Below are 53384 nucleotides of genomic sequence, written 5' to 3'. Positions count from 1 at the left end.
TTTTTCCCTTGATTCGGCCATAATATGCAGATTGTTACCAGTCCCTGGATTAGGGTAAGGAATGATATTCAAGGCATTTTCACTGTTATTTCTTCCCGGATCAGTAGCAGCAGCAAATGGTCTGGACTCCGACCAGGTAATATCTCCGGATTTATGGATGGCACGAACTGCCCAGTAGTATGTTTCCTCTTTTTCGATGAATTGCAAATCGGCAACAAAGTAATTTGTATTCAAGCCCGTATTCAACCGGTATACCGTTCCTGATGGACTTACATAGGGTGATTTTGATATAAACAGGGCATATTCTGCAGGATCTATGTCAGTTGCTTCCCAAATGAATAAAATGCCATTGCTGTCTGGTTTTGCTCCGGCTAAAGGAGATATAAGGTTAACAGAAGCAGTGAGGTTGCTCACAGAATATGCAACATACCAAGGCCGGTCGGTTCCGGTGCTGTCATAAAACCACCAGTCGTAATCTTCGGGTTTAAACCAATAGGCATGCACAACATAGGAATTGAAATTTAATCCCAGGCTCTTTTCTGTCATATTTTTTAGCGACACTTCCACCTCCTTACTTAGCTTCCATTCATTTTCGGTGGAAGTTTCATAATTCACTTCGTATCCAACCGATGTCTCCAGTTCAAAAACATGAGGTTTTTTCGCAGTAAAGCTAGCATCCACCTTATATGATTTTTTCGTATCGAAGGATGATGAGGTATCAGCGGCTGTTAAAAATGTTCCTGTTTGTCCGGGATTTGGTGAACTCCAACTTGGACTACATATAGGCTGGAGACCTGAATGCGTCACATCCTCGTAGATATTAGCACGGTTAGCAAGTTTCCAGTCGTTAAGGCTTGCAGCATTCGGTTCGTCAATATAAAAAGGAAATTGATCAATTTCTCTTGACCGGTAGATCACAGATGTTGATTTAGTGGAAAACCTGTATTGTTTACTCTGCGGAATCGGGTATAAAAATCCGGGATCCCACCAGGGGTATCGTTTATAGGTTTCCCTGGTGATAGTAGGCACTACATAAATATAATATCCATGTTCCTGTGATTCTTCATTTAATTCGAAAGGTATTGTGAGGGTATTGGTCCAGGAATGGCTGGAACTGACCGTGTTCTTGAATGCCTGACCAAAATCCATACCCAGATCCATGGCCCAGTATTTTTTATGTATATTAAGGTCGATACCTTCGGTGAACTGATCTTCGGTAGTGGTAGTAACACTGGAACTATATTCTCCCTCAATTGACATAGTAAGTTCTGTCGGTCTGATGGTGGATGTATGATGCTGATCCCAGGTTTCCCAGTTGACCGAGCTAGGAGGACCTCCGTCGGTTATACCTGCCAGCGACCAAAGGCTCCTAACTTCTGGACCGTATGTTGAATCCGATATGGCATCCAGGAAAAGATCATCGCTGATTACCGTTGAATCGGGTATTGGTTTCCAGCTGTCGGATGTAAATCCCAAACCACAAACTCTTCCGTTGTCATCCGGGTAATAGATCCAGTTTCTTTGGATATATCCGTTTGCTTCATTGCCAACTACATTGTTGAACTTTTTCGGCACCAGTTCTATTGCACCCACTAAATTATATGAATCCCATGTAGCGGGCTTTATCGATGAAGGAATTATTATTGACCCTTCACCAATATCATAAATCTGGTCCTTGTAAAATTCATATTCTTTATAATTGATCACGCTGGTATTGCTGTTTCCATAACCAAACAATAGCATACGGTCACTGGCAGTAGGTATATCCACATTGTCAATGGTGCGCCCCCCTTTGGCTGTACCTTTAAGAAGAGTGGATGCTCTTGAGTTTATTAGGGTTGCCACCATGGGGATTCCTGCTTCATATACAAATGTAGTTTCGCCCCCAGGAGGAGTTGTTGGGATTAACCAGCCAATCCAACAATCATTGCCTGAATCCCGATATGTATTGACGACCATTTTAACGTTTCCAGTCGAATCCGTATGGAGCAGCATACCCCCTAGCCTGTCACCTGGCATATCCGCTACCAGTGTGTTCTTTTCGAAAATGAACTTGTCATTAGCCTTATCATAGTTGTATTTCTGAAAGCACCATTTACCGTAATTAGGATCGCCCGACTTGTTGTAGATGCCCAGGAAGTAAAGTGTGGAATCATGTTGAAATGCTCCCTTTTTGATTACTACCGGCTTACCACTGATTTTATCATAATAGGTGCGATAAGGGAGATTAGCATCTGTGGGGAAGCGTGCGAAACAATCGTAACTGTCGTCAGTATGATGAAAAGTGGTACTCCAATCCTTATAATTTTGATAAAACCAGAATTGGCCATTGAATGTAAATGCGATATAATTCCCCTGTGTTCCCGAATAATAATCTGTCTCATCCTCATACCCGAATAAGAAATAATTTTTATTATCGGGTAACATTTTAAAATCGGAGAGATATCCATGGTGATCAATTTTATAGACATAGGGTACCTTGCCTGTATACAGATCCTTCAGGGTGATCAGGAATATTTCGCCCTGGTACCCATAGAGTACAGTTTCGTCATGTGACCACCAGTAGGTGTGACTGTCTTTGAAAACCGTATCGGGATTCAGGTTGCATTCGTACTGTGCCCTGGAAATCAATGATATGAGGAGTAATGTGCTTATAATTAATGCCCTTAATTTATTTATTTTCATGGTATAAGGTATCATGGTTTGTCAGTTTAAAAGTTATATCTTATTCCGGTATTAATAATCAGGTCTTTTCCTGCAGCAACCTGCACAGAAAGAGTTAGCGGGTTGATGAATGTCCAGTCGGCTTTAAGGCAACCGTCAATGAAGGATCTGGAAATCAGTGTTGATTTTATTTCATCATAGAATTCATTTCCTGTTTCAGGATCGGAACGTTGAATTTTGTATGATTTCTTCATTTGTGCATAATAGAATCCTGGACCTGCTGAAACTGTGAAGCGCTTTACAGAGTATGATGCTAAAAGACCGATCCTGCCATAGCTATTGGAAAAGTCTTCTGTGAGATTATTATTAAAAAAGTGTGTCATAGGATTTATTTTGTCAGAGATATTATCTGTTTCTCCCCATGAATAATAGAATTCAGGCACAACCGTAATACCCCAGTGCGGATTTAAATCGTAACGAATATTAATAGAGACACCCCCTGCCGGGTTTTCAAGTCCCGATTTTGTGGTCATTTCATTCAGCTCAGGCTGGTTCAGATCTGTCTGAGTATTGTTGGCGCTCACTCCCAGAAGAAGAGAAGCATCAATGAACCAGTGACCTTCCGGTTTATCTAGTAAAATTGCTCCAACCTGGATTGTCAGCATATTCTGCTGGTTGATATCAGATCTTACATTATTGATCCGGTCAATTTCTTCATCATCGGCTGTAAAAGTACCGAGATCTTTTCCGTACCATACGGAATGGGCTGAAAAACTGGTAATATCCAGTGAAGTGGAAAAGAATGAATAGGATATTCCGGCATGGAACCTGCGTTGCTTTTCAGGAAGAGAAGATCCTGTATCCTGAGCCTGCAAAAATGCCGCATTAAGCAGAATCAAATTAATGAATAGTAGCCTTTTCATTTTCGAATAATTTTGGGTTTTTGATTTTTAGGTCGATTTATTACTTGAGTTCAGATAACTTAAATATGTTATATTAACTGCGAATTTTGCATAATGCTAATAATGAGTAACAAACTTTAATGGATTCTTTGTATCATTTTTTAAAAATGTAACAATATTTTAGGGTTTTAGCCGCCTATCTCTAAAAGATGAAGTGTTCAGAAAATCATTTTCAATGGATTTAAGAACTAAAAGATTATTTTCAACGGTATGATGAAACCCACATGTAGTTGATTTTGTTACTATTGTGTTTGCGTTGGGAAAACATGCGGGTTTCATTGTATTATCCATTGATTATAGAAAAATCTATTTTTAAGAAGTACACCATAAATATTGAATAATAAACTAAGCCGATAAAAAATGTTCATGACTTTATTGTTACAATTTTCAAAAAAATAACAATAAATATGAGAATTCTGGCCACTTTGTCTTTAAGCAGGAGGAGTTCAGTTTAGCACTGATCGAAGGATTGAATATCAATCAGGGCCAATCACAGATATAAGATTTTTATTATTTTCACTTTTCAAATGGAAAGTATTGAAAGAATCTGCCGTTGTTCATTCCACCGTAGTTCCGAGGGGAGATAAAAAGATCATCCGGGGTTGGATCATATATGACTGGGCCAATTCGGTATACCAGCTTACTATAGGTTCAACGATATTTGTGACCTATTACAACGAGATCACAAGTAACAACGGGAGTTTTACTGTTGATTTCTTCGGACTGGAAGTGATCAATACCGTTCTGTACTCATGGGCAATTGCTTCTGCTTACCTGGTGCTTGCTATTTTATCTCCCTTATTGTCGTCAATTGCAGATTATACCGGCCGAAGAAAAATGTTCATGAAGATCTTCACCTGGATGGGAGCCCTTAGTTGCGGGATGTTATTTTTCTTCACAAAAGATACTCTTGAACTGGGTGTTATTTTCCTGAGTTTGGGTACCCTTGGATATGCTGGAAGTATCGTATTCTATAATTCTTTTCTTCCTGTGATCGCTGATCCTTCTGAACATGACCGTATCAGCGCAAAGGGGTATTCAATGGGTTACCTTGGTGGAGTGATCCTGTTGGTTCTGAACCTGATCATGATCATGCATCCCGGATGGTTCGGATTAAGAGAAAGTTCAGATTTTGCCGCCAGGATTTCCTTTATTTCAGTCTTTGTTTGGTGGCTGGGCTTTTCCCAGATCACTTTCAGAAGGCTTCCCAAATATACATTCCGTAAAAAGGAAAGAAAGGGGAGTACTTTTCTGAACGGGTATCGTGAGTTACGCATAGTTTTTCATGAGATCCGGCAATCCAGGGCTATACGGATCTATCTTCCGGGTTATTTCTTTTTCATGATGGGACTGTTGACAGTGATGTTCATGGCTGCCAGCTTCGGTGTAAAAGAGATCGGCTTGAAAAATGAGATACTGATCCCGACAGTTTTGGTTATCAATCTGGTCGGAATCTTCGGTGCATGGTTTTTTGCTCGATTATCGGGGCGAATCGGGAACCTTCCTGCTTTGATTATTACATTGGTGATATGGATATTGATTTGTGCAGGTTCCTATTTTATTACCAATGCGACAGGATTTATGATTGCAGCTTTTTTCATTGGAATTGTAATGGGTGGTACGCAATCCCTGGCTCGTTCCACCTATTCGAAAATGCTACCTCGTTCGACAACCGATCATACTTCTTTTTTTAGTTTCTTTGATGTAATGGAAAAACTTGCTATGGCAGCCGGTATGTTCACTTTTGGTTTTATTGAAGCCATGACGCATAGTATGCGCTTTAGTGTGCTGGCGATAGGAGCATTCTTTTTTACGGGACTATTCTTGGTAATTCTTATTCCAAAATGGGAATGGACGCAAAAGAAACTCGGAAATGGCGATAAAACATTCATCCTTGTTGCCATTTTTTTTGTTTTTATGTTAGTGATTCCTGTAAAAAAGCATTTAAGTCAGAACTTAATTGTGATCGATAGTCTGGAACTTGTTTTGGAGGTTACAGGTGATACTGTTAAAAAGACTGAAATTTTAATAGAGCTTACAGATAAATATATTAATAATGATCCGGAGAAAGCCTTGGATTATGCAATAAGGGCTTATGATTATTCCGATGTGTTAAATTATGATGCAGGTTTGGTATCTTCAATGCTTCGCATGGCAGAGGTTTACCGCATTAAGTCAAATTTTCAAAAGTCGGTCGAATTTGCTATAAAAGCAAAAAACCTTTCAGAAAGAAACGATTTTCAATCTTCTCTTGCAGAATCTTTGTTGATACTTGGTAAAGTATATCTTGATCTGAATGATTATGAAAAGAGTTCCGGTTATTTATTTGAATCGCTCAGACTTTATACTCAACAAGATGACCAAAAAGGCATCGCAGATGCGCTTCGAAATATTGGGAATCAATTTTTTGACCAGGGGAATTATGAGAAATCATTGGAGTATCAACAGAAGTCTTTATCAATTTCTACCCGTATTAATTATAAAGAGGGAATTTCCAGTAGCCTTAACAATATTGCCATCAATTATGGAAGGTTGAATCAGATCGAAAATATTGAGAAATATCTCCTTGAAGCAGTCAATCTTAATAAAAGCATAGGACAAAGATTATGGGAAGGGGTTAATTACATGAATTTGTCTGAGCTATACATGGACATAAATGATTATGGGCTTAGCAAAGAATATCTAAAAAAAGGAAGCGAAATATTCACAGAATTAAACAATTTGCCATTTATATGTCAAACCCATTTAAGCTATTCATCTTATTATAACCTGACCGGGAAGAAGGATTCAAGTATTTGGTTTGCTAAAAGTGCTTTCAATATTGCAACCCGGAATAAGCTTACTTTACTGAAAAGGGAAGCTGCTAAAGTTCTACAGGAGCTATATTATTCCGGGAAAGATATGGAAAATGCCTATAAATACATGAATGTGCAATATGAAGCTAATGACAGCCTGCAAATAGAAAAAAGTATAGCTACAATTGCACAACTTGAATTGTTATTTCAGATGGAGAAGGAAAAGCAGGAAGTAAAACTAAAAAGGCAGCAAAAGGACTTCAATTATAAAATTACTATTGTCAGCCTTTTTTTCACTCTCATTATTCTGGTAATTGTGCTTACTACAAGGCACAGGATCAAGTCGAAGAAAGCTTTATATGAAAAGGAGAAACTGGGGAATGAGATAATATCTAAAAATAAGGAACTCACTACTAATGTACTTTCTTTAATGAGAAAGAATGAAATGCTTTCGGATATTTCTCAAAAATTGCAGGTAATTGAAAAGGAGTCACAAAGTGATGAGACCAGTTTGGTAATCCGCCGAATCGCACGAGAGTTTCAAAATGCAACAGAGCATAAAATTCTCGAGGAGTTCGACTTAAGGTTTAATCAGGTACACATTGATTTTTACTCCAGACTAACAGCGGTATTTCCAACTCTTACACCGGGAGAACTACGCATTTGTGCTTTTTTAAGGTTGAATATGACAACCAAGGAGATTTCTAGGCTTACAGGTCAACAGATTACTACACTTGAAAATGCAAGATATCGTATCCGGAAGAAAATGGGCCTGGCAAATTCTGATGTTAATCTGATTTCTTACCTGTCATCATTTTAATCCACGCAATCATTTAAATTTCTTCTTATGTTTTGCGATTCAGAGATAGGAAGCATTTCATGATTATTCTGGATTTCACTCTTAAGATGAAATATAATAGTTTCTAAATCGGGATTAATCCAATTAGTATAATAGTCCTCCTTGATCCTATTTCCCAATTTGGGGTAAACGTTTTTCTTAAAGACATCATTTTCAGCTTTCTGCTGAAATCCGATCGCGATTGCTCAGGTGAAGTAGAGGTGTTTTTTTAATTGTATCAGGTTATTGTTAGGTTGAAAAATAGCATTCTTTTTAAGGGTTCTATAAGTTTGCCATGATAGAGTTCATACAATTAACAGCAAGTGAAATCAATTTCAGGAAATGAAGATCTGAGTCCCAGGAACGGGATCGAACCTAATACTGACAAACCGGAAGATCTGTCGGACATAATTAAAAGAAAGCAATTGCAAAACCATGTACTTGAAAAACTTGTGAAACAGTTAGAGGAGCGAATGAAGAAGACTGAAAGCACGGAATAGCGAGAATCCTTTATATTAACCAAAATCAATAAACCATTATGAAAAGAATTGTATTTTTCGTTTTATTTACTGCTTTCCTGGCATCTGGGGGTATGAAATCATATTCTCAGGATGAATCTCATACTTTTATGGGTAAAAGGGAAGCCGGGCATATTAAATCATCTGCTCTTGCTAATGAAACCAGAGCGACATCCACATTCCTTTTACAAGAGGATTTTTCAGGGGGGACTTTTCCTCCAGCCGGTTGGACAATCGTCGGAGATGGTCAGGATAATTGGTCTGCCGAGAATTCCAGCAATGCCGGAGGAAGTAGCCCTGAAGCTGTGTTTTCCTGGAGCCCTATGTTTGAAGGAAACTCAAAGTTTGTAACACCAATCATTTCTACAGTTGGTATGACAAAACTTTTACTTGAATTCAAACACTTGCTTGATCACTATGGAGGTGATTACTCAATCCTGATTGAAACAACAAGCGATGGTACTACCTGGACTGAAGCATGGTCTATGGTAAATCCTTCATCTAATGCCGGACCGGAAACGGTTGCCATGTTCATTGATAATGATGATGTTGGATCCTCGAGTTTCCAGTTTTGCTTCACCTTCACAGGTAATTCATATAATCTTGATTATTGGTATATTGATGATGTATTATTATCTGAATCCAATGCCTATGATGCTGCTTCAACGGTTATTATGATACCGGGATTTATACCAGCAGGCGATACTGTAATCCCAGGTGCGGTTATATCCAATTATGGAACCGAAACGATATCTTTTGATGTGGCTTTTGAGGTTTTGCAGAATTCAATTCCTCAGTATACCTCAATAGCTGGGGTTTCCGGTCTGGAACCACTCGAATCTATCAGTTTGAGTTTTGATCCGTGGATAACAGTTGAAGGGAGCTATTCAGCCAGGGTAATAACACTGTTAGCCGGAGATGAAAATCCTTCTAATGATACCCTATATAAATCTGTGGAGGTAGTGGAAGGTGCAGTTATAAAGAAACCTTTATTTGAAGTCTTTACAGCATCCACTTGTGGGCCGTGCGCTTCGGTAAACCCAATCATTGATGAGATATTGGAGAATAACCCGGGTGAATACAGTTTGATAAAATATCAAATGGATTGGCCGAGTGGTGGAGACCCTTATTATACTGAGCAGGGAGGAGTCAGGAAAGAGTACTACGGAGTGGCATGGGTCCCTGATTTTTATGGGAATGGTGACCAGGATGATGGGGCAAGCTTTACACAGATAGTCTTTGATACCTATGCGGAACAGCTTACCCTTTTAACCATTGAAGCTACTGCATCGATAGATCAGAATTACATCGTTAGCTATGAGGCAACAATAAATCCGGTAGGCCATTATAGTGCGGGATTAAAGGCCCATGTTTGTATCGTAGAAAATACTACTATAGGAAACTACGGAAATAACGGGGAAACGGAGTTTCATAATGTCATGTTATCAATGATCCCTGATGCAAATGGAACAACACTTGGGGAGATAATTGAAGGTGTTCCCGTTGAAATTTCAGGAACTTGCGATATGAACCAGACTTTTATGGAAGAACCAGTAGACCTTTCTTTAATTGTTTTTATTCAGGATGATCTCAACAAAGAGGTAATTCAATCACAAATGGTGGATGTGCAGGCTTCAGGGTTTATTCCATATTCAATAACATTCAATGTATTCGACCATAACGGGATTCCTGTAAATAACGCAGAAGTGAAAATGGATGCACAATCCTTGAATTTTACAAATTCCTCAGGCCAGGCATATTTCCCTGTTGCTTATCCAAATAGCTATGATTACAGGATAAGTAAAGCCGGACTTGAAGTCGTAATAGGAACCTTAACGGTTACAAATGAAAATCTGGTTATAGACATAACTTTAAATGATCCAAGTAGTTTCCTGTTATATGAAGACTTTACGTCGGGGTCTCTTCCTTCCGGTTGGACCAGCTATTATTCCGGTTCCAATGAAGTTTACTGGGCACTGGAATCTATGGTTCTTTATAGAGGTCAGCCAACGGGTGATATCTGGCTGATCTCTCCCCAGATTGATCTTGCCATGGCAGAAAAGATTTATATTGAAGCTGGAATGAGCCATGGAGATCCACTTCCTGCCATGGTGATAGGAACTTTGCCTGACCCATCGGATACAGCTTCATTTAGCGAACTTGCAAGCATTGTAACTTCGGAGAATGGGTTTGACTGGTATGAAATTGATCTCTCAGAATATACAGGATCTGATACTTATATTGGCTGGACATATGATGGGCCAAATGGTTGGTACGTAATTGAAACTGTAAAAGTTACTGCTGAAGGAACCGGTATTGAAACAATGTATCCAGCGGGGAATGTTTTGGTTTATCCTAACCCGGCTAAAGAGTATATTTATATTCAATCAGAAGAAAGCATCAATAACATCAGATTGCTGAATAATTTTGGGCAATTGACGAAGTTTTTATCCATCTCAGGTAATGCGGTGCGAATTCCAATCATGACATTGGCATCTGGTATATATATCCTGGTAATACAAACAGAGAGTCAAACCATAACGAAAAAGGTTTGCATCGATTAGTAGTAGTCTTGTAGGAAAGTGAAAGCCGGCTCACCCGAGCCGGCTTTATTAAATTTAGGTGTTTATGAATTTTTAAATCAGGAAATTTTAATCTGCTTTGGAGCTTTCAGCTTCGCTTCCTCCTTTTTAGGAATGGTTATGTAAAGCACTCCGTCCTTATGGCTGGCTTTGATGTCTTCTGCCTTAACCATCTCAGGCAGGGTGAAAGACCTGCTGAAGCTGCTGTAGCTAAATTCCCTTCTCATGTATGTGCTGTCTTTTTCTTCCAGATTTTCTTCTTTCTGTGAACGTATGGTCAGCACATTCTGATCAAGGTCAATCTGGAAATCCTTTTTTTCAAGGCCGGGAGCGACTACTTCAATCTTGAAGTCGTCTTTCCCTTCCTTGATGTTAACGACGGGAACGCTGATACCGGTCTTTTCTCCCAAAATATCAGACATGAAGTCCCTGCCGAAAAACTCATCAACAGTCTTTGGTAACGAATTGTACCATTTTACTACCGGTAACATAATTCAATCCTCCTTTATTTTTAGTTATTATTCATCCCATTCTTTTCAAATTTTGTTCCAAGGCCAGTTTACTAAAAATTTGGCAGGAAAGTGTGAAAAAATGACATAACATATTGGTATTAAGGTAAATAAATAAATTTCATATTTGTTGATTAGTAAGTTCTTAAATCCGAAAAGATTTTTAAGATATTTAATGACAAAATGTCGTTTTATTTGTTTAGAAAACACTGGCAATGTTTTTGATAATGCTCCTTAAATTTGAATAGTCATGAGTATCGGGAATGGTTAATATTTGTTTGCAGCCTGCAACCTGTAACCTGCACCCTGCAACCTGTTTATAACCGTCCACGATACACAATTAATAATCATTAGCTATGGCAGGAATTTGGATCATTTTTGGTGTTTTCATGTTATTGAGCTGGCTGGTTGGCCAGCAATTGCGGGCGAAATTCAAGGCGTACTCAAAGATTCCGATAAATTATGGTATGACCGGAGAAGAGGTTGCCCGGAAAATGCTTCACGACAATGGTATATATGACGTTAGGGTAGAATCCGTTCCGGGCTCCTTATCCGATCATTATAATCCTTTAAAGAAGACGGTAAATCTCAGTCCGGAGGTATACAGCGGCAGGAGTGTTGCATCCGCTGCGGTAGCCGCGCACGAATGCGGCCATGCGGTGCAGCATGCCAGGGCATATAGCTTTCTGAAGATGCGGTCGGCTCTGGTTCCTATAGTTAGCTTCACTTCCAAATGGGTTCAGTGGGTCTTGCTGGCCGGGATCATTCTGGTGCAAACCATGCCGCAAATACTGCTGGCAGGGATAATCCTGTTCGGATTTACAACGCTATTCAGTCTTATTACTTTACCTGTTGAGATAGATGCAAGCCGCCGTGCATTGGCCTGGTTAAACACAAGTGGTATCACCAATGCTCAAACTCATCCAAAGGCACAGGACGCACTTCGCTGGGCCGCTTACACTTATGTGGTGGCTGCACTGGCTTCGCTGGCAACATTATTTTACTACATTATAATATTTATGGGAAGAAGAGAGTAGAATCGATGATCGATGATCGATGATCGGAGATTGGAGAACGTAGTTAGGATTCAAAAAAAGTAGTAAATTAGCGGATTCTTTTTTAGCCATTAACCCGGGTCGCAAATTGATTTAGTTGACCATCATGATAAGTATTGGAGGAGAGTTACTTACGGATGAGGTTATCCGGAAGATCGTACTCGAAAATGAGAAAATTGAAATTGATCCGGAAGCTTTAAGGAGAGTGGAGGAGAACCATTCTTTCCTGCTTTCCTTTGCAAGCGACAAGATCATATACGGGATCAACACAGGGTTTGGTCCCATGGCCAGGTACAGGATTGAGGAAGAAGATCAGATTGCCTTACAATACAATTTGATTAGAAGCCATGCATCCGGTGCAGGCGCTCCCATTCAGGATATTTATATCAGGGCAGGTCTGCTTGCCCGCCTGAATTCATTATTGCAGGCACATTCGGGCATTCATCCCGAGGTTCCCGTCTTAATTTGTGAATTTCTAAATCATGAAATATATCCGGTAATACCGGAACATGGGGGTGTAGGTGCCAGTGGGGACCTTGTCCAGTTATCCCATATGGCTTTGGCATTGATTGGGGAAGGGGATGTTTCCTGGCGAGGGAAAAGAATGCCGGTGCATGAAGTATTTGCGGAACTGGGACTTACACCGGTTTCGATGCATATTCGGGAAGGCCTTGCCTTGATCAACGGTACATCTGTAATGACTGGCATTGGAGCGGTAAACGTGGCTCGTGCCCGGAAACTCCTGCGCTGGTCGGTATGGGCATCATCCCTTATCAATGAGTTGGTGGAATCTTACGACGATCATTTCTCAGAAGAGCTAAACAGTTATAAGAAGCATCCCGGGCAGCAATATATAGCCGGTATGATCAGAAAGTTTACTGCCGGCAGTGCCCTGATAAGAAGCCGGGCCGATCATCTTTTTAACGGATGCAAGAAGAAAAACCTCCTCGACGATAAAGTCCAGGAGTACTATTCCATCCGCTGTGTGCCTCAAATCCTGGGTCCTGTGCACGATACCATACAAAATGCCGGAAAAGTAGTTACCGATGAGTTTAATTCTGTGAATGACAATCCCGTGATCGATGACGGCATCGGCAATGTTTTTCACGGAGGAAATTTTCACGGGGATTATATCTCTCTGGAAATGGACAAACTCAGGATGGCGGTCACACGTTTATCCATGCTTTCCGAAAGGCAGCTAAATTATTTTATGAACGATAAGCTGAATGAAAAATGGCCGCCTTTTGTTAATCTCGGACGACTGGGGCTGAACCTTGGTATGCAGGGCGTTCAGTTTACTGCTACATCCACGGTTGCTGAAAATCAGACTCTCTCAAACTCTATGTATGTGCATAGTATCCCCAATAACAATGACAACCAGGATATTGTCAGTATGGGCACAAACGCTGCTTTGCTCACCAGCCGCGTAATTGAGAATGCTTTTCAGGTCTTGTCGATTCAGTTGATGGCTCTTATCCAGGCTGTGGATTATCTGGGTAATGACCAGGGATTGTCCCCGGTTTCCAGGAAATACTACTCTGAATTGAGGGCCCTTGTCCCAAAATTTGAAAAAGACACCACAAAATATAGGGAAATTGAGATCATCAGGGATTATCTGATTAATCATTGTATTTCGGTTTCTTAGGAGCCGGAGAAAGAAATAGTAATTATGAAATACGCATTAGTCACAGGAGGTTCACGGGGTATAGGCCGGGCGATAAGCCAGAGCCTTGCTGCTATGGGCTACCATGTGATCATAAATTTCCGGTCGAATAGGGATGAAGCCGATGTTACTATGCAACTGATTCAGGAAAGCGGTGGAGAAGCCACATTAATGCCTTTTGATGTCTCGGATAGGGAACAGGTTTCTGTTGCACTTAAATCCTGGAAGGAACAGCATCCTGAAGAATATATTGAAGTATTGGTCAATAATGCCGGAATCAGACAAGATGCCCTGATGGTTTGGATGAAACCGGAAGAATGGGATCATGTGATGGCAACAAATCTGGGCAGTTTTTACAATGTGACTCAGTTATTGATTCAGGACATGCTTGTAAACAAGTATGGCAGGATCATAAATGTGGTTTCACTTTCGGGACTGAAAGGCTTGCCCGGGCAATCAAACTATTCTGCTGCCAAAGCAGGTTTGATAGGAGCAACGAAGGCACTCGCTCAGGAGGTTGGGCGCAAGGGTGTTACAGTCAACGCTGTTGCCCCGGGATATATTCGTACCGACATGACCAGGGACCTGGATGAGAAACAACTGAAGTCACTAATCCCGGTAAACCGCTTCGGGACACCTGAAGAGGTTGCAGCATTGGTGGCCTTTATAGCCTCAGAAAAATCTTCGTATATTACAGGTCAGGTTATTTCTGTTAATGGAGGTTTATATACTTAATTGAAAAACGAACATATATATGAATCGAGTAGTTGTAACGGGTTTCGGCGTTTATTCAACCATTGGGAAGAATATTGAGGAGGTGAAGGAATCTCTGAAGACGGGAAAGTCGGGTATTGGCATTGATCCTCTCAGAAAGCAGTTCGGGTACAGATCAGCTCTTACCGGCATCATAGAACGCCCACAGCTAAAGGGATTACTTGACAGGAGGACCCGTGTATGCATGGCTGAACAGGGCGAATATGCCTATATGGCGACCCGTGAAGCGCTTGAAATGGCCCGCATGGACCTGGAATTCCTGGAAAAGAATGAGATTGGCCTCATTTATGGCAATGACAGTTCTTCCACTCCGGTTATCGAATCAATTGATATTGTCCGCGAAAAGAAGAATACACAAATGATGGGTTCCGGAGCTATATTCCAGTCGATGAACTCCACCATAACCATGAATTTTTCTGTGATTTTCAAGATCAAGGGTGTCAATTATACCATCAGCGCTGCCTGTGCCAGTGGATCTCATGCCGTTGGAATGGCTTATATCCTGATAAAGAACGGTTATCAGGATTGCATTATCGCCGGTGGCGGGCAGGAGGTAAATATCTATTCCATGGGAAGCTTTGATGCGCTCAGCGCATTTTCAGTTAACGATTCAGAACCAACCAAAGCATCCAGACCTTTCGACCGCGATCGCGACGGACTTGTCCCCAGTGGAGGTGGTGCCACCCTCGTTCTGGAAAGTTATGAACATGCCGTGAAAAGAGGAGCTCCCATTATTGCCGAAGTTATTGGCTACGGATTTTCATCCGATGGTGTGCATATTTCCGTACCTACGGTTAGCGGTCCTATTAGAGCTATGCAAATGGCTATCAAGGATTCAGGAGTGAAACGGGAAGAAATAGATTATATCAACGCCCATGCTACTTCAACTCCGGTTGGTGATATGAACGAAGCTAAAGCCATCCGGGAAGTCTTCGGTGATATTAAACCACCAATAAGCTCAACGAAATCCATGACAGGTCATGAAATGTGGATGGGCGGTGCCAGTGAGATCATTTATTCGCTGATAATGATGCAAAATTCTTTTATAGCACCGAATATCAATTTCCGGAATCCGGATGAGTTTTCCCAGCATTTGAATATCATTAGTCAAAAAACCGATAAGGAAATCAACATATTTCTTTCGAATTCATTTGGTTTCGGAGGCACAAATTCAGCAGTTATTCTGAAAAAAATCCAATAATTGAGCGTTGTTTTATAAATATTAATAATTTTGTGCTATCTGAAGAAAACTTAAGCTATTATAAGATTATTACTCCTAAACGATGAAGAAAGAAGAAGTAATTGATAAGGTAAATGCCTTTTTAGTAGAAGAATTTGAAATCGAGCCTGAGTTGATCCGGCCGGAAGCTACCTGGAAAGATATTGGCATTGACTCACTGGATTTTGTAGACATTGTAGTCATCGTCGACAATACTTTCGGCATAAAGCTCAAAGGTGAAGATATGGCAGACGTTAAAACCCTGGAGGATTTCTATAATTTCCTGGAAAGCAGGGTGAACGTAGTTGCGGCTTGATGCATATTCCTCAATTTTTTGCACATGTCCTCCTGGAAAGGTAAAACCCGCGGAGGGGTTGCAGGTTACGCAATCTTCATTTTTACCATAAAAAGATTTGGTACTGTTCCTGCATATGTACTTTTATACTTTGTAGCCCTCTATTACTGGTTCTTTTCCAGGAAAAAGTATCTCCGCTATTATTTTCGTGAAAGGCTTGGCTATTCGGCTTTCCGCTCAATGATGGCCATTTATCGGTTGTATTATAATTTCGGACAGGTGCTGATCGACAAAGTTGTTGTTCTGGGTGGGCTGAAAAAACGCTTTACCTTTGATTTTGACGGTGAGCATTACATTGAAGGCATGAAAGATGGTGGGATGCTTATCGGTGCGCATATGGGAAATTGGGAAATTGCTTCACAATTATTACAAAGGTTGCCATTGAAGATATATATTGTGATGTATGATGAAGAGCACAGGAAAATAAAGGATCTACTTGATAATGTACTCAAGGAAAAAACATTTGAAATTATTCCACTGAAGAATGACCTCTCTCATATCATTGCAATTCATAACGCTCTGCAAACCAGGGGGCTCGTTGTAATGCACGGGGATCGTTTCATGAAAGGCAGCAGAAGTATTGATGTTTCCTTCCTCGGTGCTGTAGCATCTTTTCCTGCAGGACCCTTTCAAATAGCGCTAAAGTCAGGTTTTCCTGTCAGCTTTGTATATGCCATGAAGGAAAGCTGGAAACATTATCATTTTTTTGCCAGCAAGCCCAAAGTATATTCCCGGCAGAAAACGGAAGGAAAGCATGATTCGGCAAAAATCATTCTTGAAGATTACGTTAAATGCCTGGAAGAAAAGGTGAAAGCTTATCCGGAGCACTGGTTTAATTTTCATGATTTCTGGGGGATCGACGCATGAGCAAAAAGATACTGCTTATTTCTGCCAACCGTTTTAAAGTGCCCTACCCGGTTTATCCTTTGGGAATTGCCTATATTCACACATATCTGAAGAAGAACCTACAGGATTTTGACATCAGGGTTTTCGATATGAACTTAGCCTCTCCTATGGAATTGCAGGAATACATAGACGACTTCCAGCCCGGATATATTGGTATTTCGCTCAGAAATGCCGATGATGTGGATTCTACTTCCAGAGAAAGTTTTGCAGGCGGTTACCGTGAACTGGTTGAAGTTTCGAGAAAAAGCGGAAATGCAATGATCATCATTGGAGGATCTGCCTTTTCTATTTTTCCGGAGCTTTTTTTCCGGGAGTTAGGTCCTGACTATGGGATTATCGGGGAAGGGGAAGAAAGCATGTATAAGCTTATTTCCGGTTTGGAGGAAGGCATGGATATTAAGGCCATAGAAGGTTTGGTGTTTAATGATGGAAAAGGAGTTAGGATTAATCCCCGAAAGAAGTATGTACGAAGCCTTGAATTGAATTTTGATCCGGATCTGCTGGGTTATTACTGGCATCACAGCGGGATGCTCAATATCCAGACGAAGCGAGGATGTCCTTTCCGCTGTGTTTATTGCACGTATCCGCTTATTGAGGGCAGGCATGTAAGAACTCTTGATCCGGGGCAGATTGTCGAAACACTGGAACGCCTTCGAAAGGAAAGCAACATTGATTATGTGTTTTTTACGGATTCGGTTTTTAATATAAACAACCGATTTAACAGGGAACTTGCAGAACTTCTGATCCGTAAAGATCTCAGGATCCGATGGGGGGCTTATTTTACCATAACCCACCTTGAGCGCGATTTTCTGGCTCTGATGAAAAGAGCCGGACTGACTCACATCGAGTTTGGAACGGAAGCATTGAGTGATATTACTCTTAAATCTTATGGAAAAGAGTTCAGTGCCGAAGAGGTAATCCGTGCTTCGGCCTGGTGCAATGAACTGGATATTTATTTTGCTCATTTTCTTATCCTGGGAGGAATTGGTGAAACGGAAAAATCGCTTTCAGAGACATTTGAAAACTCCAAAAGGATTAATAATAGTGTTTTCTTTCCATTTGTTGGTATGCGTATCTATCCGGGAACACCACTTCATGAGTCAGCTATAAAAGAGGGTTTGATGAGCAGGGAGGAAGAGTTGCTTGAGCCCCGGTATTATATAGCTCCGGGTGTTCATCTTGAGGATCTGAAAGGGAGAGCCGCACAAACAGGCAGACGCTGGGTATTCCCGGATGAAGACCACGAAAAGGTGATGGAAAAGATGCGTAAGAAGAATAAAAAAGGACCACTTTGGGAATATTTGATACGGTAAATAGAAGGAGCTATGAAACACATCCTTGTTATTTTTTTCACGCAATCGGGGCAGCTAAAGGAAATCGCTGACAGGGTGTTATCCGCTTTTCCTGAAGATGAGGTAAAAGCAGACTTTTTTCCCATTCGCGAAGCCAACCCCTATCCCTTTCCCTGGTCGCAGGAGTCCTTTTTTGATGCTTTTCCCGAATCTGTGCAGGGAATTCCTTGTGAAATCAGACCACTCAGGATTGATCCCACAAAAAAATACGATCTGGTTATCCTGGCTTATCAGGTCTGGTTTCTATCGCCCTCCATTCCATTCTGGTCTTTCCTTATGAGTGATAAGGCCCGCGAAATTATTCACGATAAGCCTGTAATTACTCTCCTTGGCGTTCGGAATATGTGGATCATGGCTCATGAAAAGGTGAAATCCCGGATACAGGAATTGGGGGGAAAGCATGTTGGAAACATCGTATTACAGGACAGGCATCAGAATCTTGTCAGCGTTATTACGATAGTCCACTGGATTTATACAGCAAGGAAAGAACGTTTTGGCATCTTTCCTCCGGCAGGCGTATCTGAAAAGGACATACGGGAATCCGACCGCTTCGGAGAGATCATTCTTCCCTATTTGAGACAGGGTGAATACAAAGGGATGCAACGGGAACTGGTTAGCAAAGGTGCAGTAAGAATCATTCCCGATCTGATGAGCATAGAGAAAAAAGCCATCCATATTTTCGGGGCCTGGGCACGTTTTGTATTGAAAAAGGGAAAAGCAGGTGATCCGGCACGCAAATTCAGGTTAAGCTTATTCAGGATTTATCTCTTTACGGTGATTTATCTTGTATCACCTATAGCTTCGCTAATTTTTTACCTGACCTGGATCTTTGCTTTCAGGAAGATAAAACGTAACATCCGTTACTATAAGCTCATGACGAAAAAGGAGGAATAAATAAAGGACAATTTATATCTTTGCCCCACTCAAGCGGGAATGAATATGATGAATGAGGTTTACATAACGAGACTATCGAAATTTTTACCCAACGAGGGTGTTTCCAATGATCACATGGAAGATTTCCTTGGGATGATCGACAATGAAGCATCCAAAGGAAAAGGTTTGGTATTAAGAAACAATGGAATAAAAGTCCGATATTATGCTTTGGACCGCCAGGGGCGTCCAACTCATTCCAATACCGAAATTACCGTGGAAGCTATCCGGGGTTTGTTTGGCAATGGCTTTAACCTCGAAGATGTTGATCTTTTGTCGTGCGGAACAACATCACCCGATCAATTGCTGCCATCCCATACCAGCATGGTACATGGACTTTTAAATTGCCCGCCTGTTGAGATTCTTTCCTCTTCGGGGGCCTGTAACGCCGGTATTCAGGCCATGAAATTTGCCTACCTTTCGGTAAAATGCGGAAGCTCAGATAATGCCGTTTGCACAGGATCCGAGAGATTATCTCCCTTTATGCTTTCTAAAAATTTCGAAAACGAAACGGCAAAACTAAAGGAACTAAAAAAGAATCCAATAATCGCTTTTGAAAAGGATTTTTTAAGATGGATGTTATCGGATGGAGCTGGTGCTGCTTTGCTGCAGAATAAACCCGCAGAAAACAGGATTTCTCTCAGGATAGAGTGGATGGAGAATAAGTCTTTTGCTAATGAACTGGAAACCTGCATGTACTCAGGAGGTGAAAAGACTGATAATGGTGATATGACGAGCTGGCTGGATTACGAACCGAATGATTGGCTCGAAAGGGCTCTTTTCTCCTTCAAGCAAGATGTTAAACTCCTATCATCCAACATAGTACCCAAAGGAACCATGTTCTTTAAAGAAGTATTGGATAAACACGGTTATGATCTGGCTAATGTGAATTTTTTCCTTCCGCATTTTTCTTCAGAGTACTTCAGACCAAGGATACATGAAGAGATGCGGAAATTTGGTTTGGAAATACCATCAGAAAAATGGTTTACCAACCTTACCAGAGTGGGAAATGTGGGATCAGCCTCGGTATTCCTGATGCTTGAAGAACTGTTTAATAGCGGAAAGCTTGAAAAGGGAATGGATGTCCTTCTTATGGTACCGGAAAGCGCACGTTTTTCTTATACATACGCATTACTTAAAGTTGTTTAAACATGGACCTGTATATTTTTGTTATACCCTTAGGGATACTCACCCTGGTTTTACTTACCCTGACCATTCTGATGGGTTTAAGGGTCATTCGTGTAAAGTTCAGGATCCACAGGCTCTTTGGTATCCTTACATTTATTTCAGCCCTGCTTCATGCAGGATTGGTAGTGTATTTAACATATTTTGAATAAAAATTATTGAGATGAAAAGATTAGTTTTTTTAATGGCTTTCTTCCTGATAGGGATAATGGTATTTGCCACCGCTCCAAAAAAGGTTGAATTAAAGCTTAACAAGAATACCGGTGTATTGGAAGTGACAGTGATCCATAAGGTTAAAGATGTTGAAAAACATTATATTGATGAGATCATAGTAGAAGTTAACGGAGAGCAGGTTGCTGTGAAAACTCCGGAAAAACAAGCCGATGTTCAACAGGAAACCATTGAATTTGTCCTGGAAAATCTGAAACCGGGAGATGAGATCAAAGTATCCGCCAAATGCAATCAGTTTGGAAAGAAATCGGCAAAGCTGACAGTTGAATAATCTACCTCAGTTGATTCATGGATATTCAGGAAGTTTCAGACAAGAACATCAGCATTCTCATTCCCCAGAAGCCTCCTTTTGTGATGGTTGGAAAGGTATTAGCGTCTGATGAGGTTTCAACTGAAACCAATTTTGTTATCGAAGAGGATAATATCTTTGTTAGAGATGGTTTTTTAAGGGAACCGGGATTGATTGAAAATATAGCCCAGACTCTTGCAGTGAGGGGTGGAATTATGCACATGATTGAGAAGAAAGAGGTTCCACTTGGAATGATAGGCTCAATAAAGAATCTTCACATATATAAGTTGCCTGCCGTTGGTTCTGTGATAAAAACCCGAATCAACATTGAAAATGAAATACTTATGGCAACATTAATACGTGGTCAGATAACCCAGGAAGGTGAATTGCTGGCAGAATGTGAAATGAAGATCTTTGTAAAAAACGACTAAGCTTTAAAAGCGAGCTGAATGAAGAAGAATGAGGTACCTCAGGATGATGCTAATATGCTGGAAGGAAAATTCCGGGAACCTTGTTATGTTTTGGATGAGAATGGGAAATACATCACAGTGGGAAGCGTAGGATGGGAACCCAAGAACATTGTGATGCAACAAGCCTGGGACAACATTCATAAAAGGATAGCCCGTGTGAAAGAACTTGTCGATCAGGGAAGATTGAGCCCGCTCGCCTACCATATGGAAAAAAACCAGATGGATGTTCGTCTTCTGGCTTCCTATGTAGGGTTGAGCCGTTGGAAAGTAAAACGTCATCTGAAACCATCCGGGTTTCTTAAACTGGATACAGAAATCCTGAAAAAGTATGCAGATGCATTAAATGTTACTATTGAAGAACTTAGGCAGACAGATTAAGATATACCGTAAGGGGAGAAAATCATGAAACTGGATTTTGAACACAGGCAATCGGCACATTGTGAGAATGGGGTAACGTCCAATCTGTTAAGGCATTATGGGTATGACCTCAGTGAGCCACTGATTTATGGTATTGGATCCGGTCTTTTTTTCGCCCACATGCCCTTTGTTAAAGTTAATGATATTCCAGTTACTTCCTTCCGGCCTTTTCCGGGGATTATTTTCAGGAGGGTTACCCATCAGCTTGGGATAAGCATCGAAAAAAAGAAATTCAGAGATCCCGAAAGGGCAATGAAAGAACTCGATGAAGTTATTTCACAGGGCATCCCGGCGGGCTTACTTGTGGGGGTTTACCATCTGACCTATTTCCCCAAGCCCTACCGTTTTCATTTCAATGCCCATAATATTGTTATTTATGGGAGGGAAAACGGTTCTTATATAGTTAGTGATCCCATTATGGAAACTCCTGAGTTTCTGACATACAATGACTTGAAAAGGGTAAGATTTGCACGGGGATTGTTTGCTCCGCATGGGCATATGTATTATGCAACAAGGCTTCCCGAAAAGATCGATCTTCAGGAGGCAGTTGTCAAAGGTATCAGGAAAACCTGTAAAGATATGTTGACTATTCCCGTTCCTATGTTTGGTGTTAAAGGGATACGATTCATGGCCGGCAAAATTGCGAGGTATCCTCAGAAACTCGGCATTGAAAAGGCTTCTCTATATCTGGGACAGATTATTCGCGCTCAGGAGGAAATAGGTACCGGGGGTGCCGGTTTCCGGTTTATTTATGCAGCCTTCCTGCAACAGGCATCGGAAATTACAGGTAAGGATACCCTGATGAAATTATCCGAAGACATGACCCGTGTTGGTGACCAGTGGAGATTATTTGCTGTAGAAGCTTCCAGAATAGTGAAAAACCGGTCGGGAGAAAATGGATCATATCCGGGCATTGCTGAGATCCTCAGGGGTATTGCCAGTGATGAGGAACAAATTTATAAAAAGCTGAAAGGGGCAATTTCCTGAAATCCGACATGAGAAAGGTTTTTATAGAATCCTCCAATATCATCACTTCTGTTGGTTTTTCTACTGCAGAAAATGTAAATTCTATCCTTGAGAAGAGAAGTGGTATCCGTATCAACCAGCCCGGGGATATCTCACGGGTCCCTGTTCCCTTATCACTTGTCGACAGGACATTACTGGATAAGCATTTTGAACGATCAGCATCTCCAGATGACCACACCCTTTTTGAGAAACTTGCATTGACTTCGCTTTCGTTGGCAATTGAAAAAAGTAATATCCCTGTTGATTCGGAGGATACCTTATTTATTTTATCCACAACCAAAGGCAATATAGATTTGCTTGAACGAAGAAACCAGGACAAATTTCCGAAGGAACGTTTGTCGCTCTGGGACTCTGCTTTCCTGATCAGGGATTTTTTCGGCATGGCCAATGAACCCGTACTTATCTGTAATGCTTGCATATCAGGAGTTCTGGCTATAAACACTGCCAGGATTTTATTGCAGACCGGGAGGTATAAACATGCTGTGATTACGGGTGCGGATATTCTTTCCCGCTTTGTGGTTGCCGGTTTCCAGTCCTTCCAGTCATTAAGTCCCGGTCCATGCCGCCCGTTTGATAGTTCAAGAGATGGCCTGACTTTGGGAGAGGGTAGCGGAACAATAATTCTCACAACCGATCCCACACTGATCGAAGAGAATTCCAGGATTTCGGTCGTTGCAGGTGCTTCCAGTAATGACGCCAATCATATTTCCGGGCCCTCCAGAACAGGAGAAGGATTATTCCACGCAGTACGGAAAACCCTGGAAGAGGTTGGAATGTTGCCGGAAAATATAGATTTTCTCTCTGCTCATGGAACCGCTACCGACTACAACGACGAGATGGAAGCCAAAGCTTTTGACCGCTGTGGTCTGTCTTCAGTCCCTGTTAACAGTTTCAAAGGTTGTTTCGGACATACATTGGGGGCGGCCGGAGTAATCGAGTCGGTGCTTACAGTTGAATCCATGCGGAGAAACATCCTGATGCCTTCAATAGGATATGAAAACCATGGGGTTAGTATACCACTGAGAATTCCGAAAACACAGGAAACAGCACAAATAAACCATGCCCTGAAAACCGCATCTGGCTTTGGGGGATGTAATGCCGCAGTATTATTCAGGAAAGATAATTGAACAATGGAGCACTATCCGGAAAATATTGTCATAAGCTCAAGTTGCAGGATTGGGGATAATCAGGTAAGTGTTAACAACATCCTGAAATTTTCCCAACCTCAGGCAGAAAACCCAGGCCTCTTCCTGAAATCGGTTTATAAACAGTTTAATATCGGATATCCCAAGTTTTACAAAATGGATATCCTCACACGATTGGGCTTCCTGACAGCTGAAATTCTTCTGATGGATAAGAAGCTTATGGATAGGTATTTACCGGAAGAAATAGGTGTGGTGATAGCTAACCGATCCAGTTCTATAGATATTGACAGAAGTTTTCAGGCAACCATTGAAGATGATGAAAACTATTTCCCAAGCCCTGCACTTTTTGTTTATACTCTGCCGAATATCATGACAGGCGAGATTTGTATACGGAATGGATTCAAAGGGGAAAATGTAATTTTCATACAGCCAACATTTTCTATGGAATTCATTCAGGATTATGTAAGTTTGCTGTTTCAAATGAAAAAGCTGAAAGTATGTATTACCGGGTGGGTTGAAGCTGACGGTAATACTTACGATTCATTGCTTTTGTTGGTGGAAGAGACGGTTTCAGGAAGCAGGGATTTTTCCATGCCTTTTGTTACCAGCTCAATAAAAGAACTATTTTAAACTGAATGAGATGGAAGAATTGATAAACAAACTGAAAAATGAGATCATTGAGGCTCTTAACCTGGAAGATATTGAACCGGAAGATATTGATGCCGATGCACCATTATTTGGAGAGGGCCTTGGACTGGATTCTATTGATGCCCTTGAACTCATTGTGTTACTGGAGAGGAATTACGGCATAAAGATTGAGGATCCCAAGGAAGGGAAAAAGATATTTTTCTCAGTCAGAAGCATGGCAGAGTATATAACCGAACACAGGAAAAAATAACCAATGCCGGATAGGGTTTTCATTACAGGATTAGGGCTTATTACTGCCATTGGGAAAAACTTTGCCGGGAACCTTTCCTCATTGTTACAGCAAGAAAGCGGCATAGGAAAGGTAAAGTATATTGATACCCTTCACCGTGATGACATTCCGGTAGCGGAAGTACGTGCCAGCGATGAGGAATTATCCGCAATATTAGGTCTTGACCCTAGGCAAGGGTATACCCGGACAGCTTTGCTTTCTATGATTGCTGCACAGGAGGCTTTACAGATGGCTGGTGTTGATCCGGGCGACGGGCTCCGGAACGGGGTCATATCCGCCACAACAGTCGGCGGGATGGTAAAAAGCGAGAATTATTACCTGGATTTTCTCAATAATGACAACAGCAATGTATACATTGGAACCCACGATTGCGGGGATGCAACCGAAAAAGTAGCCTTTTTTCTTGGTTTTTCAGGATTTATGACCACCATAAGCACTGCGTGTTCTTCTTCGATAAACAGCATTATGCTGGGTGCAAGGATGATCCGGAATGGATTGCTCGATCGTGCTTTGGTTGGAGGTGCTGATGCCATGTCAAAGTTTACCATCAACGGGTTTAATACTCTGATGATACTTGATCGAGAAGGGTGCAAGCCTTTTGACCAAAACAGGAACGGACTGACATTGGGCGAAGGTGCTGCTTTCCTGATGCTTGAGTCGGAAAAGGCCGCCCGTCTTAATGGGAAAAAGATCCTTGCTGAGGTAAGCGGTTGGGGAAATGCCAACGATGCTTTTCATCAGACTGCCTCTTCACCGGAAGGAGAAGGCGCAGTAATGGCCATGAGGAAGGCACTTACGGTTAGCAATCTTAAACCTGAGGATATTGACTATATCAATGCCCATGGTACTGGAACTATAAATAATGATTTATCGGAAGGGAAAGCTATTGAAACTATTTTTGGAGACCGGATCCCGTTTGTTAGCTCTACCAAACCATATACTGGCCACACACTTGGTGCTGCCGGGGCTGTTGAGACGGTTTTTTCCGTGATGGCTATTCAGCACAACCTGATCTTCCCCAATATGGGATTCAAGAAACCCATGGAAGAACTTCATTTTACCCCGGTTACGGAGCTTATCCGCAACAGGATGGTGAACCATGTACTTACCAACTCCTTTGGTTTTGGCGGTAATAATTCGACACTTATTTTATCCAGGCCGGTATGAAACAGATATACATCACCGGGACAGGGGCAATCACCCCGCAGCAGACTTTCGATAATTCGGCTTTTCTTGACCAGGTGCAAGAATACTACCAAAATAATCTTACCTGTGTTGATCCGAATTACAAGGATTTTATCCCTCCACTTGAACTCAGAAGAATGAGCCGTATCAACCGGATTGGACTTTCATCCGCTAAAATTTGTTTGAACGACGCTCAGATGGAAAATCCTGATGCCATAATAACCGGTACAGGTATGGGTTGCGTAGAGGATACCGAGAAATTCCTGATGTCTATGATTGAGAACGGGGAGCAGTTACTCACCCCAACCTCATTCATCCGTTCAACGCATAACACGGTCGGCGCTCAGATTGCCGTTCACCTGAAATGCCACAACTACAATTTTACTTATGTACACCGGGGTTTTTCTTTTGAAAGCGCCCTGACAGACGCCATGCTGCTTATTAAGGAAGGGGAAGCTCACAGGATACTGGTCGGTGGCATAGATGAAACTTCGGAAAACAATTTTAAAATTCTTTCGCGGCTTGGATATTGGAAGGAAAATCCCATCAGGAACCTGGATCTGTTATCGGAGAAGACCAACGGTACCATTTCAGGAGAAGGATCGGTGTTTGTGATGCTTTCTGATGAGCCTGGGAAAAAGAACTACGGCAGGCTTATGGCGGTTGATACCTTCCTGAATCCAGATTGTCCGGAAACAATCAATTACAGGATTATCAGCTTCCTGGAAGAAAACAATATGAAACCTGGAAATATTGATCTTACTGTGATGGGTTACAGTGGTGACATGCGTTACGACAGCGTATTTGATCAGATGTACGAAAATCTTTTCAGTGACAGGGCTCAGGTTTATTATAAACATTTATGCGGTGAGTATCATACCGCTTCGGCTTTTGGATTCTGGACAGCAATTAAAATCCTGGAGACACAACACATTCCGGAACCCCTGATAATTAAACGAGGAATTCCGAAAGAGATCAATAACATTCTTATTTATAACCACTTCATGAATCAGCATCACACACTGATGCTGTTATCCCGATGATCCGTTACCCGGTTTTACATATTATCTTTTTATGCGGGCTTGCCGTCTGTATCCTGGTTGCTTTCAGGAATCAGGTATTTTGGTATGTGGGGGTAGCCTGGTTGTTGGTTTTCCTGGTTATTATGGTAACCGGTTCAGCCCGGATATGTTCCGGAATGTACGTGAAGGCCATTTGCCGTTCCCATGTGGATGAGAAGGTTGTTTCTTTGACTTTTGATGACGGACCGTATCCAGTATATACGGAGGCCGTACTTGATATCCTTAAATCTAAGGAAATCAGAGCAACATTTTTTATCAAAGGAAGAAATGCTGCCTTATATCCTGATTTGATCAGACGCATGCACGACGAGGGACATATCATTGGCAACCATAGTTGGTCACATGATCACTTATTTGATTTATTTCCGGCCAAACGGATGAATCGTGAAATAAGGGAAACTAATCGTATCGTCAGGGAAATTACAGGAAAAAGCCCGGTTTTATTCAGACCACCCTATGGTGTGACCAATCCTGCAGTTGCAAGAGCTCTAAAAAATGAAAATCATATGGTAATTGGCTGGAATATACGATCGTATGACACCATCCTGAATGATCCCATTAAGATTGCCCAACGGATTAAAAAACGATTGAAACCCGGAAGCATCATCCTTTTGCATGATAACCGGAAAAGATCGGAGAAGATATTAAAGGAAGTGATTAACATCGTTAAGGAAAATGGGTATAAATTTGCCAGGATAGATGAATTACTAAACATTTTACCCTATGCAGCAATATAGGACCTTAGCTTTTGGGGGACTTCTTTTCCTGATTTCTCTCAGTATGTCCGCCCAGCCGTCAGGATTTAAGGTGCTTTCTTCTCCTGATGAGTTCAGAGAAAAGATGGCTGCTTCCGTAGAAAAAACGATTTCTTTACAAAGCTCGTTCATCCAGGAGAAAAATCTGGATGTGTTCCAGGAAGTGATTATTTCGAATGGCGTGTTTTATTACCGGAAGGAAAACCATGTCAGATGGGAATACCTGGATCCCATCTCCTATGTCATTGTGATGAATGGTGATCAGGTTATGATACGCAGCAATGGGAAGACCAACACTTATGATATGGATGAAAACGCCTTTATCCGTCAAATCAATGAAGTGATGGTAGGCAGCGTTCAGGGAAAGATTCTGGACAATGACGATATGTTCGAGATTTCCTATTTCGAGAATGCCGATTACTATCTTGCAGTTCTGGTTCCCAGGCAAGAGGAGGTCAAAGACATCCTGAAACAGGCTGAGATATTTTTCAGGAAAGATAACCTGACTGTGGATAAGCTTATTTTTACAGAGTATACCGGTGATTATACCCTAATAAGGTTTACCGAAAAACGAATCAATGAAACCATTCCTGAGAGGATTTTTATTCTGGATTAGCTTTGGAGCCTTGACAATCGCCGGTTGTTCCCGAATTCCTGCTGAACAAATAACATCGGGCGTATATACCGGGAGGAGATTGTCTCCATTTCCCCAGGATTCGATACAGAGGATACTTGGCAAAGGGAAATTTGAGATCCTTAACCAAAGTTTCAATGGATTTATGGCTGTTCAAAGGATTGACGGTAATGCTTTCAGGATCAATTTCAGCAATGAGATCGGGCTTACCTTGTTTGATATCAGTATATGGAATGACAGTATTCATGTAAATCATGTCCTTAAAAATATCGACAAACCTGCACTGATAGATAAAATAGGACGGTTTTTTAAAGTATTTTTGCTTGAGAATGAACGATGTTCCCAATGCAGTTCGAATGTCAATGCCAGGGGGCAAGGGTATGAAATATGGAAAAGGAAGGAGGGTGCATATTTCTCTTATGATAGCGAGGGTAACCTCCTGTATAAACGCATAAAGACCACTTCCGGAAAGGTTTGGGTATATTATCATGAATACGATTCAGCCGGAAGATTTAAAAATGCTACTATTAGGGAGAAAGGGCTTTTCAAACTTGTGTTGGAATTCAACATCCTTAAAATGAATTAGTAATGTTGCTGGGAGATTTTTTTAACGTCCTCAAAATGGAGGATACAGATCAGGAAACAGTTCAGGCCAGTATCAGGTTCGATGCCAACCACCGGATATTCCAGGGGCATTTCCCGGGCTTTCCTGTAGTGCCGGGAGTTTGCATGATCCAGATTATCAAGGAGATAATAGCTTTGCGATATAGAATCAGCTTGTTTCTTACAACCGGAGATAATATAAAATTTCTCCGCTTTATTGATCCACGTCAATCTCCTGATGTTCGGGTTAAGATAAGGGTCAATGAGTTGGATGGCATCAGGCTGAAAGCGGATGCTCTGATATACGATGAAGAATCCAATTTTCTGAAATTTAAAGGAGTTTTCCTAAAGGAAGCCTGAATCCTGCCTGGATAATAACCATCTAAAGCGGTGCGGTTCAACATGAAACATGCTGAAATACAAAGTGAAATGAAAACTCTGCATTGTTGTGTGATTATTCCCACATACAACAATGACCGCTTTATCCGGAGTGTTATTGAATCCACTCTTCATTATACAGAAGATATCATCGTTGTAAATGATGGTTCCACGGATAGTACAGGTTTGATTCTCCGGAACATGCCGGTAGAGGTATTATCTTTTCCAAAAAACCGGGGAAAGGGATTTGCATTACGCGCAGGTTTCCGTTTAGCAAAGGAAAGGGGTTTCCGATATGCCATTACCCTGGACTCGGATGGACAGCATGATCCTGCGGATATACCACGTTTCCTTGAAAAATTACGTGATAATCCCGGGTCTCTTATCGTAGGGGCCAGGAACATGGACCAGGAAGGCATACCTTCGAAAAGCAGTTTCGGTCACCGGTTTTCCAATTTTTGGTACCATCTTGAAACAGGAATAGCTCTGCCGGATACACAGTCGGGATTTCGTCTTTATCCTCTTGAGGAATTAGGGAAGATGCGGTTTTTTTCCCGCAGGTATGAGTTTGAGATTGAAATTCTGGTAAGGGCTGCCTGGAAAGGGATCTCCGTTTTACATGTTCCTGTCAGTGTTGATTATAATCCGGAGGGTGAGAGAATAACCCATTTCCGGCCTTTCATAGATTTTTCGCGGGTCAGTATCCTGAATACCATACTTGTCCCATTGGCTTTATTGTATTATCGACCAAAGATGTTCATTCGTGGCCTCAGCCGAAAATCCATACGGGAATTTTTCAGGAAGGAGGTGCTTGGCAGCAGCGACTCTAACCTAAAACTTGCCTTGTCGGTTGTTGTAGGTATTTTTATGGGAATCGCACCCATTTGGGGCTGGCAGCTCGTTACGGCAATTTTCCTGTCATTTTTACTGAGGCTGAATAAGGTAATTGTGATTATCGCGGCCAATATCAGCCTGCCACCCATGATACCCTTAATAATATACCTTAGTTTTAAAATTGGTGGTTTTGTTTTGGGGAAAGGCTCTGAAACTGTTAGTTATAGTTCGGGATTCAGCTTTGACATGATCACCGACGATTTCTACCAGTATATAATCGGAGCTTTATCATTTGGTACAGCTTTATCAATATCTCTTGGTTTGATCACTTTTTTGCTGCTGGCTCTTTTCAGGAAGAGAAAACCGGTATTGAAGCAACAACCTGAGTAAAACAGTAAGACAAAATGCTGCAACCCTTTGTATCGTCATACAGGATTTTCAGGAAACGCAGGATTTTATTCCTGGTGCTGGCACTTCTGCTGTTTTTAAGCGCCGGATATTTTACTTCTTTGATCAGGCTTGAAGAGGATATTTTTAAAATGGTCATGCAGGATGATGATGCCGGCCATTATAGCGAAGCTCTGAAGAACACAAAACTGTTGGATTATCTGGTTATCCGGATAGGATCAGTGGATACGGCCGGGGAGTCGACCGGATTGATCATACGCTATGCCGATGAGCTGAATCAATTATTAACTGAGCGATTTGACAGTAACCATATCAGGAAGATCCGCTATCGTTTCGAGAGCCGGACCATGCAGGAATCGTTTGGTGAATTTTACCATAATCTTCCTGTCTTCCTGGAAGAAAATGATTACATATGGCTTGATTCGCTTCTCAACCGGGAGTCAATTCGTAAAACTATTGCAGGCAACTACCGTTTATTGGTTTCTCCGGCAAGTATGGCTATGAAACGCTATCTTGTGCAGGATCCGCTGAGCATCACCCCACGGATCATGGAAAAGCTAAAGTCGTTTCAGCCGGACGATAATTTTATCATTCATCAGGGGTATATTTTTACCCGGGATCTGGACAACCTGCTGATGATAGTTTCTCCGGCAAATCCCTCAAGTGAAACAGGGAAAAATGCTTCATTGGTGCAAGGGATTCAGTCTCTGACGGATAGTCTGAATTCTGTTTATTCTCCTACAGTTACAGCCGAGTATTTCGGGGGGGTGGCTGTATCAGTTGCCAATGCCTCCCGCATCAAAAAGGATATCATCCTTACCGTCGGGATAGCAATGGTTGTGGTTATTTCATTAATGGTTTTGTATTTCCGGCAGAAAAGAATAATTCTAATCCTGGTTATTCCTGCTGTTTTCGGAGGTTCAATGGCCCTTGCCTTATTGTATTTTATTCAGGGAACCATATCCGGAATAGCGCTTGGTGTTGGCTCGGTTTTAGTTGGAATAGCCATCGATTATTCACTGCATTTTTTTAGTCATTTTCAATCGATTGGCTCTGTTGAAAAAACTTTAAAAGATATAACAGCTCCTATCCTTCTCAGTTGCCTGACCACAGCAGCCGCTTTCCTATGCCTTGGCTTTGTCAGCTCCACTGCGTTACGGGATATGGGCTGGTTTGCAGCATTAAGTATTGTTTTCGCAGCCGTCTTTGCATTATTGATTCTTCCGCATCTTGTAAAGGATAATCCGGGAAAGTCAAAGCTTTCCTTTATTAACAGGATCTCTTCCTATGATTATCACCGAAACAGATACCTGAAATGGAGCATTGTTATTATTACCATTCTTTCTTTGTTTTTTTTCCGGCATGTAACATTCGAGGAGGATCTTGAGAAAATGTCGTATATGACACCGGAACTAAAGAGAGCAGAACAAAACCTGAACAAGATCAGTACGGTTTCGTTACGTACCATGTATGTGGTTTCAGTTGGTAGTAATATCAGCGAGGCTTTGCAAAACAATGAAAGCCTGGAAGAAATATTGAATGAATTGAAAAAAGATGGGAAGGTTCAGAGCTATCTTCTTCCCTCCGGATTATATCCAGCTCCCTCAGCTATTGAAGAAAGCATTGAACGATGGGATACTTTTTGGGACACCAGAAGAGACAGCTTGTCGGTTTGGCTTGATGAAGCAGGGAAGGAATATGGCTTCCGTCCGGGTGCTTTTGACGGATTTAAAGATTTGATAAGGCAGGATTTCAGTGGAAAGGAAACCTGGGATTTTCCTGTCTTGAGAGAAAAATTCCTGGAGGATTACATCAATGAAACAGGGGATGCGGCATATGTTGTGACCAGTATCAAGCTTGGATTAGAAAACAAACAGGATGTGCACGCTGCACTGAAGGAAGTTCCCGGACAAGTCATTATCGACCGGCAATTTCTGGCAGCACGCTTTGTGAATATGCTCAGGGAGGATTTTAGAATTCTGGTGTTGGTTTCGATGCTCATTGTCTTCCTGATCATCCTGATATCATTTGGCCGCATTGAACTTACGGTAGTTACCTATGTTCCAATGTTGGTGAGCTGGGTCTGGACATTAGGGATCATGGGTATACTTGGGATCGAATTTACCATATTTAATGTTGTGATTACCACTTTTATCTTTGGATTGGGAATAGATTACAGCATTTTCATTACACGGGGGTTGCTTGATGAGTTCAAGACAGGAGAACGGAACCTGAATTCATTCAAAACTTCTATTTTTCTTTCTGCCATAACTACCATTTCCGGGGTAGGGGTTCTGATTTTTGCGGCTCATCCCGCGTTAAGATCAATAGCAGTAGTCTCCGTGGTCGGGATACTGTCTGTTGTTTTCATAGCTTACACTCTGCAACCCATTCTTTTTTACTGGATGATAAAATCCAAAGGCAGGAAACGTTTTGCTCCCATCACTTTTGTAGATTTCTTTTTTTCGCTTGTAGCATTGGTTATTTTTATTTCAGGAACAATCATTCTCACGGTTCTTGGAGGGATAATGTTTTATCTCACTCCAATTTCCCGTAGGAAGCTCAGATTTGTTTATCATTACCTGATCATGATGGCATTCAGGGTTGTTATTTATGGTCCGTTCAATATTTCCAAAAAAGTAATCGGGTTTAGCCGGAATAAGTTCAGAAAGCCTGCTCTGATCATAGGGAACCACCAGTCTCACATTGATATTCTGTTGGTTTTGATGCTTTATCCCAAAATCCTGGTATTAACCAACGAAAAGGTTCATCGTAGAATTTACGGTGCGCTGGCTGGAATGGCTGATTTTTATCCGGTTACATCTGCAGGGATTGATGATTCATTGCCCAAAATTGCCAAAAGAGTTGAAGAAGGATATTCTATTTTGATTTTTCCGGAAGGTACGCGTTCCGATGACACAACGATTCACCGTTTTCACCGGGGAGCCTTTTATCTGGCAGAGCAATTGCAGCTTGATATTTTACCGGTGATCTTTCATGGTGTCGGAGACGTTTTGAAAAAGAGTGAGCTTTTTCTCAGATCGGGAAGGATAACCATGAAGATATTAAACAGGATATCCATTGATGATTATCGATTTGGTAAAAATTACAGAGAAAGGACAAAAGGGTTCAGGAAATACATTATTCGCGAGTATCAATTGCTTGAGAAGGAATTTGGCCAGGCGGAGTATTTCCATCGCAGGATGGTGATGAACTATGTTTACCGGGGTGCCATCATGGAATGGTATCTTAAGGTAAAAATGCGCATGGAAGATCATTACCGTATATACGACGAATATGTTCCCAAAGAGGGTATGATCACAGACCTGGGCTGCGGATATGGTTTTATATCGTACCTGCTCTATTTTCGTGCCCCATCCAGGAAGATACTGGGTATTGATCATGATCCCGATAAGATTTTAATTGCAGAGAACGCATATTATAAAAATCAGGATTTAGAATTCATACAGGGTGATGTGAGAGGTTATACGTTCCCTGAGAGCGATGCATTTATACTTTCGGATGTATTGCATTATTTTCCTGAAAAAGATCAGGAGGGCCTTATCGGGAGCTGTGCCTCAAAACTGAAAGAAGGCGGTGTCATCCTGATCCGGGAGGGAGATCGGGGTATGCCAGGAAAACATAAAGGGACCGTTTTGTCAGAATTCTTTTCTACAAAAATTCTACAATTCAATAAAACTTGTGATACCGGTCTGCTTCACTTTACTTCCGGTGAAAAGATCAGTCAATATGCATTAAAGGCTGGCCTGGAGTTTTCCTGGATTGACAAGACAAGATATACCTCTAATATTTTGTATGTTTTGAAGAAGACAAACATTAAACCAATAAGAAGCGGTCATGGCCTATGATGTGCTTGTCATCGGCAGTGGGCTGGGCGGGTTGCTTAGCGCATCCATCCTGAGTAAGGAAGGCTTTAAGGTTTGTGTTGTTGAAAAAAATCCAAGGATTGGAGGGTGTTTGCAGTCGTTTGCACGAGATGGTGTTGTTTTCAATACAGGTTTAAATTATACAGAGTCACTCGACAGGGGACAGGTTTTATATCAGTACTTCAAGTATGTAGGTATATACGACAGGCTTCGTCTACGCAAGATGGATGAAGACGCTTTTGAAAGAATAACCTTTGAGGGAGATCCTGTGGAATATCATTATTCGCAGGGTGAAGACCGTTTCATTGAGGCATTGGCTTCACGCTTTCCTAATGAAAAGTCAGGGATAATTAACTATATTGAAAAGCTGCGCCACCTCAGTCACTCTTTTCCATTATACGATTTGGAGATTAAGGGCAATAGTACTTCCCTTAACGAGTATTATTACACCAATACCCGTAAATTTCTGGAAAGCCTGACCAAAGACGAGAAACTAAGGAGTGTGCTGGCAGCTACAAATCCTTTATATGCAGGTATTTCGGAGAAAACCCCCTTGTATATTCATGGGATAATTAATTATTCCTTTATGAAAAGCGCCTGGAGGCTGGTTGATGGCAGCTCCCAACTGGCAAAAGAGCTAGCTGCGAAAATCAGAGAAAACGGTGGGGAGATTTTCCGGAATAAAAAGGTTGAAAGCATTGTTTTACGTGAGAAAAGGGCGATTGCTGTAAAGACAGCCGATGGGGATAGAATGGAGGCAAATAACATCATCTCCAATGTTCACCCTGCTGTTACCATGAAAATGATCGGGGAAGGGGAACTTAACAATGCATATCGAAGAAGGATACAATCCATGGAAAACACTATCGGGATGTTTACCCTTTATGCAGTTTTAAATGAGAACTCATTTCCTTATCTTAATTACAATATTTACCATTACACATCCGATGATGTATGGAAGGGCTACCATTACAATGAAAACGAATGGCCTCCTTATGTAATGGCTTATACTCCGGCAATATCCGGTGGAAGTGGGTTTGCCAATGCGCTTATAGCCATCACCTATATGCATTATGACGAAGTAAAGAAATGGGAGAATACCACTGTAGAAAATCGTGGAAAAGAATACACGGATTTTAAGGAAAGAAAAGCTGAACTTCTTATTAATACTCTGGAAAAAAGGATTCCTGGCATTCGCCAAAAGATAGCTAAATATTATACTTCCACACCTCTTACCTACAGAGATTATACGGGCACCCTTAACGGTTCCAGTTACGGTATTGTTAAGGATAGTGCAGATCCCCTCAGGTCGCTTCTCATGCCTAAAACACGAATAAGCAATCTTTACCTTACAGGTCAAAACCTAAACCTTCATGGGATTCTCGGGGTTTCGGTCAATGCGTTGCTCACCTGCTCAGAGTTCCTGGGTATGGATTATCTTATAAAAAATGTAAAAAATGCAGATTTATGAGCCAGGGAAACTCCGGTAATAACGTTTTGATCATCGGAAGCGGGCTGGGTGGCTTGCTCTGCGGCGCTATCCTGAGCAAGGAGGGATTCAGGGTGACTGTCCTGGAAAAAAATTCTGTAATTGGCGGTTGTCTGCAAACATTTACACGGCAAGGAAAAACATTCGATACAGGAATGCATTACATTGGAAGTATGGAGAAAGGACAAATCCTTCATACGATATTTTCTTATGTGGGTCTGACCCGGAAACTCAGGCTTAAGCAACTTGATATCGATTGTTTTGACAGGATATCCTACATGGGGAAAGAATATGATCTGGCACAAGGTTTTGAAAGATTTACCGATTCACTTTCAGCAAGGTTTCCTGGTAAAAAGGATGAAATATCACAATATGTCAAGGGTTTAAGGAAAGTTGTCGGTATGGTTGACCTGTACAATCTTAGACCTTTCCGGCAGGAAAACTTATTTGTTAATCCCGGTATCTCCATACCTGCTTCTGAGTATATTGCCGGTTTAACAAAGGATAATGTTCTAAGGAATATCCTGGCCGGTTTGAACGGTTTGTATGCCGGGGTTAAGGAAGGGTCTCCACTTTATGTGCACGCAGTTATCAACCATTTTTTCATTCAAAGTGCATGGAGGCCGATTGGCGGCTCATCGCAGATTGCTGCTGCTTTGTCGGAAATAATTGAAACAAATGGAGGCGAGATAATTCCCCGTGCTGAGGTGCAAATCCTGCATGTTGACGGAGACTTGATCGATAAGGTGATAACAACCGATGGAAGGGAGTTCCACTCAGAATACATCATCTCGGACATTCATCCTGCAAATACTCTGCGGATGTTGAATGGACGTTCCTTGCGTAAAGCATATATTAACAGGGTTTTGAAGCTTGAAAACTCTATGGGGATGTTTATTCTTTACATCATCTTAAAAAAGGACTGCTTTCCATACCTGAATCATAATTATTATTATTTCGATAAGGATGATGTATGGTCTGACCAGAATCAGGATGATGATAAATGGCCATCCGGTTTTATGATGTACACCTCTGCAAGACTTATGGAGCAGCAATACTCAGAAAATGTGGTTGTTATGACTTATATGAAATATGATCAGGTCAGGCCATGGGAGAATACCACTGTGGGAAAAAGAGGAGAAGCCTATGAAGAATTTAAAGCAGAAAGGGCTGAAAGGCTTATGGATCTTGTGGAAAAGGCGTTTCCAGGAATAAGGCAAAAAGTGGAAAGGATTTACACCTCTACCCCATTGACTTTCAGAGATTACACCGGGACAATAGATGGTTCAGCTTACGGAATAATCAAAGATAGTCGTAATTTTATGGATTCCTTTCTGATCCCAAGGACAAAGATACCCAATCTTTATCTGACGGGCCAGAACCTAAACCTGCACGGGATATTAGGTGTTAGCCTGAGTGCACTTATAACCTGTGCGGAGTTTGTCGGACAAGAATATTTGCTAAAAAAGGTACATGATGCTGTTTAAAAGAATACTGAGAATATTCAGGTATATACTGATTGTATTATTAACCCTGATCCTGGTTATATCTGTTTATTTCAGGATTGCAGTTGTTATTGAGCCTCCCAGCCCTGAAAATGTGGGTGTCTTGCAAACCATGGTAGAATATGATACAGCAGGGTTTCTTATGTGTGGGAACGGCCGTTTGCAGCAAAATTCTTACGGATTATGGGAACTATATGTTGAAGGAGGTCCGTTTGAAATGGGGGTCATAAACGGCAAGCTTACACAATCTTTGATCAGCCGCCAGGAAGAAGCTTTTGTTAACAGGATCTATGAACTGGTTCCATCAAAGTCTTATCTGAATGTGTTGAAGTATTTTATTGCTTTTTTCAACCGTCATATGGATAAATATGTACCGGGGGAATATCAACTTGAAATTTATGGAATATCCTTATCAGCTGATGATGAATACGATTTTATTGGCAGCAAGTATCAACGCATCCTGAATTATCATGGGGCTCATGATATTGGTCATGCTCTTCAAAACATGAACCTGGTAGGCTGTACGGCTTTTGCTTCCTGGGATGGTAAATCGTCCGGCGGGGAGCTTCTTGTTGGAAGAAATTTCGATTTTCATGCAGGGGAAGAGTTCAACCGGGATAAGATCATTGCCTTCGTGAAGCCTGAGAATGGATTCCGCTTTATGTTCATTACCTGGGGAGGGATGATTGGGGTAGTATCAGGAATGAATGAAAAAGGCCTGACCATTACCCTGAATGCTGCCAAATCGGATATCCCGTTCAGCGCTGCAACCCCTGTGTCCATATTGGCAAGAGAAATACTTCAATATGCCGCTACTATTGAAGAAGCATTTGAAATTGCCAAAAAAAGAGAAACGTTCGTCTCGGAAGCGTTTCTGGTTGGTTCGGGCCAGGAGGATATCGCAGGAGTAATAGAAAAGACTCCGGATACCACTGTTCTTTATATACCGGATACAAATTATCTCATCCTGACCAATCATTTCCTGGGGGATAATTTCGCAACGGATTCACTGAATTGTGAAAACATGCGGAATACCTCAACAGTATACCGCTCCCTTCGGGTGGAGGAACTTATGAACGGTTATGATTCCCTGGATGTTGCTTCTGCTGTGGAAATTCTTCGTAACCGTGAGGGTCTTGGTAATACTGACATAGGCAATGGGAATGAGAAAGCGATCAATCAGCTTATAGCCCACCATTCGGTTGTTTTTAAACCCGCACAGGGCAAGGTTTGGGTCTCTGCCGGACCGTATCAGCTTGGAGAATATCTTTGTTATGACCTAAATCATGTCTTTGAGAGATTTCCTGAATCTACAGGTCCGATAATTTTATATGAAGAATCAGGAAATATTGCAAAAGACGGATTTCTCGATTCAGCAGATTGGAAAAGCTTTCAGGAATACAGAAGGATAATTGGATTGGTCAGAAAATCTATTAAGGATAAAAACGATACGGTTTTTAACCTGTCATATATTGTCAGCCTAAATCCATTCTTTTTTGAGGCATATGAAGTTGCAGGCGACAGGAAAAATTTTGAAGGGGATTATCAAGCGGCTCTAAAGTATTACCGCAAAGCACTTGAATGTGAAATCCCAACACGATATACCAGGAATGCAATTGAAGACAAGATTACTGATATACAGGAACAGATACGGTAAGTAAATGGAAGCTATACCCAGAATTGAGCAAATTCCTGAAAAGGAAATTAAGAGATACCAGGAATCCCGGTTACCTGAACTGCTGGAATACCTAAACAACAATTCACCCTTTTATCGTCAATCATTTGAAAATAACAGGATTGAAATTAGTAAAATCCGGCGGCTGGAGGATCTCTCCCTGCTTCCTGTAACTACTAAGGACCATCTTCACCGGCAAAACGATGATTTTATCTGTGTGCCTTCACAGAAGATCATAGATATTGTGACAACATCGGGCACTTTGGGAGATCCGGTGAAGTTTGTCATGACCGATCATGATCTGGACCGCCTGGCATACAATGAATACCTTTCATTTTTGTGTGCAGGGGGAACGCCGAATGATGTTTATCAGCTTATGACAACCATCGACCGAAGGTTTATGGCCGGATTAGCCTATTTTTTGGGAGTTCGCAGGCTCGGAGCAGGAATAGTCAGGGTAGGCAATGGTATGCCTGAATTGCAATGGGATACCATTCTAAGAATGAACCCCAATACCTTAATTGCGGTACCATCATTCATTCTGAAATTGATAGAGTGGGCTGAAGAACAAGGAGTAGATTACCGGTCTTCCTCAATAAGGAAAGCTGTTTGCATTGGTGAGCCATTGAGGAACCCCGATTTCTCCCTTACAACTCTTGCCGGCAAGATCCATGAAAAATGGGATATTGAATTATACAGTACATATGCTTCGACGGAAATGGCAACTGCATTTACCGAATGCAGGCATGGAGCAGGCGGGCATCATCATCCGGAGCTGATCATCGTGGAGTTTCTTGATGATCATGACCAGCCGGTAGGAGATGACGAACCCGGTGAGGTTACCATTACAACCCTTGGCGTTGAAGGCATGCCTTTACTCAGGTTCAGGACCGGGGATGTATGCTATCATTACAATGAACCCTGTGCATGCGGAAGAACAACCATGCGCCTGGGACCCGTCATCGGAAGAAAAAACCAAATGATCAAATTCAAAGGGACAACCTTATACCCACCGGCGCTATACGATATCCTGGATAATATCCGTGAAATTGAACATTACATTGTCGAAGTTTATACAAATGAAATAGGTACCGATGAAATACTTATCAGAATAGGCTGCAACAATGTCACGGAAGGTTTTGAAAAGAAACTGAAAGACCATTTCCGGGCCAGCCTGAGGGTTGCTCCAACGATTTCATTTGAAGACCCCAAAACTATTGAGAAATTAAAATTTCCTGAGGATAAACGTAAAGCGGTGACTTTCATAGATCACCGCAATAAGTGATGATAAATTTGTTATCATCAGGGAAATTCCCTGCTGATTGTTGTAATTTTGCCAATGGAAGTATCCCGGTTTAATAATATAGCGGGTTATCATCAGATTGTTGATCGAATGTAGTTGGTATACAAATAAGTAGTTTATAAAGAGTATTGTGAAACTAAAACTTTATGGTTATGAAAAAGCAATTTATTCTTCTTGCGGTAATCATGATCCTGGTACCGTTGGCCAAAGCCCAGGATGCTTCTATGATTTTTAATTCCAAAGAATGTACCTGGTTCGGACTTGATTTTTCCCAATCCCGGATGATTGGCTCCGAAGGGTTTCAGGATCCTTATCAGATTAAAAATCACTTCTTCGATTCCTGGAATCAGCTTGTTGTCGCCGAAGCTGATAAATACAACATTGGCAGGGCTTTCCTCAAGGATAATGTAAACTATTACCTGGATGCCGTGGAAAAAAGGAACGAATTACCGAATATGGATGACCTTGTGATTAATTCGGAGTATACCATTCCGGAGGAACAAGTCAGCGTCATGATACGGGAATATGACATGGGAGATGTAACCGGCCTTGGTATTGTTTTCATCGTTGAAGCTTTTGACAAGCTTTCTGAAACAGGCCGTTTCTGGGTTACCATGTTCGATGCCGGTACCAAGGAAGTACTTCTTACCCAAAAACTGACGGGTAAGGCAGGTGGTTTTGGGATCCGCAATTACTGGGCAAAATCCTATTATAATGTTTTAAAGGACATTGAGAAGGACCAGTATAAAAAGTGGCGTGCCAAATACGGTGGTAAATAGTTAGATTACGGTACTCTTATCAGCAAACCAAAGTTGAACATTACACCGGACAAATTTAGCTCGGAACTATTGGCATGCCAATTATTGTAGGTGTATACATCACTTTTTCCGCTGAAGTAATCGATGGAAAAGACAAAGCTTGCCTTTTTCCCAACGGTAAGGGTAGGTCCGGCATAAATACCGGTCATGTTTCCCAGATTGACGTCATTGTCGTCTGAGTATTCTCCAGTCCATTTAGGACTCCAGGCCATTACTCCTCCGTGAAATCCAAGTGTAAATACACTGGCAATACGAAATCGTGCAGCAAAATCTCCCATATAAACAGGACCGTTGAATGCACCGCTCCAGAGGAAGCCACCACCACCCGTGAAATCAAGGAAAACCACAGGTGTATTGATGCTGATTCCAGCCAGGGCATTGGGGACAACCGAGGCAAAACCGGAGATTTCGTCTGTTTCTGAATAATAATACCAGCCGCCTCCGGATCCCGATCTGGATACTGAAAATCCATTAATATCCGGACTGATCAGGTAAGAAATGGGTTGAAGGTTGAGGACAAAGCTAACCGGTGACTGCGTCCTTGCTTCCTGGAAAATGATTAGAAGCAAGATGATAATTGGTAAAAGAATTCCTGCTTTTTTCATAATTTTGGTGTTTGTGTTCTTAAGTCAAATATAGAAATATTTTTTATTTAAGAATATAAACCACTTCGGTTAAAGATTATGAATTTGTTAATAGTATGCTCAGGAAAGCTTCTTGAATTCAATTATAATATTATACTGGGTGTTGGGAAGGGTTAATAAGTCTTGCAGGTTGCTTGCTGCAAGTTCCAGGCTTCAAGATACAGGATAACTGGCAGTTGAAGCATGTAACCTGCAACATGTACCTTGATATTCATCTTTCCAAATACTCTTTATTTTTAGTACACTGTAAAACATTAACCACTAATTAACTAAATCATGAAAAGAACATTAATTGTTTTAATTGCAATCCTCTTTTTTGCAGGAATTCAGGTTTCACAAGCACAAAAGCTGAAACTGAAAGAAGGCTCCTTGTCATTTTTAAAGGGTCAGAAAGAGATCAATATTCAATTCGACTACAGTAATATGTCGGTTGGTAAGTTTGAAAATGAGGAAGACTATATCACTAAGAAAAAAGCAGACTATAACGCTGACGAACCCGGCAGGGGAGATCGTTGGGCCAAGGATTGGGTTGATGACCGCGTAAATGTCTATGAACCCCAGTTCCAGGAATTGATGAATAAGTATCTTACGGAAATCGGACTAAAGGTGGTTCATAATGACCAGGCCAAATATACCATGATTTTCCACACTACATTTACGGAACCTGGTTTCAACGTGGGAGTATGGCGTGGTGATGCATACATAGATGCTGAAATACGCATTGTAGAAACAGCCAATCCGGGGAAAGTGCTGGCTTTGATTACTATGGAGGATTCGAGAGGAAGAACGTTCGGGGGTAATGACTACGACACCGGAACAAGAATATCAGAATCCTATGCCAAAGGGGGGAAGGAACTTGCCAAGTTCATGATGAAGCATATGAAATAGTCTGATAATTTATTCACAAGCAGGGATGGTATCCCCGGATAGCGGGAGATGTCATCCCTTTTGTTTTTTTGTTAATTTTGCCGATTATGTCTAACGGATCTGTTTATCAGGAGTTAAAACCCTATACTGACCAGGAGTTCCCCGGTGTTCTGAAAAAGATCATCGCAGATGAGGTTTTTCCTGAACTCATGGCATTTGTTTATCCTGAAATTCCGGTGGAAGATATTCGTAAGAAATTGCTTGGATTTCAGACCATCCAGGAATTTCAGCATAATTTTATGGCTGAGGCCTTTGGACGTATTATTTTAAAAACATCCCGTGGAGTTACGATAAGTGGATTGGAAAACATCCACCCCGACCAATCCTATTTATTTATTGCCAATCACAGAGATATCATATTAGACTCGGCGGTGTTACAGGTTTTGTTTGTCAGGAACGGATTGGACACGACCGAATTCGCGGTTGGCAATAATCTGATGGTTTCCGATTTTGTCGCAGACATCGGGAAAATCAATAAGATGATCATTGTTATTAGGGATGGCTCAAGACGGGAGTTATTGGAATATTCAAAGGATCTTTCGGCTTATATCCGTGAATCCGTTACCACCGGAAGAGATTCGGTTTGGATTGCGCAACGCAATGGTAGGACGAAAAACGGGGATGACCGGACAGACTCCGGATTACTGAAAATGCTTTTTATCAGCGGACCATCTGATTTTGTTTCGAATTTCAGCGAACTAAACCTTATTCCGGTTAGCATATCGTATGAAATAGAGCCTTGTGATATCCTGAAAACGCAGGAAGTGTATCTTCGTTCGATCGGACCTTACGACAAGAAGCCGGGAGAGGATTTAAACAGCATACTTACAGGCCTCAGGCAGCAAAAAGGACGCATACATCTGTCGATCGGAAATCCTTTGGCTTATGAAGATCTCCAGATCAGTCCCTGCTCAACCCTTAACGACAAGATTGCCTGGCTTGGACAGGAAATTGACCGGCAGATACACAAGAACTATCATTTATGGGCATCCAATTACATTGCTTTTGATATTCTTACAGGAAAAAGTAGTCACGGAAAATACTCAAAAGAAGAGATGTCAGCATTTGAAGAGTATTTACATCAAAAACTTGCACTTCTTGATGGTGATCATGAAAAACTGAAAAGGATTTTCCTGGGTGTTTATGCCAACCCGGTAAATAACGCTTTGAAAGTTTCAGGACAGATTCCCGAAAGATCAGATGATTAGTGGGATAACTGCTTTGCGTTCTTCAGGATAATCATCAAAATACTCCTGATACCACTTATGATGGTCTAACGCTCTTGGGATGAGGTTTGCCATGGTCCAGACAGCAAAGGAAAGGCCCGGCAGATTCCACATCAAAATGGCAAATCCAGTCCATTCAAGAATCTCACCAAAAAGATTAGGGCAGGAAATGTATTGAAACAACCTGCCTTCCGGTATTATGTAACCGTTCCCGGGTGACTTTCTCAGGTTGATAAGCACATTATCTGAAGTCCAGTTTATATACAATCCCAGAAAAAACAACAGGAAACCTGTAATAAACCTGGGATCCCAAAGCCAGGATATTTCATAATAACCGGAGAAATTGCCAAGGAAATAGCCGATAATGAAACCATTTACCAGGTTGAAAAATACGGCCATTGCAACAATGACTACAGGCATTTTCTTTTTTCCTGTCCTGAGCCTGAAAGGGAATACCATCACCCGGTTAAAATAATGTAAACCGAATAGAATGATAAATACCCAGGGAACCATTCCTGGGATAATATTTCCTGTGAAAAAAAATATAAAAGGGACAATCAACGCCGGCAGTTCCATTATAAACCAACCGGTTTTATTCCCGATCATAGGGCCCCAGTTACTTTTGGTATGCCGGCCATAAGGGGCAGTGACCTTGAGAAGAAGTAGAAATGTTAACAGTGCCAGGGCTATCCACCCCCAAGTAAGTATATTAAACTGAGAAAGACTAAGCATAGGCATATCATTTGAAGCGCAAAAATAGTGATTTCATAAATACGGGTTAATAATCCGGTAAAAGCCGGCGATGGGTAATAACAATTATTATTACATTTGACACTTTGTTTGACGTACATTTCCTTTATTATGCCAGAGAAGATGAAAAAGTTTGATCCTAAGGAAAACTACAGGATCACCCGGGAACTGATAGGTTACGTACCCCGTAAAAGTGCTACACAGCAAGACTACGACAGGATAGGATTCAAATCGGGTCTCGAAGTCCACCAACAATTGAAAACCAGGGAAAAGCTCTTCTGCCGCTGTCCGGCAGGGAAATACAACCGGAGTGATGATTATGATGCGGAATTGATCCGTCATATGCGTCCCACGCTTAGTGAATTGGGTGAATACGATGGAACTGCCCTTATGGAGTTTAAAACCCGCAAAGAAATAATATACAGGATTAAGAACGATACTGCCTGTACCTACGAAGTGGATGATACACCTCCCTTTCCCATCGACCGGGAAGCGCTCGAGATATCCATAGAGATATCCCTTTTATCGAAGCTGAATATTGTCGGTGAAGTACATATTACCCGTAAGCAATATCTCGACGGGTCTATTCCAACCGGGTTTCAGCGTACTGCCATCATCGGGGTGGAAGGGGAAATTCCTCTGAAGAACAAAAAGATAAGGCTTATCCAGTTAAGCCTTGAAGAAGATTCATGCCGTGAGATATCTGATATAGGTCATGTAAGGATTTATAAGACCGACCGCCTGGGTATGCCACTGATCGAAACCGTCACATATCCTGATTGTACCAATCCGGATGAGGTGAAGGAGGCATGCGATTATATCCGTTTCCTGAATCGTTCAACAGGAAAGGTGCGTACCGGAATTGGTGCAGGCCGGGAAGATGTGAATGTTAGCTGCCGTGGAGGCTCCCGCGTGGAAATCAAAGGAGTTGCCCATACCAGATGGATACCAGAACTTACACACAACGAAAGTTTCAGACAATGGGCATTGCTTCACATAAGGGAAGAATTGAAAAATAGAATCCCAAAGCCTGAAAAGTGGATCATTAGTCATAAAAAATTAAATCCGCTTTCGTTTTCATTCCGTTATGCCCCACTTACAGAAGCAAAAAATCAGCAACACCTTATAGTTGCAGTTAATTTGCCAGGATTCCTTGGTATTTTATCACATTTTACCCAACCGGGTAAAATGTTTGCCGATGAGTTGGCCGATAGGCTAAAGGTGATAGCCTGTCTGGAGAAACCTAACATGACGCATACCGAAGCCATAAAACCTGCTATTTCGGGGAAGGATTGGGAGAAGATTCGGAAGATGTTAAAAGCGTCAGAAGATGACGTCCAATTGGTATTCTGGGGACCGGAAGATGATATCAAAACCGCCCTGGAGACTATTGAAGAACGTTGCAAAATGGCTTTCGAGGGTGTACCCAACGAAACACGGAAATCGTTTGAAGACGGAACTACGATCTTTGAAAGGGTGTTACCGGGAGCCGATCGTATGTATCCGGATACCGATTCAGCTCCTATACCCCTGGAAGAAGAATTGATCGAAAAGATAAGGCACAGGGTACCTTCAGAAGTGATAGACCGTTATCATCAACTCAGGGAATGGGGAGTGCCGGAAGACACCTACACGTATATTTTTAAAAGAAACCATTATCCACTGATACGCAGGATAGTAGATGATCTGGGCGTGAATCCGCGCTTTGTGGGGTCATTTTTCGGACATACTCTCAAGTTTGTAGAAGGGCATTACACACCGGCAACAGAATTTAATTACTGTATCCTCTTTGCCATGTTCAAATATATTCTTGATCATGGACTTGACCCCGAGATTGCCGGCAAGATGTTGCCGGTTGTTTATGAACATCCAAAAATGGATTTTAATTCTGTTCTTACGGTTATTAAGTTTAAAAAGCTAAACCGTGAAGAAATACTGAACCATGTTCCTTTCCTGGAAAAGAAATACCATGAAATTGGCCGCTCACAGGAAGATCAGGATAGGAAAAACTGGATTATGGGCCAGTTGAGAAGTATGGCTTTGGGGAACATATCGTTGAGTGAATTATACAGAACCATCGGAAAGTAACATTATTGAACTAAATAAACCAGGATATCATGAGTGATGATTTTTTCCAGGGATATAAAGGAGATGCACTGGAAGTATTGAAAAAGTACCAGACCCGGGTATGGGGGCAGGCTGAGATTGATACAACACGCGGGCATTTTAATGGCACTATCCTGCCAAGGTCTGAGAATGACGACGACAAACATATTGTTGTAAAGATACCTACAGGATACAATATTGGAGTGGATGTGCGCACTATTACCGGAATGAAGGAAGTTGGTTATAAAAAAGCCAATTACAAGATTCCTGAAAAGGAATTTCCTATAACACCAGGGCTTCCGAGTGTTAAACTATTCGGCACCGGCGGTACCATTGCCTCCAGGCTGGATTATAGGACCGGAGCTGTTATCCCGGCATTTTCTCCTGGGGAATTATATGGGGCTGTCCCGGAGCTTGCCGATATCTGCAATCTGGAAACGGAAAAAGTATTTGCGGTATTCAGCGAAAATATGGGTCCTCAACAGTATGTCAAGCTATCGAAAGCCATTGGAAAAGAGATTGAGAATGGTATTGATGGTATTGTGATAGGCCATGGTACGGATACGCTTCATCACACCGGAGCTGTGTTGACATTTATGGTTCAAAACCCACCTGTACCAATTATTTTAGTAGGTTCCCAGCGTTCATCCGACCGTCCAAGCTCCGATGCAGCTCTCAATCTGATGCACGCCATGTTTGCTGCCGGCCATTCTGATATTGCCGAGGTTATGGTTTGCATGTTCGGGCCGACATCTGATGAATACGGTTTGCTTCATAAAGGCACCAGGGTCAGGAAGATGCATTCCTCCTATCGCTCCACATTTCGTACCATCGGAGATACACCGGTTGCCAGGGTAACCAGGAAGGAGATCCTCCCGATAAAGAAAAATTATAACCCACGGCGTAAAGACCGCAATGTAAAGATACTGCCGTATTTCAGTGATGAAGTAACAATGTTATATTATTACCCGGGTATTAAACCTGATACATTGGATGCACTGGTTGAAGCTGGATACCGGGGCATCATTATCGTGGGAACGGGACTCGGACATGTGAACAAGGAACTCTATCCTGCTATTGAGAGAGCCCACTCCAAAGGTGTTCATATGTACATGACTCTCCAGACGATCTGGGGATATGTCCACATGTTTGTTTATGATACAGGCCGTGACATGATGGCAAAAGGTATTATTCCCACTGGAAATATGCTTCCTGAAGTTGCCTGGGTTAAACTGAGCTGGATTCTTGCCCAAACCGATGACCCCGCGGAAGTAAAAAGAATGATGCTGACCCCGATAAACGATGAAATCACTCCCAGGGAACCCTATAATGGTTATCTTGTTTATCAGGGAGGAGTACCTGAAGTGGAGGAGTTTGTCAGAAAGGTGCATAAATAGCCCCCACTCTTAACTGCGGTTTCTTATAAATATTAGTTGGAGAAGTTTGATAACTTTGCCAAATGATGAAACGTTTTTTACTGATTTGTGCCTTTTCTGTTGTTGCATTATTTTCCTGGTCACAGGAAATTATTCGTGTAATGCATTATAATCTCCTCAATTATGATATAAATACAGGTGGGTGCAATGCAAGCAATAATAATGTCAATGATAAAAATGTATATTTACGCACCATCCTGGAATATGTTAATCCACATATTATAACCGTAAATGAGATTAACTGCAGTGTTCAAACCTACGATAAACTGCTGGATGATTGCCTGGATATTTATAAGCCAGGTCTTTTTGAAAGAGTGGAGAAAACCTGCCCATCCAATATTGCACTTTCCAACATGATTTATTACAGGGAGGATATTCTTTCTTTCCACTCCCAGGAAGTAGTTTCTACCAATGTGCGGGATATTAACCTGATTCGTTTGTACTATGATGCTCCTGACCTCGGAAATACTTTTGACACGGTTTTCCTTACCTGTATCATTGCTCACTTAAAAGCAGGATCCGATTGGGATGATGAACTGGAAAGAGCAGATGAAACCCATCGTCTGATGAATTTTCTGGACCAATCAGGGTATACCGGAAATATGCTTTTTATGGGTGATTTCAATGTTTACGATGGTTCAGAACAGGCGTTTCAGAATGTAGTGAATCCTGATAATACTGCTTTTCGTTTCCATGATCCCATAGACAAAATCGGTGATTGGCATAATAACTCATATTTTAGTCCCATTCATACCCAGTCTACCCACACAGTCCAGAATTGCTTTATATCAGGGGGTATGGACGACAGATTTGATTTTATACTCATTTCCGAAAGCATTAAGAATGTCGAAAACGAGGTTGCCTATGTTGAAGGCAGCTATAGGGCCATTGGTCAGGACGGCCAGCGTTTCAATAAATCCCTTATTGAGAGCCCTGTAAATTCATCTGTCCCCTCTGTTGTACTGGACGCACTTTACAATATGTCAGATCACCTTCCGGTAATGCTTGATCTTGCTATCGGCCAGGGAGCCGGCATCTTCAAAGCACAATCAAGCAATGTTTTCGCAGTCACTAATCCGGTGAGAGATAAAATATCTTTACGATTTTCCTCTCCAATAAGCGAACAGGAACAATTAATCCTTTCCACGGTTACCGGCTCCATTTTGCATATATACTCTCTGGAGCCGGGTCAGGAAAAGGTTGAATTACCTGCAACATCTCTGGATCCTGGATTTTATCTGATTGGAATATACAGTAATAGAAGTCTGAAGGCGGCCCTGAGGATAGTCAAATTATAAAAAAAAAAGGCTGCTATTAGCAGCCTTAACGAATATCGATGTTGAAATCTTAATAACGTCTTTTCTCGAAACGGTTTCCACCGCCACCACCACCACCACGGGGCCTGTCGTTGCCGGCTTCACGCGGTCTGGCTTTTTTTACAACGATCTGACTGTTGTCGTATTCGCATTCATTTAATTCGCTGATGGCTTTCTGGGCTTCATTGTCGTTTTTCATTTCAACGAAACCATACTTTTTTGAATAGCCAGTGACTTTGTCCATAATCACATTGGCTGAAACGACCTCACCGTATTCTTCAAATAAGGTCCGTAAGTCATCACTGGTTGTGGATGAACTTAACTTTGCTACGAAAATGTTCATGTTTACTTGATAAAATGTTAATTTAATTGAGAAAGTTCTTAGGAAAGCAGAATCAATATAGAATGCTGAAAACCTAAAGTGTTTGCAAAGATAAACAGAATCTCAATAATATTACCTAATAGTGTTGTTTTTTTATTGTTTAATTATTTTTTGGAGGTAAATCTTTCGACCATTTCTAAAATTTAACAGGTATATCCCCGATGAAATGTCTTCCGGTAAAATATCAGATAAAGTAATGGGTATATCATAATATCCCGGCTCCAAAATGCCATAGTCCTTCCATCCCAGTATCCTTCCCTCTATATTAAGAATTTCAATAATTACCGGTGTTCTTTCCGTTTGCAGGAATGAGATATTAACCAAATCATGGAATGGATTTGGTTTGATTATTAAATGGCATTCCGGATTATCCTGTAAGCTGACAGGATTGACAATTTTAAGGTAATTGATGGCTGTATCGGAGTTCTCTCCCAAATAAGTTACCAGACTTACTTCATATAGGCCGGGGATCTCAAAAATATGATTAAAGGAAGGAACAATCTGCCAGGATGCTCCATTCAGATACCATTTTAAACTGTCTATTCCCCCATTTGGAAGGGACTCGCTGTGAAACAAGACGGGTGTTCCTGTTTGGGAGGAATCCGGCAAGTGAAATACAGATAAGGGGGCTGTTTCGCAATATAGTTTAATACAAAGATCAAAAGGATAGGCTGTATTGTTGCCTATTGGTGTCCAGGAAGCGCCATCAGGGCTGATCCAGCAAAGGCCAGTCTGGAGGGTTATGGCACTATTGTAATTTGTTTCGTAAATCTCAATGGGAATGGGTTTCTGGGTACCGGGTGATGTGTATTTTATCCTGAGATAATAATCGTTCCCAAGCGTGTCAGTCCTCAGATTGATTGGGAAAGAATAAAACCCTGCAAAATCAAGAGTTCCGGATTCGATGGTACCCAAATGGTCTCCAAGGATGCCTCCATTAAAACTTCTGTAAATGTCGATAATCAGGTTCGAGTTGGCTTCAACCGCATAAGTTCCTATCCTTTTTACCTGAACCGGCAGAAAAGGTGGCGAAAACTGACCTATCGAATAATGAATCAGGGCAAATGCTGTGTTCGAACTGAATCCGGTATTATCGATCCAGCCAAAATCATCATAGAAATACACATAAGCAGAATTGAATTGGGGAAAAGGAATTCTGGCAGGGAATACTGCTGTCTCGGTAAAAATCTGACTGTCGTAATAGGATACATAAAAATACCCATTATTGGCCCAGGATGTTCCGTATGAATCCTTAATTATCCAGGCTCCGGGGCTCAGACCGGGAAACTGGATATTGTCATCCCATCCTGTTACCGTTACACAATGAGGATATCCACCGGTTGTATTATAATAATAGGTATAATTCAAAGAGTTATAGGATGCCATATCGAAAATCATACTTGTTGCAAGAGCGCCGTAATCAAGGATAGCCTGTTTCAGAATGTTTATGTCTTTTGGTAAAAACCTCACATCGGCAGTGAAAGCTACAGGTTGTATGGGAAAAGGATTGTCAGGACATTGTTTGTAACTTAAGGTGTCTCCATATGGATCGAGAATTTCGCTGACCGGCCCCGAATGTTTTCCAAACATTGACGATGACATGTAGAAATTACCCCCCTCACAGGGCAAACGATCGAATTCCTGACAATTGATCAGATTGTCTTCAGATAAATCATATGTCCCATAACCGTTTTTCAGCCAGCTGGATTCAATTGACGACATGGTGGCAAAAGCCCAGCAAGCGCCACAGGAACCCTGGTCTTTCACAGGCGATACCCAACCGTATGTTCGCAGGTCATAAACAGAAGGAAACATCTGATTTGGTTCATTTATCAAGGTTTGTCCGGTAATCTGAAAACAAAGAAGTAATAACGGGATGATAATAATATGCTTATTCATCTTGTAAGGATTAGGTTACAGATATGGTATCTAAAAATACTAAATATTTTTACCAAATGCAAAAAAAAATGGCAACTCAAATCGAGATGCCATCTTTTTTTTCAATGGATAAGTTTATTCTACGATCATCTTTCTGGTTATGCTTTGCTTTCCTGCAGTGACGGTATAAAAATATATACCTGATTCCAATCCGTTGGCATCCAGAGCGAGTTTATGCATGCCTGTTGAAAATTGACCATAGCCGTATTCTCTGACGTTCTGGCCAATAATATTGATAATTTCGACATTAATTTCTGCCGGTTTTTCCAGTGTTACATTAAAATATGCAATCCCATTCACAGGGTTTGGATAATTCTGCGACACACTAAGTGTATTACCATCTATTTCAGGTTCAGATACGTAAAATCCCAGGTCGGCAACATTCAAAACGAAGTTATCTACGTAACGGAATGATACCGGGTCAGAATTATTACTTGGGTTCATTAACTGGCAGGCAAAGGGAATTTCATAGTTATCGCCATAATCAAACACATAATAGGAGGCTGTCCCCATATAAGCCTGCCACATTACGGCAGTGAAAGAGGTGACGTTAAAAACCTGGGAATAACTATGGTTGGCTATATCATGTCCAACACAATAAATATCAGGCGCAGTATTTTCTTCTGCAATCGTAGTATTTATCCAGGAAAAGAACATCTTTGTTCCATCAGGGGTTACGGAGATATAAGGTCTTACGTCTTCATCAAGATCATCGGTTCCTGTAAATGTTCCCCTGAAAGTATAAGGTGTATTCAATGTATCTCCTGTCCAACTGAACATATCGTCATAGGATACAAGATGGGTAAGCGCAATGGAATTTCCTGTACCCGGTAGCCCTTCCCATCCTGTAGCTATAGTCCAGTCATCACTTCCACGTAGCCCAACGACAAAGAAGAGGTGTGGGTTGCCCCAGGCATCAACAGCAATGTCAAAATCAAATGCCGTTGTAAAGTTCAACTCAGTACGATCGGGAATAGGTGGTTCATAAATGTATTCCAGGAATTCGTCAGTGAGGTAATTAAGAATACAGGAAATTCCATCCGGGCCTCCTAACTGAACATTGTAGGGGCCATCCCAGTTTTCACCTCCATCAGTGGTTTTGAAAAGAAGTGGATAATAGGATCCTTCTGCAACATCGTTTTCTCCATTATTGCTTAATACACCAAGATAACCCGTGGTTCCGTCGGGTGCAAAGGCCACTTTTACATTAATGACCCGTGTACCTGTCGGAACCGGGAAAGGAAGCAGTGATTGCCCATAATCAAACAATCCTGTTCCTTC

46 protein-coding genes are annotated in these 53384 nt (G+C 41.5%); 38 read left to right on the top strand and 8 right to left on the bottom strand.

Annotated features, from left to right (window positions below):
• Nucleotides 1-2700 (bottom strand): hypothetical protein (locus KKA81_13950; protein ID MBU2652027.1); only part of this gene is annotated, 2700 nt, incomplete at its 3' end.
• An 11-nt stretch (nucleotides 2701-2711) separates the two neighbouring features.
• Entirely contained in the window at nucleotides 2712-3587 is an 876-nt protein-coding gene (locus tag KKA81_13945; GenBank protein ID MBU2652026.1) for an autotransporter domain-containing protein, read from the bottom strand.
• A 576-nt stretch (nucleotides 3588-4163) separates the two neighbouring features.
• Between KKA81_13945 and KKA81_13940 the strand changes: the two genes are divergently transcribed.
• The 3 genes from KKA81_13940 to KKA81_13930 all read left to right on the top strand — a co-directional run bounded on the left by KKA81_13940 (nucleotide 4164) and on the right by KKA81_13930 (nucleotide 10341).
• On the top strand, nucleotides 4164-7241 hold the full coding sequence (locus KKA81_13940) for an MFS transporter (protein MBU2652025.1): 3078 nt from the start codon (nucleotides 4164-4166) through the stop codon (nucleotides 7239-7241).
• A gap of 341 nt (nucleotides 7242-7582) precedes the next feature.
• The gene (locus KKA81_13935; GenBank protein ID MBU2652024.1) at nucleotides 7583-7759 is read left to right on the top strand and encodes a hypothetical protein; all 177 of its coding nucleotides are present in this window, start codon (nucleotides 7583-7585) and stop codon (nucleotides 7757-7759) included.
• 38 nt (nucleotides 7760-7797) lie between these two features.
• Entirely contained in the window at nucleotides 7798-10341 is a 2544-nt protein-coding gene (locus KKA81_13930) for a T9SS type A sorting domain-containing protein (GenBank protein ID MBU2652023.1), read from the top strand.
• 77 nt (nucleotides 10342-10418) lie between these two features.
• On the opposite strand, the gene KKA81_13925 is transcribed toward KKA81_13930, so the two are convergent.
• Complete coding sequence (locus KKA81_13925) at nucleotides 10419-10850, bottom strand: Hsp20/alpha crystallin family protein (protein MBU2652022.1); 432 nt, start codon at nucleotides 10848-10850, stop codon at nucleotides 10419-10421.
• A gap of 374 nt (nucleotides 10851-11224) precedes the next feature.
• Between KKA81_13925 and KKA81_13920 the strand changes: the two genes are divergently transcribed.
• The 30 genes from KKA81_13920 (at nucleotide 11225) to KKA81_13775 (ending at nucleotide 41339) form a co-directional block, all read left to right on the top strand.
• Nucleotides 11225-11905: a zinc metallopeptidase gene (locus KKA81_13920; protein ID MBU2652021.1), complete on the top strand. Its 681-nt coding sequence runs from the start codon at nucleotides 11225-11227 to the stop codon at nucleotides 11903-11905.
• A gap of 124 nt (nucleotides 11906-12029) precedes the next feature.
• Nucleotides 12030-13568 carry an aromatic amino acid ammonia-lyase gene (locus KKA81_13915; protein MBU2652020.1) on the top strand — a complete coding sequence of 513 codons (1539 nt, stop codon included), beginning with the start codon at nucleotides 12030-12032 and terminating at the stop codon, nucleotides 13566-13568.
• Nucleotides 13569-13592: 24 nt separating this feature from the next.
• On the top strand, nucleotides 13593-14321 hold the full coding sequence (gene fabG / locus KKA81_13910; protein ID MBU2652019.1) for a 3-oxoacyl-ACP reductase FabG: 729 nt from the start codon (nucleotides 13593-13595) through the stop codon (nucleotides 14319-14321).
• A 19-nt stretch (nucleotides 14322-14340) separates the two neighbouring features.
• Nucleotides 14341-15561 carry a beta-ketoacyl-[acyl-carrier-protein] synthase family protein gene (locus KKA81_13905; protein ID MBU2652018.1) on the top strand — a complete coding sequence of 407 codons (1221 nt, stop codon included), beginning with the start codon at nucleotides 14341-14343 and terminating at the stop codon, nucleotides 15559-15561.
• 82 nt (nucleotides 15562-15643) lie between these two features.
• Nucleotides 15644-15895, top strand: coding sequence for an acyl carrier protein (locus KKA81_13900; protein MBU2652017.1), 252 nt, complete (start codon nucleotides 15644-15646; stop codon nucleotides 15893-15895).
• A gap of 24 nt (nucleotides 15896-15919) precedes the next feature.
• Nucleotides 15920-16801 (top strand): lipid A biosynthesis acyltransferase, encoded by an 882-nt coding sequence (locus KKA81_13895; GenBank protein MBU2652016.1) that lies wholly within the window; start codon nucleotides 15920-15922, stop codon nucleotides 16799-16801.
• Nucleotides 16798-18153: a radical SAM protein gene (locus KKA81_13890; GenBank protein ID MBU2652015.1), complete on the top strand. Its 1356-nt coding sequence runs from the start codon at nucleotides 16798-16800 to the stop codon at nucleotides 18151-18153. Before KKA81_13895 ends, KKA81_13890 begins: the two co-directional genes overlap by 4 nt.
• A gap of 12 nt (nucleotides 18154-18165) precedes the next feature.
• Nucleotides 18166-19086: a dialkylresorcinol condensing enzyme DarA gene (locus KKA81_13885; protein ID MBU2652014.1), complete on the top strand. Its 921-nt coding sequence runs from the start codon at nucleotides 18166-18168 to the stop codon at nucleotides 19084-19086.
• A gap of 48 nt (nucleotides 19087-19134) precedes the next feature.
• Nucleotides 19135-20271, top strand: a complete 1137-nt coding sequence (locus KKA81_13880; protein ID MBU2652013.1) for a beta-ketoacyl-ACP synthase III — start codon at nucleotides 19135-19137, stop codon at nucleotides 20269-20271.
• Nucleotides 20272-20273: 2 nt separating this feature from the next.
• Nucleotides 20274-20459 (top strand): hypothetical protein, encoded by a 186-nt coding sequence (locus KKA81_13875; GenBank protein MBU2652012.1) that lies wholly within the window; start codon nucleotides 20274-20276, stop codon nucleotides 20457-20459.
• A gap of 11 nt (nucleotides 20460-20470) precedes the next feature.
• Complete coding sequence (locus KKA81_13870; protein MBU2652011.1) at nucleotides 20471-20809, top strand: hypothetical protein; 339 nt, start codon at nucleotides 20471-20473, stop codon at nucleotides 20807-20809.
• Between the two features lie 17 nt (nucleotides 20810-20826).
• Nucleotides 20827-21258 carry a 3-hydroxyacyl-ACP dehydratase gene (locus KKA81_13865; protein MBU2652010.1) on the top strand — a complete coding sequence of 144 codons (432 nt, stop codon included), beginning with the start codon at nucleotides 20827-20829 and terminating at the stop codon, nucleotides 21256-21258.
• An 18-nt stretch (nucleotides 21259-21276) separates the two neighbouring features.
• Nucleotides 21277-21675 (top strand): helix-turn-helix transcriptional regulator, encoded by a 399-nt coding sequence (locus KKA81_13860; protein MBU2652009.1) that lies wholly within the window; start codon nucleotides 21277-21279, stop codon nucleotides 21673-21675.
• A gap of 24 nt (nucleotides 21676-21699) precedes the next feature.
• Nucleotides 21700-22701, top strand: a complete 1002-nt coding sequence (locus KKA81_13855; GenBank protein MBU2652008.1) for a BtrH N-terminal domain-containing protein — start codon at nucleotides 21700-21702, stop codon at nucleotides 22699-22701.
• Between the two features lie 8 nt (nucleotides 22702-22709).
• The gene (locus tag KKA81_13850; GenBank protein MBU2652007.1) at nucleotides 22710-23867 is read left to right on the top strand and encodes a beta-ketoacyl synthase; all 1158 of its coding nucleotides are present in this window, start codon (nucleotides 22710-22712) and stop codon (nucleotides 23865-23867) included.
• A 3-nt stretch (nucleotides 23868-23870) separates the two neighbouring features.
• Entirely contained in the window at nucleotides 23871-24515 is a 645-nt protein-coding gene (locus KKA81_13845; GenBank protein ID MBU2652006.1) for a 3-oxoacyl-ACP synthase, read from the top strand.
• Between the two features lie 10 nt (nucleotides 24516-24525).
• Nucleotides 24526-24783, top strand: coding sequence for an acyl carrier protein (locus tag KKA81_13840; protein ID MBU2652005.1), 258 nt, complete (start codon nucleotides 24526-24528; stop codon nucleotides 24781-24783).
• A 3-nt stretch (nucleotides 24784-24786) separates the two neighbouring features.
• Nucleotides 24787-25989 carry a beta-ketoacyl-[acyl-carrier-protein] synthase family protein gene (locus KKA81_13835; GenBank protein ID MBU2652004.1) on the top strand — a complete coding sequence of 401 codons (1203 nt, stop codon included), beginning with the start codon at nucleotides 24787-24789 and terminating at the stop codon, nucleotides 25987-25989.
• Nucleotides 25986-27050 carry a beta-ketoacyl synthase chain length factor gene (locus KKA81_13830; GenBank protein ID MBU2652003.1) on the top strand — a complete coding sequence of 355 codons (1065 nt, stop codon included), beginning with the start codon at nucleotides 25986-25988 and terminating at the stop codon, nucleotides 27048-27050. Before KKA81_13835 ends, KKA81_13830 begins: the two co-directional genes overlap by 4 nt.
• A complete protein-coding gene (locus tag KKA81_13825; GenBank protein MBU2652002.1) occupies nucleotides 27047-27826 on the top strand; it encodes a polysaccharide deacetylase family protein in 780 nt (259 codons plus the stop codon). Before KKA81_13830 ends, KKA81_13825 begins: the two co-directional genes overlap by 4 nt.
• Nucleotides 27813-28460: an outer membrane lipoprotein carrier protein LolA gene (locus tag KKA81_13820; protein MBU2652001.1), complete on the top strand. Its 648-nt coding sequence runs from the start codon at nucleotides 27813-27815 to the stop codon at nucleotides 28458-28460. The genes KKA81_13825 and KKA81_13820 overlap by 14 nt, the downstream gene beginning before the upstream one ends.
• Entirely contained in the window at nucleotides 28423-29064 is a 642-nt protein-coding gene (locus KKA81_13815; protein ID MBU2652000.1) for a hypothetical protein, read from the top strand. Before KKA81_13820 ends, KKA81_13815 begins: the two co-directional genes overlap by 38 nt.
• Before the next feature lie 35 nt (nucleotides 29065-29099).
• Nucleotides 29100-29441: a 3-hydroxyacyl-ACP dehydratase gene (locus KKA81_13810; protein ID MBU2651999.1), complete on the top strand. Its 342-nt coding sequence runs from the start codon at nucleotides 29100-29102 to the stop codon at nucleotides 29439-29441.
• 42 nt (nucleotides 29442-29483) lie between these two features.
• Nucleotides 29484-30683, top strand: coding sequence for a DUF2062 domain-containing protein (locus KKA81_13805; protein MBU2651998.1), 1200 nt, complete (start codon nucleotides 29484-29486; stop codon nucleotides 30681-30683).
• A 14-nt stretch (nucleotides 30684-30697) separates the two neighbouring features.
• Nucleotides 30698-34570, top strand: a complete 3873-nt coding sequence (locus KKA81_13800; protein MBU2651997.1) for an MMPL family transporter — start codon at nucleotides 30698-30700, stop codon at nucleotides 34568-34570.
• The gene (locus KKA81_13795; GenBank protein ID MBU2651996.1) at nucleotides 34560-36059 is read left to right on the top strand and encodes an NAD(P)/FAD-dependent oxidoreductase; all 1500 of its coding nucleotides are present in this window, start codon (nucleotides 34560-34562) and stop codon (nucleotides 36057-36059) included. The genes KKA81_13800 and KKA81_13795 overlap by 11 nt, the downstream gene beginning before the upstream one ends.
• Nucleotides 36056-37564 (top strand): NAD(P)/FAD-dependent oxidoreductase, encoded by a 1509-nt coding sequence (locus KKA81_13790; GenBank protein ID MBU2651995.1) that lies wholly within the window; start codon nucleotides 36056-36058, stop codon nucleotides 37562-37564. The genes KKA81_13795 and KKA81_13790 overlap by 4 nt, the downstream gene beginning before the upstream one ends.
• Complete coding sequence (locus tag KKA81_13785) at nucleotides 37551-39239, top strand: C45 family peptidase (protein ID MBU2651994.1); 1689 nt, start codon at nucleotides 37551-37553, stop codon at nucleotides 39237-39239. Before KKA81_13790 ends, KKA81_13785 begins: the two co-directional genes overlap by 14 nt.
• 4 nt (nucleotides 39240-39243) lie before the next feature.
• Nucleotides 39244-40542, top strand: coding sequence for an AMP-binding protein (locus KKA81_13780; protein MBU2651993.1), 1299 nt, complete (start codon nucleotides 39244-39246; stop codon nucleotides 40540-40542).
• A gap of 170 nt (nucleotides 40543-40712) precedes the next feature.
• Nucleotides 40713-41339 (top strand): hypothetical protein, encoded by a 627-nt coding sequence (locus KKA81_13775; protein MBU2651992.1) that lies wholly within the window; start codon nucleotides 40713-40715, stop codon nucleotides 41337-41339.
• A 5-nt stretch (nucleotides 41340-41344) separates the two neighbouring features.
• Here the strand turns inward: KKA81_13775 and KKA81_13770 are convergent, their stop codons facing one another.
• Nucleotides 41345-41983 (bottom strand): hypothetical protein, encoded by a 639-nt coding sequence (locus tag KKA81_13770; protein MBU2651991.1) that lies wholly within the window; start codon nucleotides 41981-41983, stop codon nucleotides 41345-41347.
• Between the two features lie 315 nt (nucleotides 41984-42298).
• Here KKA81_13770 and KKA81_13765 point away from each other — a divergent pair, with 315 nt between their 5' ends.
• On the top strand, nucleotides 42299-42910 hold the full coding sequence (locus tag KKA81_13765; GenBank protein ID MBU2651990.1) for a hypothetical protein: 612 nt from the start codon (nucleotides 42299-42301) through the stop codon (nucleotides 42908-42910).
• 86 nt (nucleotides 42911-42996) lie between these two features.
• Nucleotides 42997-44157, top strand: coding sequence for a 1-acyl-sn-glycerol-3-phosphate acyltransferase (locus KKA81_13760; GenBank protein MBU2651989.1), 1161 nt, complete (start codon nucleotides 42997-42999; stop codon nucleotides 44155-44157).
• Here KKA81_13760 and KKA81_13755 read toward each other — a convergent pair.
• Nucleotides 44146-44907, bottom strand: a complete 762-nt coding sequence (locus tag KKA81_13755) for a DUF1295 domain-containing protein (GenBank protein ID MBU2651988.1) — start codon at nucleotides 44905-44907, stop codon at nucleotides 44146-44148. The genes KKA81_13760 and KKA81_13755 overlap by 12 nt on opposite strands.
• Before the next feature lie 141 nt (nucleotides 44908-45048).
• Between KKA81_13755 and gatE the strand changes: the two genes are divergently transcribed.
• The 3 genes from gatE to KKA81_13740 all read left to right on the top strand — a co-directional run bounded on the left by gatE (nucleotide 45049) and on the right by KKA81_13740 (nucleotide 49765).
• Nucleotides 45049-47013: a Glu-tRNA(Gln) amidotransferase subunit GatE gene (gene gatE / locus KKA81_13750; protein MBU2651987.1), complete on the top strand. Its 1965-nt coding sequence runs from the start codon at nucleotides 45049-45051 to the stop codon at nucleotides 47011-47013.
• Nucleotides 47014-47042: 29 nt separating this feature from the next.
• Complete coding sequence (gene gatD, locus KKA81_13745; protein MBU2651986.1) at nucleotides 47043-48428, top strand: Glu-tRNA(Gln) amidotransferase subunit GatD; 1386 nt, start codon at nucleotides 47043-47045, stop codon at nucleotides 48426-48428.
• 62 nt (nucleotides 48429-48490) lie between these two features.
• Nucleotides 48491-49765 (top strand): hypothetical protein, encoded by a 1275-nt coding sequence (locus KKA81_13740; GenBank protein MBU2651985.1) that lies wholly within the window; start codon nucleotides 48491-48493, stop codon nucleotides 49763-49765.
• Between the two features lie 49 nt (nucleotides 49766-49814).
• Here KKA81_13740 and KKA81_13735 read toward each other — a convergent pair whose 3' ends face one another.
• From KKA81_13735 to KKA81_13725, 3 genes are all read right to left on the bottom strand, one after another.
• Nucleotides 49815-50126 (bottom strand): RNA-binding protein, encoded by a 312-nt coding sequence (locus KKA81_13735; protein ID MBU2651984.1) that lies wholly within the window; start codon nucleotides 50124-50126, stop codon nucleotides 49815-49817.
• A 132-nt stretch (nucleotides 50127-50258) separates the two neighbouring features.
• Nucleotides 50259-52064, bottom strand: coding sequence for a T9SS type A sorting domain-containing protein (locus tag KKA81_13730; protein ID MBU2651983.1), 1806 nt, complete (start codon nucleotides 52062-52064; stop codon nucleotides 50259-50261).
• A gap of 114 nt (nucleotides 52065-52178) precedes the next feature.
• Nucleotides 52179-53384: T9SS type A sorting domain-containing protein (locus KKA81_13725; protein ID MBU2651982.1), on the bottom strand; the 1206-nt coding region annotated here is incomplete at its 5' end.

The organism is Bacteroidota bacterium (assembly GCA_018831055.1).
Classification (GTDB): domain Bacteria; phylum Bacteroidota; class Bacteroidia; order Bacteroidales; family B18-G4; genus M55B132.
Note: the sequence above shows the minus strand (reverse complement) of the source record. Positions and strands in the feature narration are given on the sequence as shown.

What these genes read in the sequence shown, in the direction of transcription:
- KKA81_13945 (MBU2652026.1), bottom strand. Translation starts at nt 3,587, where the DNA reads ATGAAAAGGCTACTATTCATTAATTTGATTCTGCTTAATGCGGCATTT.
- KKA81_13930 (MBU2652023.1), top strand. Translation starts at nt 7,798, where the DNA reads ATGAAAAGAATTGTATTTTTCGTTTTATTTACTGCTTTCCTGGCATCT.
- KKA81_13925 (MBU2652022.1), bottom strand. Translation starts at nt 10,850, where the DNA reads ATGTTACCGGTAGTAAAATGGTACAATTCGTTACCAAAGACTGTTGAT.
- KKA81_13920 (MBU2652021.1), top strand. Translation starts at nt 11,225, where the DNA reads ATGGCAGGAATTTGGATCATTTTTGGTGTTTTCATGTTATTGAGCTGG.
- KKA81_13915 (MBU2652020.1), top strand. Translation starts at nt 12,030, where the DNA reads ATGATAAGTATTGGAGGAGAGTTACTTACGGATGAGGTTATCCGGAAG.
- fabG (MBU2652019.1), top strand. Translation starts at nt 13,593, where the DNA reads ATGAAATACGCATTAGTCACAGGAGGTTCACGGGGTATAGGCCGGGCG.
- KKA81_13905 (MBU2652018.1), top strand. Translation starts at nt 14,341, where the DNA reads ATGAATCGAGTAGTTGTAACGGGTTTCGGCGTTTATTCAACCATTGGG.
- KKA81_13900 (MBU2652017.1), top strand. Translation starts at nt 15,644, where the DNA reads ATGAAGAAAGAAGAAGTAATTGATAAGGTAAATGCCTTTTTAGTAGAA.
- KKA81_13895 (MBU2652016.1), top strand. Translation starts at nt 15,920, where the DNA reads ATGTCCTCCTGGAAAGGTAAAACCCGCGGAGGGGTTGCAGGTTACGCA.
- KKA81_13890 (MBU2652015.1), top strand. Translation starts at nt 16,798, where the DNA reads ATGAGCAAAAAGATACTGCTTATTTCTGCCAACCGTTTTAAAGTGCCC.
- KKA81_13885 (MBU2652014.1), top strand. Translation starts at nt 18,166, where the DNA reads ATGAAACACATCCTTGTTATTTTTTTCACGCAATCGGGGCAGCTAAAG.
- KKA81_13880 (MBU2652013.1), top strand. Translation starts at nt 19,135, where the DNA reads ATGAATGAGGTTTACATAACGAGACTATCGAAATTTTTACCCAACGAG.
- KKA81_13875 (MBU2652012.1), top strand. Translation starts at nt 20,274, where the DNA reads ATGGACCTGTATATTTTTGTTATACCCTTAGGGATACTCACCCTGGTT.
- KKA81_13870 (MBU2652011.1), top strand. Translation starts at nt 20,471, where the DNA reads ATGAAAAGATTAGTTTTTTTAATGGCTTTCTTCCTGATAGGGATAATG.
- KKA81_13865 (MBU2652010.1), top strand. Translation starts at nt 20,827, where the DNA reads ATGGATATTCAGGAAGTTTCAGACAAGAACATCAGCATTCTCATTCCC.
- KKA81_13860 (MBU2652009.1), top strand. Translation starts at nt 21,277, where the DNA reads ATGAAGAAGAATGAGGTACCTCAGGATGATGCTAATATGCTGGAAGGA.
- KKA81_13855 (MBU2652008.1), top strand. Translation starts at nt 21,700, where the DNA reads ATGAAACTGGATTTTGAACACAGGCAATCGGCACATTGTGAGAATGGG.
- KKA81_13850 (MBU2652007.1), top strand. Translation starts at nt 22,710, where the DNA reads ATGAGAAAGGTTTTTATAGAATCCTCCAATATCATCACTTCTGTTGGT.
- KKA81_13845 (MBU2652006.1), top strand. Translation starts at nt 23,871, where the DNA reads ATGGAGCACTATCCGGAAAATATTGTCATAAGCTCAAGTTGCAGGATT.
- KKA81_13840 (MBU2652005.1), top strand. Translation starts at nt 24,526, where the DNA reads ATGGAAGAATTGATAAACAAACTGAAAAATGAGATCATTGAGGCTCTT.
- KKA81_13835 (MBU2652004.1), top strand. Translation starts at nt 24,787, where the DNA reads ATGCCGGATAGGGTTTTCATTACAGGATTAGGGCTTATTACTGCCATT.
- KKA81_13830 (MBU2652003.1), top strand. Translation starts at nt 25,986, where the DNA reads ATGAAACAGATATACATCACCGGGACAGGGGCAATCACCCCGCAGCAG.
- KKA81_13825 (MBU2652002.1), top strand. Translation starts at nt 27,047, where the DNA reads ATGATCCGTTACCCGGTTTTACATATTATCTTTTTATGCGGGCTTGCC.
- KKA81_13820 (MBU2652001.1), top strand. Translation starts at nt 27,813, where the DNA reads ATGCAGCAATATAGGACCTTAGCTTTTGGGGGACTTCTTTTCCTGATT.
- KKA81_13815 (MBU2652000.1), top strand. Translation starts at nt 28,423, where the DNA reads ATGAAACCATTCCTGAGAGGATTTTTATTCTGGATTAGCTTTGGAGCC.
- KKA81_13810 (MBU2651999.1), top strand. Translation starts at nt 29,100, where the DNA reads ATGGAGGATACAGATCAGGAAACAGTTCAGGCCAGTATCAGGTTCGAT.
- KKA81_13805 (MBU2651998.1), top strand. Translation starts at nt 29,484, where the DNA reads ATGAAACATGCTGAAATACAAAGTGAAATGAAAACTCTGCATTGTTGT.
- KKA81_13800 (MBU2651997.1), top strand. Translation starts at nt 30,698, where the DNA reads ATGCTGCAACCCTTTGTATCGTCATACAGGATTTTCAGGAAACGCAGG.
- KKA81_13795 (MBU2651996.1), top strand. Translation starts at nt 34,560, where the DNA reads ATGGCCTATGATGTGCTTGTCATCGGCAGTGGGCTGGGCGGGTTGCTT.
- KKA81_13790 (MBU2651995.1), top strand. Translation starts at nt 36,056, where the DNA reads ATGAGCCAGGGAAACTCCGGTAATAACGTTTTGATCATCGGAAGCGGG.
- KKA81_13785 (MBU2651994.1), top strand. Translation starts at nt 37,551, where the DNA reads ATGATGCTGTTTAAAAGAATACTGAGAATATTCAGGTATATACTGATT.
- KKA81_13780 (MBU2651993.1), top strand. Translation starts at nt 39,244, where the DNA reads ATGGAAGCTATACCCAGAATTGAGCAAATTCCTGAAAAGGAAATTAAG.
- KKA81_13775 (MBU2651992.1), top strand. Translation starts at nt 40,713, where the DNA reads ATGAAAAAGCAATTTATTCTTCTTGCGGTAATCATGATCCTGGTACCG.
- KKA81_13770 (MBU2651991.1), bottom strand. Translation starts at nt 41,983, where the DNA reads ATGAAAAAAGCAGGAATTCTTTTACCAATTATCATCTTGCTTCTAATC.
- KKA81_13765 (MBU2651990.1), top strand. Translation starts at nt 42,299, where the DNA reads ATGAAAAGAACATTAATTGTTTTAATTGCAATCCTCTTTTTTGCAGGA.
- KKA81_13760 (MBU2651989.1), top strand. Translation starts at nt 42,997, where the DNA reads ATGTCTAACGGATCTGTTTATCAGGAGTTAAAACCCTATACTGACCAG.
- KKA81_13755 (MBU2651988.1), bottom strand. Translation starts at nt 44,907, where the DNA reads ATGCTTAGTCTTTCTCAGTTTAATATACTTACTTGGGGGTGGATAGCC.
- gatE (MBU2651987.1), top strand. Translation starts at nt 45,049, where the DNA reads ATGAAAAAGTTTGATCCTAAGGAAAACTACAGGATCACCCGGGAACTG.
- gatD (MBU2651986.1), top strand. Translation starts at nt 47,043, where the DNA reads ATGAGTGATGATTTTTTCCAGGGATATAAAGGAGATGCACTGGAAGTA.
- KKA81_13740 (MBU2651985.1), top strand. Translation starts at nt 48,491, where the DNA reads ATGATGAAACGTTTTTTACTGATTTGTGCCTTTTCTGTTGTTGCATTA.
- KKA81_13735 (MBU2651984.1), bottom strand. Translation starts at nt 50,126, where the DNA reads ATGAACATTTTCGTAGCAAAGTTAAGTTCATCCACAACCAGTGATGAC.
- KKA81_13730 (MBU2651983.1), bottom strand. Translation starts at nt 52,064, where the DNA reads ATGAATAAGCATATTATTATCATCCCGTTATTACTTCTTTGTTTTCAG.